Raw genomic sequence first — 57,095 nt, forward strand, 5'->3', positions numbered from 1 at the left:
GGGCACACCGCACCCAAACCACCGCCGCTTGACACCCTTAACACCTGGGGTGTCTGTCGTTGCGTACGTCGCCGGCCCGATCCCAGCGATTGCCAAGCCCACACGGGATGGTGGTGTGCTTCACCCGGCGAGGGAGGTACTGCGCCTGGTGTTACTTGGTGTCGAAGGTGTAGATGGTGGTGGAGGTGAAGGTCTGGCCGGGGCGGAGGACTGTGGAGGGGAAGTTCGGCTGGTTGGGGGAGTCGGGGAAGTGCTGGGTCTCGAAGGCGAAGGCGTCGCCCTGGCGGTAGGACTTGTCGCCGATGCCCTGGAAGGTGCCGTCGAGGAAGTTGCCGCTGTAGAACTGGGCGCCCGGCTGGGTCGTGTGGACTGTCACAGTGCGGCCGCCCTCCGGTTCCCAGAAGCGGGCGGCGAAGCGCATCCCGTCGTGGTCGGGCTTGCCGAGGACGAAGTTGTGGTCGTACCCACGCCCGATCACCAGTTGGGGGTGGTCGTCCCTGATCCGCTTGCCGATGGCGGTCGGCTTGTTGAAGTCGAACGGCGTCCCGGCGACCGGGGCGATCTCGCCGGTCGGGATCAGGCCCGCGTCGACCGGCGTGTACGACAGGGCGTTCAGTTGCAGGACGTGTCCGTCGATCGAGCCGCTGCCCTCGCCCGCGAGGTTGAAGTAGACGTGGTTCGTCAGGTTGAGCACGGTCGCCTTGCCGGCCACGGTGGCCAGGTAGTCGATCCGCAGGTTGTCGTCCTTGTCGAGCGTGTACGTGACGGTGCTGGTCAGTTCGCCCGGGAAGCCCATCTCGCCGTCAGGGCTGACGTAGGTGAAGGCCACCCCGACCGCGTCGGAGGACTTCACCACCTTCGCCTTCCAGACCTTCTTGTCGAAGCCGATCGTGCCGCCGTGCAGGGCGTTCTCGCCGTCGTTGATCGGGATCTGGTAGGTCTGGCCGTCGAGGGTGAACCGGCCCTTGGCGATCCGGTTGCCGTAGCGGCCGACGGTGGCACCGAAGTACGGGCTGAGGGCCGCGTAGTCGGGCAGGTTGTCGAAGCCGAGGCTGATGTTCTCGCTGTGGCCGCGCCGGTCCGGCGTCTCGACCCGCTGGATGGTGGCGCCCCAGGTGAGCATCGAGATGGTGACCCGGCCGTTGGTGAACGTGTAGACGTCCACTCGCTCGCCTTCGGGGGTGGTGCCGAACGGATCCTTGCGGATCTCGAGCCGGCCGTGACCGCGCGGTGAACCCATGGCCGCGACCCTATCCGGCGTACCGGCGGCTTCCGCGCCGGTCTGCAGCGCACCCGCGGCACCATAGGCACGCCTGTCCAGTGTTTGGAATAGTTGGGGTGGTAACGGTGCGAATTCGTCCCGTGACTCGACCTCTCTGCGGCGGCCGCTTCGGAGGCTGACCAGATCCGTCCGGTCCGGGGCGCGATCGAGCCTTATCCCCGGCCGGGCTGACGCCTCACGATGAGACGCATGACCCAGACAGCCTTGATCGTCATCGACGTCCAGGAATCCTTCCGTGCCCGCCCGAACTGGAGCGTGGTGAACCACCCCGACATCGCCGACAGGGTGAATCTCCTGGTCGACGCCGCCAGAGCCAAGGGCGACCTGGTCGTCTGGGTGCTGCACACCGAGCCCGGCACCGGTGGTGCCTTCGACCCCGCCATGGGCCACGTCCGGCTGATCGAGGGGCTCGAGCCGATCGCCGGCGAACCGGTGATCACGAAGACCTCCCACAACGCTTTCACCACGACGAATCTCCAGCAATTGCTCACCCAGCACGGCATCCGGGAGGTCGTCATCAGCGGCATCCGGACCGAGCAGTGCTGCGAGACGACCACCCGGGTCGCGTCGGACTTGGGCTACGAAGTTGTGTTCGTCACCGAGGCCACCGCGACTACTCCGCTGCCGCACTGGACGATGCCTGCCGATGCCTCGCTCGAGGAGATCCTGGCTGATCCTCGGACGCTGAGCCCTGAGGTGATCGTGGAGCGCACCGAGTATGTGCTGGCCGGCCGGTTCGCCACCATCCGGACACTGGACGAATTGGCCGGACTGCCCGTGCCATCCTGAGCGGATCATGTCTGACCGGATCATGCCCACCAAGGTCGTGTTCTTCCTGGTGCCCAAACTGCAGCTGCTCGACCTGGCCGGTCCGGCCCAGGCCTTCTCGACCGCGAACGACCTCGGTTACGGGTACGACCTGTACTACGTGGGCGAGGCCGAGGAGATCACCACCGCGCAGGGCGTCCCGATCCGGGCGAGCCTGGAGTGGCCCTCGCTCGGCCCGGCCGACCTGATCGTCGTACCGGGGTGGCGGTCGCCTCGGTTGTCGCCGAACACCCCGATCGCCGCGATGACGAAGCAGCGCCTGCGTGCTCATCACGCGGCGGGCGGTTCGGTCGCGAGCGTGTGCTCCGGGGCCGACGCCCTCGGGGCGTCCGGGCTGCTGGACGGCCGGAAGTACACCACTCACCACGACCTGACCGACGAACTCGCCGCGCGGTACCCGAGGGGCAACATCGTCCGCGACGTCCTGTACGTCGTGGACGAGCGGGTGATCACCTCGGCCGGGATCGCGAGCGGGATCGACCTCGCGCTGCACCTGATCGCGGTCGCCCGGGGTGCCGAGGCCGCCGCCCGGGTGGCGCGCGAGATGGTCGTCTACGCGCGGCGCAACGGCGACGAATTGCAGGACAGCGCGATGCTCCGCCACCGCGGCCACCTGAGCGATCTCGCGCACCGGGTCCAGGACGTGATCGACAGCCGGTACGCCGAGCAGTTGAGGTTGTCCGACCTGGCCAGGGGAGCCGGGGTGAGCGAGCGCACCCTGACCCGGATCTTCACCACCGCAACGGGTCTCACCCCACTGCGCTACCAGCAACTCCTCCGGCTGGAACGCGCCGAACACCTGATCGGCCACGGCGCCACCGTCGAGGCGTCAGCCCGCGCGGTCGGCTTCGAGGACGCCCGCATGCTCCGCCGCCTTCGCTCCCGCCCAGCCGCCGCCAGCTGACCCGTACTCCGGTACGCCGTACCGCGCCCGGCTGGTCCGATACCGCGGAGGGGTAGACCTAGCACCCCCAAGTGACGGGGCTTTGCACTCCTGAGATCCGTCGTCGTTCACGCCAGGCTCATACACGAGCGGGCACAGTGCCCGGCGGGGCCGGCGAGAGGTAGAACCAGGATGAGCAGGGGATCGGTGACGGTGCGCGTCGCGCGCTGGAGTGCTACCCACCCATGGCGGGCGATCGGCCTCTGGCTGTTGCTCGTCGTCGTCGCGGTCGGGATGTCGGCCGTGATTCCGAAACAGCAGACCAAGGCGGACGACACCTGGATCGGGCAGTCCGGCGTCGCGTCGGAACTGATCCGGCAGGCGAACCTCGAGGACAGGCCGAGCGAGACCGTCCTCCTCACCGACAGTGGTGCCCCGCTGGACAAGGCGGCCGCCACCACGGCGCTGAACCAGCTCCGCCAGAAGATGACCGCGATCGACTCGGTGGACGGAGTCGGGCAGCCGGTCTGGGCCGAGAACGGCAAGGCCGCGTTGCTGCCGATCCAGCTGAAGGGGTCCGCGGACGATGCCGCCGACAACGTCGACAAGCTGGTCGCCGCGACTGCCGAAGTGCAGAAGGCCAACCCGTCGCTGCAGATCGAGGAGACCGGTAGCGCGTCGCTGGACGCCGGCATCTGGAAGCAGGTCGGGTCCGACCTGGCCCGGGCCGAGAAGCTCAGCCTGCCGATCACCTTCGCACTGATGTTGCTTGCCTTCGGCGCCTTGATCGCGGCCGGAATCCCTGTCCTGCTGGCGTTCTCGGCCGTCGGCGCGGCTCTCGGCTTCTACGCGCCGCTGTCCTACCTGTTCCCCGACGGCGGTTCGGTCGCGAACGTCGTACTGCTGATCGGTATGGCGGTCGGCGTCGACTACTCGTTGTTCTACCTGAAGCGTGAGCGCGAGGAACGCAGGCGCGGTCACGGCACGGTGGACGCCGTCGAGATCGCAGCGGCGACTTCGGGACACTCGGTGGTTGTCTCCGGCCTGGCGGTCATCGTCTCGATGGCGGGCCTGTACGTCGCGCAGGACCCGGTGTTCTCCTCGATGGCAACGGCAACGATCGTCGTCGTGGCGGTCGCGGTGCTCGGCTCGCTGACCGTGCTGCCGGCGCTGCTGGCGAAGCTGGGTCACCGGGTGGACCGCCCGCGCGTTCCGCTGCTGTGGCGGCTGAACCGGCGGATCGGTCCGGGCGGCATCAGCCGCAAGATCCTTGCCCCGGTACTGCGCTTCCCCAAGGTCGCGTTGCTTCTCTCCGCCATCGCGGTGGTTGCGCTCGCAGTACCGGCGCTCGGGATGAAGACGGAGCCGGGCGGTTTGAACACGCTTCCGCAGACCATCCCCGAGGTCAAGACGATGACGGCGCTGCAGCAGAACTTCCCGTCCGAGGGAATGTCCTACGATGTGGTTGCCAAGGGCAAAGATGCACCGGACGGCCTGGCGACACTGCAGCGGTCCGCGGTGGACAGCGGCGAGTTCGTGGTGACGCCCGGCCAGGAGATCCGCAAGAGCGGCGAGACCGCGGTACTGACGCTCGTCTCGGTGCGTCCCGACACCAGCGAGGACGCGCGGGCGGCGTTGGAGCGGTTGCGGAACGACCTGGTCCCGACAGCGTTGAGCGGTACGACGTGGGCGGTCGGCGGCGAGACGGCTGCAGGGGTCGACTATGGGGAGCACCAGCGCAACCAGCTGCCCTACGTGATCGCGTTCGTGCTCACCCTGACGCTGGTGATGATGGTGTTCACCTTCCGGAGCGTGGCGATCGCGTTGGTGACAACTCTGCTGAACCTGGCTTCGGTGGCTGCCTGCTTCGGGGCGCTGTCGCTGGTCTTCCAGCACACCTGGGCCGAAGGGCTGCTGGACTTCACCTCGCCCGGGTTCGTGGTGTCGTGGATCCCGGTCTTCCTGTTCGTGATCCTGGTTGGGTTGTCGATGGACTACCACGTGTTCGTGCTGGGCCGGATCCGCGAGGGCGTGCAGGAGGGGTTGTCCCCGCAGGAGGCGGTCCGCAAGGGCATCACCGAGTCGGCCGGAGTGGTGACGAGCGCGGCGGCCGTGATGGTGTCGGTCTTCGCCGTCTTCGCCACGCTGGGGATGATCGAGATGAAGCAGATGGGAGTCGGCCTGGCGGTCGCCGTACTGATCGACGCGACGCTGGTCCGGATCGTGATGCTGCCGTCGATCATGGTTCTGCTGGGCCGCAAGGCCTGGTGGCCGAACAAGCTCTCCAAGGAGCCGGCCGCGCCCGAGCTCCGGGAGCCGGAGCTGGTCTCGGTCTAGAACCGCTCGAACAGCGCGGGGCGGTGGGTTCGCCAAGTTGGCACCCACCGCCCCGCCTTGCTGTTACTTCAGTTTGTACGCCGCGGTCAGCTTGGTGATCGCGCCGCTCAGGTCACCGCTGAGCGCCAGGTGCTCGGCGTCGGAGGTGAGCTTCGAGGTGGCCTCGTCGAGGTTCTGGCCGATCTGGTCCTGGGCGATCCAGCGTGCCGCCGAGACCACAGCGTCGTCATCGGCGAACGAGTCCACCTTGGCCCGCTGCAGGTACTTGCCGGCTTGACCGAGAGCGGTCAGCGCGGTGGTTGCCTGCGGCCCCGACCAGTCCTTCTCATGCAGAGCGAGGTCGATGTAGATGACCGCGGCCAGCACGTCCGGGGACAGGAAGCCCTTGCGCAGCAGCTCCTTCTTCGCGTCGGTCAGCTTCTGCCGAGCCGCCGCCTGAGTGGTCAGACCCCAGCCATACGGGTACTGCGGGTCGTAGGACGCGTCGCCGACGTTGATCGGCTGCTGCGCCTCCGACTTCGCCCAGGTGACGGGCAGCCGGCCGCTGAACGAGCGCTTGCCGAACAGCACATCCGCGACACCGGCGCCTTCGGTACCCGGCAGCCAGGAGGCCACCAGGGCGTCGATCTCGCCGAGCTGGTCGGCGATCACCTGCGGACACCCCGACACCACCAGCACGACACACTTCATCGCCGCGCAGACCTTCGTCACGGCCGCCTTGTCCGCGTCGCTCAGAGCCAGGTCGTGACCGTTGCCGACGTCACCGATGCCTTCGGCGTAAGGCCGCTCGCCGACCACCACGACACCGACGTCGTGTCCGTCCAGCGGCGCCGAGGCGTCCTGGCTGAACGTTGCCGTCGGCACCACCTGCTTGATCCCGTCGAGGATCGTCGTACCGGTCGTGGTGTTGCCGGAGGCGCCTTGCCAGGTAATGCTCCAGCCGCCCATCTGGTTGCCCAGGTCGTTCGCGTTGCTGCCGGCCACGTAGACCTTGGCGGTCGATGCCAGCGGCAACACGTTGTCCTGGTTCTTCAGCAGTACCTGCGACTTGGCCGCCGCCTCCCGCGCGACCGCCCGGTGCGCCGCCGAACCGATCGAGCTCAGCTTGCTGGTGTCGGCGTACGGGTGCTCGAACAGGCCGAGCTTGAACTTCTGGGTCAGGATCCGGCTGACCGCGTCGTCCACCCGGGCCTGCGTCACCCGGCCGGCGGTGACCTCGTCGGTCAGCCCCTGGGTGAAGGCCTGGTAGTTGGTCGGCACCATGATCATGTCGAGCCCGGCGTTGATCGACGTACGGATGTCACTCGGGTAGTCGCCCGGTAGCTGGTCGATCGCCTGCCAGTCACTGATCACGAACCCGTCGAAGCCCATCCGCTGCTTCAGCACGCCGTTGATCAGGGCCGCATCGCCGTGCATCTTCACGGGCCCTTGGTCGTCGCCGATGATGTCGACGCTCGAGTACGACGGCATCACCGTTCCGACGCCAAGGTCGACCGAGGTCTTGAACGGATCGAGGTGGATCGCCTCGAGCTGCTGCGGGGTCACCTCGGTCACGCCCTGGTCGATCTTGTACGAGCCTGTCGTCGACGACCCGTACGTCGTACCGCCGTCGCCGACGAAGTGCTTCGCGGTCGCGAGCACGTGGTTGTTCTGGTCCAGCTGGCTGCCGTCGGCCTTGCCCTGCATGCCGGTGATCACCGTGGCCATCGCCTTCACCAGGGCCGGGTCCTCGCTGAAGCCCTCGTACGCACGGCCCCAGCGGTCGTCGCGCACCACGCAGACGCAGGGCGCGAAGTCCCACGGGATGCCGGTGGCGCGAACCTCGGTCGCGGTCAGCTCGCCCGCTCGGCGGGACAGCTCCGGGTCGCGGGTGGCGCCCATGCCGATGTTGTGCGGCAGGAGCGTCGCGCCGATCACGTTGTTGTGCCCGTGCACCGCGTCGACGCCGTAGATCAGCGGCACCTGCAGCCGGGTCGCCTGGGCGTTCAGCTGGAAGCCGTCGATCATCGCCGCCCACGCGGCCGGTGTGTTCGGCGTCGGCACCGAACCACCGCCGGACAGCAACGACCCGAGCGCGTACGTCGCGATGTCGGTCTTCGAGCGCAGCGCGTTCCGCTCCGCCTGGGTCATCTGGCCGACCTTCTCCGCCAGCGTCATCCGGCCGAGCAGATCCTTGACCCTGGTCTTCACCGGGAGCTTGCTGTTCAGGTACGGCAGGTCGTGGGCGTTGATGACGACCTGCGGAGTGGCTGCTGGTGGCTTCGCGCCGGTCACGGTGAGCTCCAGCGGGATCGTCTCGGCGACCTCCGCGGACTTGTCTTTCTTGGTGACCACCTTGACGAGCTGGGACGTGCCGGACGCAGTACCGGCTGGGAAGGTGAAGGCGCCGGAGACCGGGAGGTAGTCCGTGGCCCCGGCTGTGCCCGTTCCCGTGCGGTACTCGACCGTGACTGGCTCCTCCAGCGGAGTACTGCCGGTGGTGGCGACGGTGAGCTTGACCTGCGCGGTGTCGCCCTCCTTGACCGGGTAGACGCCGGCGTCGGTGACCACGCTCGCCTTGAGCGCCGGGTCGGCCTTGCCGAAGATCTCGACCTGGTCGATCGCGAACTCGCCGGGAGTCCCGACCGGCATGGTGAAGGCGTAGCCCCACATCTGGGTCAGGTTCAGCACCTGGTCGATGCCGCCGACCGGCTGGTAGTCACCGCGGTAGACGAGCTCGCTGAACGGGATCTCGACCTGGTGCCAGCCCTGCCAGTCGTCGGTGAAACTCGTGTTCCAGAGCTCGGACGCCTCGGCGTTCGCGCCGCCGTCCTTGATCTCGAAGAAGATCCGCTTGCCCGAGCCCGGAGGCAGCGGCGCGGTGTTCTGGCCGTACCACCAGAACCGGATCCCCTTGTACGCCGACCAGTCGCCGGGGTTCTGGTCGAACGTCACGTCGTGGCTGAACCCGCCGTACCCGCTGATGTTGTACGTGCCGTGCAGCACCTTCTCGCCGACGGGCGCATCGGCCCGCGCCTGCAGTTCCATCGTCGGCGGGTCGTCCGCGTCACTGCCCCAGCCGAAGATGCCGGCGTTCGGCGGCGAGGCGAACGGCTCCGCCCCCTCGAACGCGGCCAGCACGGTCGGCACCGGATCGTCCGCCGCCGCCTGGGAAGCGACCCCGAGGGGCAGCAACCCGGTCAGCAGCGCGGCGGCGGTGACCAGCGCGGTACGACGTTTCGGTCGCATCCGGCGACGAACTGGTCCGGGACGATCTGAGCTGGGGACGGCAGGCCACCTGGGCATGGGCGACTCCTCGAGGGGATGCTGCGCGAGCCTCACGCACGCGTCGGCCCCGACTCTCAGCCCTCCCCGCCCGCAAATCAATACCCCACCGGTTCCGGAACTAGAGCGCTCTCACCCCGCAGCTTCTACGGACAGGTCCGGGTGATCGTCCGGGCGGCATCGCGATCGGCAGTGGTGATAGGAAGCGCGTACTTGTGGGCGACCTGGAGGTAGCGAAGGACGTAGGTACAGCGGTAGGTGCGGTTGAGGGGGAGCCACTCGCCGGGCCCTTCGTCGCTCTTGGAGGCATTCGCCGGTCCGTCCACGGCGATCAGGTTGGCGGCCTGGTCGTTGGCGAAGTCGGTACGGCGTTGCTGGGTCCACCGCGAGGCGCCCATGTCCCACGCTCGGGCAAGCGCGTAGACGTGGTCGATCTGGACCTGCGTTGCTTTGGCCTTGCGGAACTCGATCCGCTTCCCGGTGTACGGTTCGGCGGTGAGCGTGCCGGAGATGACGACGCACTTGGAGCGCTCGCGGTACTGGATCCCGGTCAACTGCGCGGCGAGCACGTCGTTGCGGGTATCGCAGCCGTTGTGACCACCACGCCCGGCGTGGTCGTCGCTCCAGGTCTGCCCGAACTGTTCCCGCTTGTACCCCGCCACGTCGGGCCTCGCGCCAAGGACGCGGACTTGCCGAAGCTCAGCAGAGATCAGCTTGCCTGTACCAGTAGCTGGAGCGGTCGCAGCCGGGGTAGATCGAGGCCGAGGAGTCGACCCAGCAGGATCAGCCCCGGCCGGATAGGTACATCCGGAAGCCGAAACACCAAGCACGACCAGGACAGCAAGCAAGGGGCGGATCACGAGAGCGAAACGTACCCGTCCACCGCCAACACAACCGCACGACTCGTCGGTTGTTGTTCGGCGGGATCTTGGGGACGCCTACCCCGGAGTACGACCTGGTCCAGCACCTCGGGGCGCATGAAGGGGCGTGGAGGCGAGGGGGTGTGGTGGAAGCGGACCAGCTCGGCGCTGTCGATGGTGACCTGGCCGAGCGGGGTACTGCGGCGCTTTTCCACCCAGTCGATGAGCGGCTGAGGGTCTGGGATGGCGGTGGTGAAGTGGAGGAGGTTCAGGTACCAGATGTCGCGGCGGCCGTGGGGTTGTTCGAACCAGGCGTCCGGGCCGAGCTCGAAAGCCAGCCGGTCCAGGAACAGATCGGCCTGGTCGTCCAGGGCGACAGCACACGCCATCACCGATCCCGCGGTCAGGGTGACCCCGGTGACCTCGATCTGAGCCGGTCCGCTCTGCGCGGCGGCTCGGTGCATGGCTGACTGGTAGCGCTGGATCACCGGCTCCGTGCACTCCACCTCCGACCGGTAGGTCTCCAGCGCCCGGACCGTGAGATGGGACGACCCCGCCTGACCGGTCTGCCAGTGGTCCGGGCCAGCCAGGGCCGCTGCTTCCGCGGTGATCTCGTCGAGGCGGCGGATGAGGTCGGTGTCCGCGGGCGGTCGCAGTACGACGCTGACCGGCCAGCGGCCGCCTTCCACGGGTGGCGAGTCGCGCTGGTGCCGCCCGGCGGATATGAGCGGTACTGCGGCGTCGAACAGCTGGTCGAACTTGGTCGGCTGGATGGTCGTTCCCCTCTCCGGTGACAGCGGGTACGACGCCGTCCCGGCGTGGCTGGTTCGGAGTGGGCGGGTAACGGTGGTGGGGTGTGCAGCGATGGGGGTTGTGGGGGGAATGCCGACGACGCCCACAGTGCCGTCTCCCCGTCGGCCGATGCCCGTCGGTCCTCCGGAATGCGTAAGGCTTGGAGGAACTGTGAGAAAGCTGTCCTACCTGCTCACGAGTGTTGTGCTGATAGTCCCGGTGCTGGTCACCACCGCGGTCCCAACCGCGTCGGCCGGGCCCACCGCGGCCGCCGCACCGTCTGCCCCGTCCAAGATCCCCACTCTGCTGCGTGACAGCGCCAACCTGGCGGCCGCGGCAGCCAAGGCGAAGACCAGCGAGGCCAACCCGAAAGCTCGTTCGCTCGGCATCGACAACAGCGGCCGGATCGGCGTCCAGTTGTACGCCGCTGCGCCGGTGACCGCGCAGCAGGAGGCCACCCTCACCTCGCTCGGGGTGTCGGTGCTGAAGAACACCGCCGACTTTAAGCCGGTACCAGGTGCCGACATGCCGACGACCGGCCTCGTGTCGACCACGGTCCCGTACGACAAGCTCGACGCGGTCGCGGCACTCGGCTGGGTGACCGCCCTTCGACCGTCGCTGCGGCCGGCCGTGGACGTAGGTCCCATCACCGCCGAGGGAGTCCAGCTGCACAAGGCCGATGCCGCGCAGGCTCGCGGTCTGACCGGACGCGGGCAGAAGATCGGCGCCATCTCGGGTGACGTCGACCACCTCGCCGAGTCCGTCGCCCAGGGCGAGCTGCCCGCCAACGTCCAGGTACTGCGCCAGGCGGAGTACGTCGATGACGAGGGCACCGCGATGCTCGAGATCATCCACGACATGGCGCCCCAGGCGAAGCTCGCCTACGCCAGCACCCGGGACACCACGGCGGAGTACGTCGAGGCGTTCCATGAGCTGGCCGCCGCGGGCGTCACGATGATCGCCGAGGACATCGCGCTGGATGACGACCCCGTGTTCCAACAGGGCATCGGCGCCGCCACCGCCGAAGGGCTCGCCAAGCACGGCATCTGGGTCAGCTCGTCGGCCGGGAACCTCGGTAACCGGCACGCACCTCGGGTCACCGCGACGGGGACCGGCAGTGGGCCGGACGGTGCCGTCGGGCCCTTCACCGGCTGCCCGAACGCGCCGGACAACGTGGTGAAGCTGCGCGGCGCGGACACGACGTACGACCTCAACCTGCTGCCGGGTGCGGCGATCCTGCCGACACTGCAGTGGAGCGAGCCGCGGGCAGTCTTCCCGACCGCGGGCCAGGGCGGATTCACCGACCTCAACCTGTACCTGGTGGACGCCACCGGGACCCGGTGCCTCGCATTCAGCAACGCTGTCCAGGCGGACGGCATGGGCGACACCATCGAGCAGTTCATCTACCAGAACACCACCGGGGTGGCGCAAGCCGCCAAGCTCGTCGTCGACGTCCAGGGCACCTCGTCGGCCCGGAAGGCGCCGATCCTCGACCTGCGGTGGCGCGCGCTGTCGGCCGGCGTACAGACGATCGACCCGCCGGAACGCGCCGGGTCGATGAACCCGGACTCGAACTACCTGGGCTTCGCGACCAGCGCCGGCGCGGTCAACGCCAGCCTGTCCGTCGACCCGAAGACGATCGCGCTCGAGCCGTTCAGCGCGGCCGGACCGACCCAGATCGTCACGAGCACCCGCTGTCCGGGCGGTAAGCCCGGTCCGTGCAAGGGCGTCTCGGGCCCGCTGTCGCGGAGCTTCCCAGCGCCGTACTGGGTCGCGGCTGACGGGGTCTCGATCAGTGGCGTCGGTCCGTTCGGATCCGGCACCTGCCCGACCGCAGTACAGGGCCAGTGCCGCTTCTTCGGTACGTCGGCGTCGGCGCCCACCGCCGCCGGTGTAGCCGCCCTCACCAGGCAGGAGTTCGGCGGCCGCATCCACCCGGTCGCCCTGAACGCGATCCTCGCGGCCCGATCCGTCGACCGCCCCGGAGCTGCCTTCGGCGCCGGCGTCCTCAGCGCCCGCTGATCCCGAGGTGAGTGCTCGCTCATTCGTGGATTCCGGTGGTCGGCAACCGATTTCCGCCGTACCGGATCCACGAATGAGTGATTGCTCACCGCGAAGGTGTCGGCGCGGTATGGCGTGGGTGGGGTGGATTAAGAAGGTGGAGTGGGGGAATTGAGAAGGGATTCAGTGGGTGGGGTGCTGGACCGGTTCAGGGGGCGGCCGGTTGGATGGGGGGTATGACTACACGCTTTGGTTTGTTCGTGCCGCAGGGCTGGAAGATGGACCTCGCCGGGTTCAGTGACCCCGTCGAGCAGTGGGAGGCGATGACGGACGTCGCCAAGAAGGCGGACGAGGGGTCCTGGGACTCGATCTGGTTGTTCGACCACTTCCACACCGTGCCGGAGCCGAGCACGGAGAGCACCTTCGAGTGCTGGACCACCACCGCGGCGCTGGCGCGGGACACCAAGCGGGTGAACATCGGCCAGATGGTCGGCTGCAACGGCTACCGCAACCCCGCGCTGTACGCCAAGATCGCCTCCACCGTCGACGTGGCCAGCCACGGCCGCCTGTACGCCGGGATCGGCGCCGGGTGGTACGAGCACGAGTGGAAGGCCTACGGCTACGAGTGGCCGGAACTGAAGGACCGGATGGGCGCGTTCCGCGAGGCCACCGAGATCATCTACAAGATGTGGACCGAGGACGAGCCGGTCTTCAAGGGCAAGTACTACTCGATCGACAAGCCGATCAACGAGCCGAAGGGTGTCCGCAAGCCGCACCCGAGCCTGTGGATCGGCGGCGGCGGCCCGAACGTCACGCTGAAGCTGGTCGCCAAGTACGGCGACGCGGCGAACATCGGCGGCGGCAACCCCGAGGTGATCAAGGAGAAGGCGGCCATCCTCAAGGGCCACTGCGAGACGATCGGGCGCGACTACGACGAGATCATCAAGTCGACCGGGATCAACGCGTTCCCGATCGACAAGGGTGACGACCCGAAGAAGGCGACCGCGAAGGCGCTCGGCCCGATGAACTGGGAGAAGTTCAGCAACGACAACCTGATCGGCACCGAGGACGAGATCGCGGACAAGGTGGAGGCCGCGCTCGAGGCCGGCGCCGACTACGTCATCTTCTACGTCCCCGGCGTCGCCTACGACCTCGACCTGGTCACCCGGGTCGAGCAGGTCGCCAAGCGCTTCGCCTGACCCTCGGTGAGAACCTGTTGCCCTGACCCGGCTGATCCGGGTCGGGGCAACGGTGCTGTTCGCGGGTCGTGACTGGAACCGGTCATGGCGGGTGTCCGCCAGCGGGATCGGTGGACCGTGGCCGGAGGCAACTGCCAGTGTCGGCAGCGATGGCCTCGCGCCCGTCGGGGCATCGGAAGGTGCCCCTGTGAGACCGTCACGCCCTGCCGCCAGGTTGATCTCGGCTGTGACGGTCGGCGCCCTGCTGGCGTCGACCGTCACCGCGGCCTTCGCGGCGAACCCCTCCGCTGGTGGTGCCGGCACAGGCGCCGGCGCCATCAGCCCTGCCAGGCCCACGCCGGGCGCGAGCACCCACCGGATCACCCTGGTGACCGGCGATGTCGCCGAGCTGACCGTGACCGCGGACGGCCGCCGGTCCGCCCGGTTGGTGGACGGCGGCAACTACTACCTCGGTGACTTCGACAACGAGCTCACCCTGGTCCCGGTCGCGGCGTACCCGCTGCTGACCGAGGGGCGGCTGGATCGCCGGCTCTTCAACCTGACCGAACTGGTTGCGCAGGGCTACGACGACGCGAGTACTCCGAACCTCCCGATGCTGCTCACGGCATCGGCCACCACGCGCAGTGCTCCACAGGCGCCGGCGGCCGCCACCCCACGCCTCACCCTGGCCAGCGTCGGCACGACCGCGGTGACAGTGCAGAAGATCCGCGCCAGGGAGTTCTGGAACGGTGTCAAGGGCAACAACCTGCGCAGCACCGTCGGCAAGATCTGGCTCGACGGCCGCACCCACGCCACCCTGGACCGCTCGACGAAACAGATCGGTGCCCAGGCCGCCTGGCAGGCTGGGTACGACGGTCGCGGCGTCAAGGTGGCCGTCCTCGACACCGGCTACGACCAGAACCACCCGGACCTGAAGAAGCAGGTCGTCGAGTCCCAGAGCTTCGTCCCCGACCAGGCGGTCCAGGACGAACACGGCCACGGCACCCACACCGCGTCGATCGTCGCGGGTCTCGGTACCGCGTCCGCCGGCAAGCGCAAGGGAGTCGCCCCGGGCGCACAACTGCTGATCGGCAAGGTCCTCGACAACAGCGGCAGTGGACTGGACTCGGAAGCCATCGCAGGCATGGAGTGGGCGGTGCAGCAGGGCGCCAAGGTGATCAGCATGAGCCTCGGCGGTCTGCCGTCCGACGGCACCGACCCGATGAGCGAGGCGGTCGACCGTCTCTCCGCATCCAGCGACGCCCTCTTCGTCGTTGCTGCAGGCAACTCCGGGATGGAGGAAACCGTCGGTACTCCGGGCGCGGCCGAGGCGGCCCTGACAGTCGGCGCGGTGGATCGTGATGACAAGCTCGCGACGTTCTCCAGCCGTGGACCGCGGCTCGGCGACGGCGCGCTGAAGCCCGAAGTGACCGCGCCCGGCGTCGAGATCGTCGCCGCCAGGGCAGCCGGTACCGAGCAGGGTCACGAGGTCGGCGAGTACTACACCGCGATGAGCGGCACCTCGATGGCCACCCCGCACGTGGCCGGAGCGGCCGCGATCCTCGCGCAGCGCCACCCGGACTGGACAGGCGAACAGCTGAAGGCCGCGCTGGCGGCAACCGCCGTTCCGAGCAAGGGCGCGACACCCGTCCAGCAGGGGCTCGGCCGGATCGACCTCCGGAACGCGCTCGACCCCAGAGTCCTGCCGGACAGCGCGAACCTCTTCTTCGGCGACACTTCCTGGACTGGCTCCGCACCCGAGCCCGTCGCCCGCAAAGTTGCCTACCGCAACAACTCCGGCACCGCGGTGACGCTGGACCTCAGTGTTGACGCGAAGTCGCCGGGCGGCGTGCACCCGGCGCTGCGGGTCACTCCGACCAGACTCACCATCGCCCCCGGCGGCACAGCGTCGGCCACGGTCACCCTCGACCTCGCGAAGACCCAGCCGGCCAAGTACTCCGGCGAACTCGTCGCCCGCGACCGCGGTACGGCGTACCGGACCGGGCTCGGGTTCGCGGCGGGTGGCCGGCTGAACCAGGTGACGGTGAAGGCGATCGACCGGGGCGGGAAGCCGGCGGCGCCGACGGCGTTCGGCTTCAGCGGGGTGCAGTTGTGGAACCTCGACACCGGTGACGTGAACGCGATCATCTTCGACGAGAAAGGCAGCAGGACCCTCGATGTGCCGACCGGGCGCTACAGCGTGATGACGTTCGTGATGGGCGGCGACGAGATCGGCTGGACCAACTCGCTCACCCTGCTCGGCGATCCGGAAGCCCGGGTCACAGGGGATCGCACCTTCACCTTCGACGCGCGCAAGGCGAACAAGGTCACCGTCAAGACCCCGCAGCGTGCGGACGCCCAGTCCGTGGGAGTCGCGTGGCACCGCAAGACCGGCGACCGGGACGCTGTGTCCGGCTGGAAGTTCGGCAAGGAGATCGCCGACCAGGTCTACGTCCAGGACTTCGGCAAGGTTGCCGACGGCACCTTCCAGGTGGCCCAGCGCTGGGATCTCGGCCAGCCTCGACTGACCGTATATGTCACCGGCCCGGGTGGTTTCCGGCTGCCGACGCCCACCGAAGGCTCCTTCCAAACCACCTACGTCGGCAAGGAGAAGCTCGCGCTCGCCAATGCCGGTGACGGTAGTCCGGCCGATCTCGAGAACGTGGAGGGCAAGGTCGCGCTGATCCGCTGGCGTGACCCCGACCAGACCGTCGCGCAGGTGCAGGCGGCCAAGGACGCCGGGGCGAAGGCGGTCTTCCTCTACAACGAACAGCCGGGCTTCTGGAGCGACGGCGCCGACATCGGCATTCCCGTCTACTTGCTCCGCGCAGCCCAGGGATCGGCGCTGCTCAAGCTGTTGAAGCAGCGCGAGGTGACCCTGGAACTGACGGGGCTGCTGGACAGCACCTATAGGTACGACCTCGCGACCGGTCCGTCGGTCGTGAAAGGCCCGCTGACTTACGACTTCGCCCGGATGCACGCCGCGGCGGTAACGACGAAGTACAACCGCAATGACGGCTGGTTCGGCCACGTTGACCAGCGAACCGCCCACCTCCCCGGGCTCGCCACCGGCCTGACCGCAACTCGCCTGGTCTTCGGGCCGGTCACTCGGACCGACTACCTCGCGAGCGACGTTCAGGGAGTCACCTGGGACGACAAGACCTCAGCGGGGGAGTGGAACGAGTCGGGCTTCGAGTACAGCCTCGGACGCAGCTACCGCCCGAACGAGAAGGTCACCCGCGACTGGTGGGACTCGATCGCACGGCCGGCGATCCCGGACGCCGGTGGCAGTGAGGCCGACGGGCTCCCCGCGGCCCGGTTCGAGAACGCCCTGCGCGTGGCGATCCCGCAGTACGTGAACGGCGATCGCAGCATCTACGGCTGGAGTGACGCGCGAGGCGACCAGACCTCGCTGACGCTCAGCAGCAACGGCAGAACCCTGAGCAGCAAGGACTGGTCGGTGGCCCAATTCCCGGTGCCCGCGAAGACAGCGTGGTACGACCTCACCCTGGACGTGAAGCGCGCCGACGACACCTGGGCGACAACGTCGACAGCTACGCACACCCAGTGGCACTTCGTCTCCAGTACGACGAAGTCGCGCGCGGTTCTTCCACTGGTCCAGGTGGACTACAAGCTCAGCGGGAACACGCTGGAACTGAAGCCCGGATACCAACCCGGGGCCCGCGGCGTCGGCTGGTTCCACACCAAGGCCGAGTTGTCCTCCGATGGCGGTAAGACCTGGAAGCCGTTGGCGCTCAGGGGCTTCGGCCGGCTGACGGCCACGATCCCGGCGACCAAGGGTGACGTGACGCTGCGGGTGACGGCGAAGGACCTGGTCGGGAACAGCATCACCCAGACGATCGAGAAGCCGTGGGCGGCAAAGTGAGGATCCTTCAAGTAAGCGCTTGACCAGCACAAAGGCGACGCCACGAAGCCGGGGGGAGAGGCTCCGTGGCGTCGCCAGCGGCGCGCCAAGGGAGGGGTGGGGGCAGGCGCGCCGGTCTTGTGCTCAGTTCCCGAGCAGACCTCCCCCGAGAACTCCGAGCAGACCCAGGACGGACAGCAGGTTGCGGATCACCTGGTCGACCGCGGCGGTGCCACCGGTCTGGAAGGCGGTCACGCACTTCTGCAACTGATCCTGGGTCGGATGGGTGATGGTGACCTTCTTCAACTCCGCCTGGCAGTAGGTCGACGCCTTGCTGAGCTCGGTCACCGTGCTGCCGACGGTGCCGACGATCAGGCCCGCGGCCGTCTGCAGGGTCGCGAGGCCGGGCTTCGGCGGAGTCGTCGGCGGCTTGCTGGTCGGCGGCTTCGAGGTGGGCGGCTGGTTCGTGCCGGGCTCGGTCGGGTGGGTCGTCGGCTTCGACGTCGGCGGCCGCTTGGTCGGGTCGGAGCCCGGCTTGCCGTTTCCCTCCTCGACCGGCTGCGGGGTCGGCCTGGCCTGGCCCGGGTAGGTGGACAGGTTGACGGCCTGCGGCAGGTTATTGTCCGCGGGAGCGTCGATGTCCGGGTCGCCGATCTGGTCGCCGGCCCGGTCCACGCCCTGGCCGTCGCTCTCGGTCCCGTTTCCGACGGCGATCCAGCTGCCGCCCTCGTACGCCTTCGCGATGCTGACCACCAGGTCGACGTACGACTGGGAGTGGTTGTAGCGCAGGACGGCCTGGTTCAGGTCGCTCGCCTTGCTCAGGTCCGTCTTGCCCGAACACAGGTAGACGGCGGTCGACATCGCCGCGTCGTCGATGTCCTGCGGGTTCCGGACGCCGTCGCCGTCGCCGTCGACACCCATCGAGCGCCAGGTGCCGGGGATGAACTGCATCGGCCCGACCGCCCGGTCGAAGGCGGAGTCGCCGTCGAACTTGCCCGCGTCGGTGTCGGAGATCCGGGCTGTGCTGGAGCCGTCGAGCCGCGGGCCGTAGATGCCCGGTACGGCGACGCCGTCGCTGTTCAGCGCGTTACCGCCGAAGCGGCCGTGGTTCGATTCCACCCGCCCGATCGCGGCCACCAGCGTCCAGGGGAGCTGGCAGGCCGGGTCGACCTGGGCGAGCACCTGCTGGGCTCGCGAGTAGGCCTTCAGCGCCGCGTTCGGGATGCCGTTGCGGGACAGTCCGGAGACCACCTGGGTCGGCTGCTCGCCCGGGTCGACGCCGTGGCCGACCACGCCGGGCACCGGCACGTTGGCCGGGTCCGCGATCGGGTCCTTCGGCACGACGACCCGGTTCTTGCCTGACAGCCCCTGCTCCAGCGCCGCTGTCGCGATGGCCGGGTCGTCCGTGGCGCTGACGGTGAATGCGCTCGCGAACAACGCCAGCGGAACGAGCGGCGCCACCTGACGCCACCCACTGCCGCTCAAGGCGCGACGCTTGCCCTTCGCCATCGATGATCCCCTCCGTGACTCATCGACCTGCCCCGCCCCACACTGCGGACACGTCTTGTCTTCGGTCCCGGCAACCGTCGTCTCTGCTGGTCTAACGCCTGGGCCGTGCGTGGGTTACGGAGCGGCGCTGACAGTGCTCGGGCGGTCACCGGGTACCCATACTGGCGCGTAACAACGGACCTGTGAACCCCCTGGACGCTCCTGACCGGCCGGATGGCGCGATGAGAGCAGCGGTCCCCGCCCACCTGGCGCTGTGGTCTGTCGGGGAGAATGGCGGCCGTGTCCGACCACACCGAGCTTTCCGCCAGCCTGTTCGCCCGTGCCTCCGCCGTCACCCCGGGTGGGGTGAATTCTCCGGTCCGTGCCTTCCGCGCGGTGGGTGGCACTCCGCGCTTCATGGCGTCAGGTGACGGATGTCACATCACTGATGTCGACGGCAACACCTATCTCGACCTGGTCTGCTCCTGGGGACCGATGCTGCTGGGCCACGCCCACCCCGACGTGACGGCCGCCGTCCAGGCGGCGGTCAGCCGCGGTACGTCGTACGGGACTCCGACGCAGGCCGAGGTGGAGCTGGGGGAGGAGATCGTTGCCCGGACCCCGGTGGAGAAGGTGCGGCTGGTGTCGTCCGGCACCGAGGCGACCATGTCCGCGCTGCGGCTGGCCCGCGGCGCGACCGGCCGCGCCAAGATCGTGAAGTTCGCCGGCTGCTACCACGGCCACGTGGACGCGCTCCTCGCGCAGGCGGGCTCCGGCGTGATCACCCTCGGCATCCCCGGCACTCCGGGCGTCACCGAGGCGACCACCGCCGACACGATCGTGCTGCCCTACAACGACCAGGCCGCGGTGACGGAGGCGTTCGCGCAGTACGGCGACCAGATCGCGGCGGTGATCACCGAGGCCTCGCCGGGCAACATGGGCGTGGTTCCGCCGGTCGACAACTTCAACGCCTTCCTGGCCAGGACCTGCAAGGACAACGGCGCGCTGTTCATCTCCGACGAGGTGATGACGGGCTTCCGGATCACCAGGTCCGGTTGGTACGGCGTCGACGGGGTGCAGCCGGACCTGATGACGTTCGGCAAGGTGATGGGCGGTGGGTTCCCGGCGGCGGCGTTCGGCGGCCGGGCCGACCTGATGTCCCATCTGGCCCCGGAGGGCTCGGTCTACCAGGCGGGCACGCTGTCGGGGAACCCGATCGCCACCACGGCTGGGCTGACCACCCTGCGGCTGGCGACGGACGAGGTCTACGCCCGCCTCGACCAGACCTCGACGACGATCCAGCGGCTGGTCGCGACGGCACTGGAGAAGGAAGGTGTGCCCTATGTCATCCAGGCCGCCGGGAACCTCTTCAGCGTCTTCTTCGTGGAGTCCTCGGAGGCTCCGGTGACAGGGGCACAGCAGATCCGGGACTTCGCCGGGGCGAGCGCCCAGGTCCTGCCCAGATTCGCTGCGTTCTTCCATGCCATGCTGGACGCCGGCGTCTACCTGCCGCCGAGTGCCTTCGAAGCCTGGTTCGTGAGCGCCGCGATCGACGACGACGCGCTGGCCAAGCTCGAGTCCGCACTGGCCACCGCTGCTCGCGCGGCAGCGGCTGTCGAGAACTGAAGGGATCGGCTCGGTGACCGAAACGACGGTCGTGCACCTGATGCGTCACGGCGAGGTGTACAACCCGACCGGTGTGCTCTACGGCCGGATCCCCGACTACCACCTGTCCGAGCTCGGCCGGAAGATGGCCGAGCGGGTGGCCGAGCACGTGGCCGGGCGGGACATCGTGCACCTGGTCAGCTCGCCGCTGGAGCGGGCCCAGGAGACGATGGAGCCGATCGCCGCCACCTTCGGCCTGACGCCCGTCATCGACGAGCGGGTGATCGAGGCGGCGAACCTGTTCGAGGGCAAGAAGTTCGGCGTCGGCGACGGCGCGCTGCGCAACCCGAGCGCCTGGTGGTTGCTGCGCAACCCGGTCAAGCCGTCCTGGGGTGAGCCGTACCAGCAGCTCGTCCGGCGGATGCGGGACGCGATCGAGACCGCCCGGCAGAAGGCCGCCGGGCACGAGGCGCTGATCGTGTCCCACCAGCTGCCGATCTGGATCGTCCGGAGCGCCATCGAGGGCCGCCGCCTGCCGCACGACCCGCGCAAGCGGCAGTGCAGCCTGGCCAGCCTGACCTCGTTCACCTTCCACGGTGAGTCGATCGTGTCGGTCGGCTACGCCGAACCCGCGAAGGACCTGCTGCCGGTGAAGAACCCGAAGAAGTTCGTGGGCGGCGCGTGATGCTGTCGCGCTCTCTCTCCCGCCGCGCCCAGCTCCGCCGTACTCCGCTCCTGGCCGCCGCGGTGCTGCTCGCCGCGACGGCCTGCAGCTCGGGGCAGCAGGCGAGTGAGAACCGCGACGGGCAGACCGGGTTCGTCAGTGACTCCGGCCGGGTCTCGACGTTCGCGGCGGACCAGCGCAAGCCGGCTCCGTCGCTCGCTGGGCAAACCCTGGACGGCAAGGAGTGGAAGCTCGCGGACCAGCGCGGCAAGGTCGTCGTGATGAACGTCTGGGGTTCCTGGTGCCCGCCGTGCCGGGCCGAGGCGCCCGACCTGGTCGCCGCGTCGAAGGAGCTGGGTTCGTCGGTGCAGTTCATCGGCCTGAACACCCGCGACCTGGACAAGGCGCCGGCCCGGAAGTTCGTCGAGGCGTTCGGCGTCACCTTCCCGAGCATCTTCGACCCCAACGGCAAGCAGTTGCTGAACTTCCGCGGTCAGATCAACCCGTCCGCGATCCCGAGCACGCTGGTGATCGACAAGGACGGCAAGGTGGCCGCGCGGGTGCTGGGACCGGTTACGAAGCAGACGCTGCTCGGCATGGTGAACGATGCAGCCGCTGGTTGACCCAAGGGTTCAGCACTGTGGGTGAGTGGTTCGCCCAGTCGATGACGGGCTCGATGCTGGTGGCACTGCCGATCGCGGTGGTCGCCGGTGCGATCTCGTTCTTCTCGCCGTGCGTGGTGCCGCTGCTGCCCGGCTACCTCTCCTACGTGACCGGGCTGTCCGCCGCGGAGCTGGGGTCGGAACGCCGCGGCCGGATGGTGGCCGGCACCGGGCTCTTCGTCGCGGGATTCTCCGCCGTCTTCATCCTCACGGGCGTGCTGTTCGGTGCCGTCGGCAACGCCCTGCTCGATCACCAGACGCTGATCACCAAGGTCCTCGGTGCTGCGACGATCGTGCTCGGGCTCGTCTTCCTTGGCGGGTTCGGCTTCCTGCAGCGCGATCTGCGCGTGCACCAGGTGCCGGCCGTCGGAATCGCGGCCGCGCCGCTGCTCGGCGTACTGTTCGGCTTCGGCTGGACTCCCTGCATCGGGCCGACCCTCGGTACCGTGATGACGCTGGCGGCGACCGAGGGCAGTACGGCGCGGGGTGCGGCGCTGGCACTGGTGTTCAGCCTCGGGCTGGGCATTCCGTTCATCGTGGCGGCGCTCGCGTTCCGCCGGATGCTCGGCGCCGTCGCCTGGGTGCGCAAGCATCAGTTGCTGGTGATCCGGATCGGCGGCGTGCTGATGATCGTCGTGGGGCTACTGCTGTTGACAGGGGTATGGGATTCGATGACCGCCGATCTCAGGCAATGGGTCGCCAACTTCGGGTCGGCGGTGTGAGATGACGGACGTCAAGGACCGGATCGAGACGCCGACGCCACCGCCGGACCTGCCGAAGCTGGGCCTGCTCGGCTGGCTGCGCTGGACCTGGCGGCAGCTGACCTCGATGAAGACGGCACTGGTGCTGCTCTTCCTGCTCGCGCTCGGCGCGGTGCCGGGTTCGCTGATCCCGCAGACCGCGATCGACCCGATCAAGGTGTCGGACTTCTTCGAGGCGCACCCGAAGCTCGGTCCCTTCTACGACAAGCTCGGGCTCTTCGACGTCTACAAGTCGCCCTGGTTCTCCGCGATCTACCTGCTGCTGTTCATCTCGCTGATCGGCTGCGTGGTGCCCCGCCTGCAGGTCTACCTGAAGGCCCTGCGCGCCCGGCCGCCGAAGCCGCCGCGCAACCTGAACCGCCTGCCCGGGTACCAGCAGTTCGAGCCGGGCGTCGACGACGACGTACTGGACCTGGCCGCCAAGGAGCTTCGCCGCCGTCGCTTCCGGGTCGAGTCGTACGACGGTGCGATCGCCGCCGAGCGCGGGTATCTCCGCGAGGCGGGCAACCTGCTCTTCCACTTCTCCCTGATCCTGGCGCTGATCGGGGCCGCCTGGGGTGCGCTGTTCGGGTACCGCGGTACCGTGCTGGTTGTCGTCGGCAACGGATTCTCGAACTCGGTGGCGCAGTACGACGACTTCAGCCCGGGCCGGATCTTCACGCCGGACGACCTGCCGCCGTTCTCGCTGACGGTGAAGGACTTCACCGCGAAGTTCCAGACCGACGGCCCGCAGCGCGGCGCCGCCCGCGAGTTCAACGCGAACCTCACCTACCAGGAGACGCCGGACTCGCCGGGGAAGTCGTACGACCTGCGGGTCAACCACCCGCTGCAGGTGGACGGCAGCAACGTGCACCTGCTCGGCCACGGGTACGCGCCGCGGGTGACCGTGCGCGACGGCAAGGGGCAGGTCGCGTTCTCCGGACCGGCGCCGTTCCTGCCGCAGGACAGCAACTTCTCCTCGTTCGGCGTGATCAAGGCCCCTGACGCGCGGCCCGAGCAGCTCGGCTTCGAGGGCTTCTTCCTGCCCACCGCGGTGATCGACCAGCGCGGCCCCATCTCGGTCTTCCCCGACTCGCTGAACCCGGCGCTGGTGATGACCGCGTACTACGGCCGCCCGTCCCAGGAGACCGGCAAGCCGCAGTCGGTGTACCAGCTGGACAAGTCCAAGCTGACCCAGTTCGACAACGGCAGCGGGGACAAGCTGCGGTTCCAGCTCGCCCCGGGCCAGAGCATCACCCTGCCGGACGGCCGCGGCTCGCTCACCTTCGACTCCTACGACCGCTGGGTGAAGCTGCAGATCAGCCACACCCCGGGCCTGGACCTCGCGCTGGGCGGGATCCTGCTGGCCATCCTCGGCCTGATGGGCTCGCTGTTCATCCACCCGCGGCGTACCTGGGTGCGGGTCCGGACGCAGGACGGGCGTACCGTGGTCGAGGTGGCCGGCCTCGACCGGGGACCCGAGCGCGGCCTCGGTGACGAGCTCCAGTCCATCGCACAAGCTTTGCAGCACCCTGAATCCAAGAAGCCGGACGAACCGACGAAGCAGGAGCAGCCATGAGCCCGGAGGCCTTCGCGCACGTCTCCAACCTGGTCATCCCGACTGCCACGGTGATCTACGCGCTGGCGATGATGTCGCACGCGCTCGAGTGGGCGATGGGCCGCGCCGTCCCGGCTACCGTCGCCGCGGAGCAGCCGGCCGAGGTGCTGGTGGCTTCGAGCGCCGCCGGCACGCAGGACGTCGCAGTACCGGCTACTGCTGGCGTAACTGCTGCGGGATCTGCTGCGGGTGAAGGTGGATCGGCGCGCGCCGAGGCGGCCAGCCGGATCGGGTTGATGCTCACCTGGCTCGCGTTCGTGCTGCACCTGGTCGGCGTCGTCACCCGTGGTCTCGCGGCTGGGCGGGTGCCGTGGGGCAACATGTACGAGTTCTCCATCACCGCCTCGCTGGCGGTCGCGGCGGTCTACCTGCTGTTCGTGCACCGCTACAAGCTGCAGTGGCTCGGCCTCGGCGTCACCCTGGTGGTCGCCGCCGTGCTTGGCCTGGCGACGCTGGCGCTCTACACCCCGGCCGGACCGCTCGTGCCGGCGCTGCACTCGTACTGGCTCGTCATCCACGTGTCCGCCGCGGCGATCTCCGGCGGCGCGTTCACCATCGGCGGGCTGATCTCGATCCTCTACCTGGTCAAGTCCCGCGCCGAGCGCCGGGTCCTTGCCGGCGGCACCATGTCCGCGTCGCTGAAGCGGCTCCCGAGCGCCGAGGCGATGGACGGTACGGCGTACAAGGTGCTGGCGTTCGCCTTCCCTCTCTGGACCTTCGGCGTCCTGGTGGCCGGGCCGATCTGGGCCGAGTACGCCTGGGGCCGCTACTGGGGCTGGGACCCCAAGGAGGTCTGGTCGCTGGTCACCTGGGTCGTGTACGCCGCGTACCTGCACGCGCGGGCGACCGCGGGCTGGCGGGGACGCCGGGCGGCCACGATCGCGATCGTCGGCTGGTTCGTCTTCATCTTCAACTTCGTGGGCGTGAACCTGCTGGTGTCGGGCCTGCACTCCTACGCCGGGGTCTGACATGAAGGAATTCGCCATCTACACCGGCCTGCGGCTGGCGCTGTTCGCGGTCTGTTTCGCGGTGCTGTGGTTCGCGCTGAACAACTGGCTGACCGTCTTCCCGCTGCTGCTGGTCGCGCTGATCGTGTCGTCGATCCTGTCGATCTTCGTCCTGCGAGCCGCCCGGGACCGGCTGGCCGGCACCATCGAGCAACGCGCCGGCCGGATCAGCGAGCGGATCGAGCAGTCCCGTCGCGCCGAGGACGACGACTGAGTACTGCGAACTCCCGAACCACCGACGGCACCTGCTTCCCGAGCAGGTGCCGTCGTCGTTCCGGCTGAGCCTGAGAACGCCATACCAGCCGCCCGACTGGTACAGAGAGTGACCTAGGCCACTGCGGAATTTCTCCGAAAATCGTTTGTGCAGGCCTTCACCTGAGTCGTAGTGTGGTTGATGAAACGAAACCGTTTCGTTCTATCAGCTACCAAATGCTAACTCAGGGTGATCAGCAGACCATGACAGATGTCGCCACCGGTGCCACCGAGACCGGACCGCGCCAGCGGCCGCGGGTGGAAGGCGGGCGCGAGGGGGAGATCCTCGACGCGACCGTCGAGGTCGTCGCCGAGCTCGGCTACGACCGGTTGACCATGGACGCGGTGGCGACGGCCGCCAAGGCCAGCAAGGCGACGCTGTACCGGCGCTGGTCCACCAAGGCGGAACTGGTGGTGGATGCGATCAGCCGCGCCAAGGGCTGTCCGGTGCCCGACGACGTCGACACCGGCTCGCTGCGGGGCGACCTGATCTCGCTGTCCTGCGAGGACGGCGGCTTCACCTCCGAGATGCCGATGTCGGTGATCGCCGGCCTGCTGACTGCGCTGCATCGCGACGCGGACCTGCAGCGGGCGTTCCGGGAGCGGTTCCTCGCCCCTCGGCTCGATGTGGTGAACCGGATCTATGCCCGCGCCGTACGGCGTGGCGAGATCGCTGCCGACGTGGACATCGAACTGCTCTCGACGACGCTGCCCGCCGTGATCATCCACCACGCCTTCATCCTCGGGATCGAGCCGACTGACGAGCTGATCCTGCGGGTGATCGACAACGTGATTCTGCCTGCGGCGCGGGGGTCGCAGGCGCGCTGACCGGTGTGAGGCCTCAGTCAGCGACCAAACAAGCCAGTAATACGCAAGAGGGGATAGTCCAGCATGTCCGAAGACGTCATCAAGGCCGATCCGCCGGACCCGCGGCGGGTCGACGGGGCGGCCGACTCAGGAGCCGAACCGTCGGCCCACGGTCACCGCAACCTCGGCATCGCGCTCGCGCTGATCAGCATGGCACAGCTGATGGTGGTGCTCGACGGCACCATCGTCAACATCGCGTTGCCGCACATCCAGACTGACCTCGGCTTCACCAACGCCTCGTTGCCGTGGGTGGTCAACGCCTATGCGCTGGCCTTCGGTGGTCTGCTGCTGCTCGGTGGCCGGATGGGGGACATCCTCGGCCGCCGCAAGGTGTTCATCTTCGGTGTCGTGCTGTTCGGCGTCGCCTCCTTCCTGGGCGGTATCGCGCAGAGCGAGACGATGCTGCTCGCCAGCCGGATCCTGCAGGGTGTCGCGGCCGCGGCGGCCTCGCCGAACGCGCTCGCCCTGATCACCACCACCTTCCCGGCCGGCAAAGAGCGCAACCGCGCGATGGGCGTGTACGCCGCGATGTCTGGTGCGGGTGCCGCCGTCGGCCTGATCCTGGGTGGCGCGCTCACCGAGGCGTCCTGGCGCTGGACCTTCTTCATCAACACCCCGATCGGCCTGATCGTGGCCGTGTTGGCACTCCGCTACCTCGGCGAGTCGGCCCGCCAGACCGGCAAGTTCGACCTGCCGGGCGCCATCACCGGAACCGTCGGTCTGACCTCGCTGGTCTACGGTCTGACCCACGCCGCGCAGAGCAGCTGGAGCGACCCGACCACGGTCGCGTTCATCGCGGCCGGGGTGGTTCTGATCGCGGTCTTCCTCACCATCGAGGCCCGCTCGCGGCACGCGCTGATGCCGTTCCGGATCCTCGCCAACCGCACCCGCGGGGTCAGCTTCTTCGTGATGCTGATCGTCGGCGCCGCGATGTTCTCGATGTTCTACTTCCTGGGCATCTTCATCCAGAACGTCATGGGCTACAGCGCGCTGAAGACGGGCTTCGCCTTCCTGCCGTTCAGCTTCGGCATCGTCGTCGCCGCGCAGGTCGCGTCGACGCTGATCGCCCGGCTCGACCCGCGCTGGATCGCCGGCGCCGGGACGTTGCTGGCCGCGGGCGGCATGTTCGGCTTCAGCCAGCTGGAGGTGGACTCGACCTACTTCACCCACCTGCTGCCGTTCATCCTGCTGCTGTCCTTCGGCATGGGCCTGATCTTCGTGCCGCTCACCCTGACCGCGGTCAGCGGTGTCGCCAACGAGGACTCGGGCGTCGGCTCCGCAGTACTGAACACGGTGCAGCAGATCGGTGGTGCGATCGGCCTGGCGCTGCTCGGCACGGTCTCCACCACCGCGATCAAGGACAAGTTCACCGAGCTCGCACCGGGGATCGCCAAGGCCGCGCAGTCCGGCAGCTCACCTGACCAGGTGAAGCAGTTGCAGGCACAGGCGGAAGGGATCGCCACCACGCACGGCTTCACGGTCGCCTTCATGGTGTCGGCCTTCATCATCCTGGGCGCCGCGGTGGTCACCCTGGTCGGCCTGTCGGTCAAGCACGAAGACCTGGCCAACGACGGCCAGCCGGTCCACATCGGCTGACCCACCCCAAACACGAGGGGCCGCATCCCGGGAGGGGGAATGCGGCCCCTCGTCTTGTACTACGCCCACGCGGCTCGGTGAGAGCGTCGGCTGGTTGTTTGGGTGGTGGGTCAGTCCGTCAGGGGTTTGCGCATGACGAGTTCGCGGTGGATGCCGTCAGGCATCAGGTCGCCGGACTCGTCGGTGTCGGTGAAACCGGCGCGCAGGTAGAGGTTGTGGGCCTTTTCGTTGCCCGCGACAACCGAAAGCTTCAGGACCTGGGCGTGGGCCTCGCGGGCCCACTGCTCGACCTGGGCCATCAGCTGGTCGCCGATACCCCGGCCGCGGCCGTCCGGAGCGATCCACATCGAGACGAGTTCGACGACGCCGTCCTGCTCGGCCCGGAGGGCGCTCGCCATCCCGACCGGCCGGCCGTCGAGCTCGGCGACCACGTTGCGGGAGCCGGGCAGGTCCAGCCGGGCCCGCCAGCGGTCCTCCTCGGCGTCCACCCAGTCCGACAACCGCGACCCGAACGCGTACGGCGCCTCCTCCAACGCCGCCAGCCGCAGCGCCCGCCAGACCTGCCAGTCATCCGAAGTCAGTTCACGAAGTTCGATCACCCCGCCCACCCTTCCAGACCAGCTAAGCCCCTCCCCGCCCCGCCCCACCACCGGACCTTTTCAAACCTCGAAGGTGGGCGTGGACAGGTAGGTCACCGGGTCAGCGTGGGGGGAACTTGGCGGAGACCCACTCGCGGACTCCGCCCAGGCCTTCGCTCATGTCGCGGAGGAACTTGGCGAGGGGGTCCTGGGAGCGGTTGAAGGCTTCGGAGTACGACTTGGCCGCGTTCTTCGCCTCCTGGGACATCGAGGCGTCCTTGTCGTCCTGGCGCTTGGGGTAGGTGCCGGAGACGATCGCGGTGTAGTCGCCCTCGTCCACCCAGCGCCGCAGCTCGGAGGCGCGGATCACGGCGAACGGGTGCGTCTGGGCCTCGAGCAGCAGCAGCTTGAGCACGCTGTCGCGCAGGTCGCCGGCGCCCTCGTACTCCGTGCCCTGGGCGAGGAAGGCGGTCGTGTCCAGCTCACCGAGCTGTCCGCCGCTGGCCAGCTTCATCTGCACCCGCAGGGCGACCGCCGGGTCCTGGACCGCGAGCAGGCCGGCCCGGTCGCCGGACAGCTCCGCCTTGCGGGACCACTCGTGCAGGGCGGCGATGATCGCGCGCAGGCCGAGGGCGCCGATCGGCATCCAGTTCAGCGCGCCGGTGAGCCGCATCAGCCAGAACAGCAGCGACTGGTAGAGCGCGTGACCGCTCTGCGCGTGGCCGAGCTCGTGGCCGAGGATGAACCGGGTCTCCTCGTCGTCCAGCCCCTGCAGCAGCGCGCTGTTGACGACGATGAACGGCTTGTCCATGCCGATGGTGACCGCGTTCCAGACCGGGCTGTTGGTGACGTACAGCTCGGGCAGTTCGCGGACGTCAAGGGTGGTGCCGGCCTCGGTGTAGAGCCGGTGGACCTTGGGGAACTGCCGCTCGTCGACCCGGATCGCGGAGCCGAGGAACTGCAGCCGGAAGGCCCGCTCGTTGATCAGCCCGGACATCTTGCGCAGCACGAAGTCGAAGCCCTTGAGCTGCCGCAACGCCACCAGTGCGCCGCGGTCGGCCGGGTGCTCCCAGGCCCGCGAGCTGATGTCGGTGAGCGTGGCCCGGCGCCGGGTCGGCCGCTCGTCGTTCTCGGTCATCGTTCCCCCACAGGTCGGCGTGTAGACCCCCAACGTAGCTCGATCAGGGGTCCGGCGGATTGGTTGACTTTGATCGATCTGGTGGCTCCGGGGCGGGTCCTGCTCCCACAGTTGGGGCGACAACTCCTCACCGCCCATGGAGGAAATCCCGATGATCAGACACACCCTCACCGGCGGCGCGCTCGCCGCCGTCCTTACGATCACGCCGGCCGTCAGCGCCACGGCCGACACCACGCCGGCACCGGCTCCGCAGAGCTACCTCGCGCAGCGGGCCGCAGTACCGGCTGCGAAGGTCGCGGCGGCTCAGGCCGCGGCAGACTTCGACACGATGGCCGGGACGCGGCCGTTGCTGCGAGTGCCGTTCCGGTGCAACGAGAACTGGTCCGGAGCCAGCCGCACCGGCCACAGCCCGTCGTACTGGTCGCTGGACCCGGCGACCTACAGCCGGATCCGCGACTGCTGACCGCGGCCTACCGCCGGCGGCTCCCGACCCGACCGATCTGACCAGCCGGTCCGGCGGGGGCCTCGGGCCTCCGCGGCCACAGCAGTGCCGCGGCTGCCAGGCCGGGGAGCCAGCCGACCGGGATCGAGTACCAGCCGAGGTCCAGGTTGAAGGCGCCGACCATGGCCGCCCAGCTCAGCGCAGTACCCCAGAACCAGTACCAGATGCCGTTGCCCAGCCCGGGTCGTCCGGACCGCTGGGCCCGGACCGAGCCGACTACGGCCAGCGTGAGGCTCGAGGGCAGTGCGGCGGCAGCGAGCAGTCCCAGGATCACCAGCAGGACAGCCTGCTCGACAGGCGACAGATGCATCTCGAACCCCAGCGGAATCATGACTCGATCCAATCGGCCCGGCCACCGGTTGCAGAGAGTAGGAATACTCATTAAGAGCCCGCTGTCCTAGCCTGACCCCATGAGTGAGGTAGACGGATCGTCCAGTAAGCCCATGCCGTCGCGCGAGGCAGACCGGTACAGCGAGAAGGACCGGGCCTGGGTGTCGGAGGCGATCCGCCTGGTCGACGCGGACGCCAACCGGTCCGCGGACACCCACCTGCACGTGTTCCCGATGCCGGAGAACACAGGGGTGGACCTGTACCTCAAGGACGAGTCCGTGCATCCGACCGGTTCGCTCAAGCACCGGCTGGCCCGCTCACTGTTCCTGTACGCCCTCTGCAACGGCTGGATCCAGGAGGGCACCACGGTCATCGAGGCGTCCAGCGGCTCCACCGCGGTCAGTGAGGCGTACTTCGCGCGCATGCTCGGGCTGCCGTTCGTCGCGGTGATGCCGGCCTCGACCAGCCCCGAGAAGGTCGAGCTGATCGAGTTCTACGGCGGGCGCTGCCACTTCGTCGAGCGCTCCGGGCAGATCTACGGCGAGGCCAAGCGGCTGGCCGAGGAAACCGGCGGCCACTACATGGACCAGTTCACCTACGCCGAGCGGGCCACCGACTGGCGCGGCAACAACAACATCGCCGAGTCGATCTTCGGCCAGCTCTCCCTGGAGCACCACCCGATCCCGGCCTGGATCGTGGTAGGTGCCGGCACCGGCGGTACCTCGGCCACCATCGGCCGCTACATCCGCTACCAGCGCCACGACACCTGCGTGGCCGTGGTGGACCCGGAGAACTCGGCCTTCTTCCCCGCCTTCGAGTCCGCCCACGGCGACTACTCCACCGGCCGCCCGTCCCGGATCGAGGGCATCGGCCGGCCGCGGGTCGAGCCGTCGTTCGTGCTCGGCGTGGTGGACCGGATGATCGCGGTCCCGGACGCGGCGTCGATCGCGGCGATGCGGTTCTGCTCGGAGGTCACCGGCCGGCTGGTCGGCGGCTCCACTGGTACCAACCTGTGGGGATCCCTGCGGCTGGCGGCGGAGATGCGGCGTACCGGCGTGCGCGGGAGCATCGTGACGCTGCTGTGCGACGGCGGCGAGCGCTACGGCAACACGTACTACGACGACGACTGGCTGAAGCGGAACGGCCTGGACATCGCGCCGTACCTGGAGACCCTGGAGAGCTTCGCCTCGACCGGCCGCTGGCGCGAGCCCGTCCGCTAGCCGTCCGCTAACCTCCCAGCGCGAGACCGACGGCCAGGCCGATGGCGTACAGCAGTTCGGTCAGCCCGGTGTCCTTGAGCACGGGGATGAGCGCTGGGCCGACTGCGTCGCTGACGACGACCTTGACGGCCCGGAACCCCAGCGGCAGCGCGATGAGCGCCAGCAGAGCCCAGGGAGTCGCCAAGGCCGACAGCACCGCCAGGACGAACGCCAGAACGATCAACCCCGCATAGAGCCGCCGCGACCGAGCCGCACCCAGTACTACGGCCAGGGTGCGCTTGCCGGTCTCGGTGTCCGTCGGGATGTCGCGGAGGTTGTTGGCGACCAGCAAAGCGCAGGCGATCGACCCGATGGCGACTGCCCCGGCCAGGGCCGTCCAGTGGAGCGTCTCGGCCTGCACGTAGGTGGTGCCGAGCACGGCGACCAACCCGAAGAAGAGGAAGACGCTGACCTCGCCGAGCGCGCGGTACCCGTACGGCTTCTTGCCGCCCGTGTAGAACCACGCCCCGACCAGCGAAGCGGCTCCGGCGACGAGCAGCCACCAGTTGGAGGTCGCGCAGAGCACCACACCCAGTACTGCGCCCACACCAAAGCAGGAGAACGCAGCCGTCTTCACCTGCCGGGGACTGGCCACCTTGGACCCGACGAGTCGCAGTGGCCCGACCCGATTCTCGTCCGTGCCGCGGATGCCGTCGGAGTAGTCGTTGGCGTAATTCACGCCGATCTGCAGAGCCAGCGCGACGCCGAGAGCCAGCAGCGCCTTCCACCAGACGAAGCCGTCCAGGTAGGCGGCAGCACCGGTTCCGACGAGCACTGGAGCGATCGCGGCGGGCAGTGTTCGCGGACGCGCGCCTTCGATCCACTGGGCAGGGGTGGCCATGACTGACGATTCTGTCAGCCCGTCGGTAAAGGCTTGCGGGCGGCACGGGCTGCGGAGCCGCCGCGGCCGCGTCGTACGCTCGGGTGGACATGTCTACGCTGCGCCTGGTCCCAGGCACCCCGGATGCCGTGCTGTCGGCGCTCACCGCCGTACTCGACGGCTCCGGTACGCCGTTCGCCCCGGTACCGGCTGATCCCGCCGCAGCCGAGCGGGTCCGGCAGGCGGTGGCTCCGGACGAACCGCTCGAGTCGGACGACTGCGCGGTGATCCTGACCACTTCGGGCTCCTCGGGCGAGCCCAAGGGCGTCATGCTCTCCAGGAGCGCCCTGCTCGCCTCGGCTACGGCCACCCATGACCGGCTCGGCGGGCCGGGCCAGTGGCTGCTCCCGATGCAGCCGTACTTCGTGGGCGGGCTGCAGGTGGTCACGCGCTCCGTGCTCGCCGGGTTCGCTCCGGTGGTGGTGGCCGACCACCCGAACTTCACGGAGGCAGCCGCGGCGCTGACCGGGCCGCGCAAGTACACCGCGATGGTCCCGACGCAACTGGCTCGCTATCTCGACACCGAATTGGACGCGTTGCTCAGCTTCGACGCGATCGTCATCGGCGGCGCCTCAATGCCGGCCGACCTGAAAGCCCGCGCCCGGGCCGCGGGCGTCACCGCGATCCCCGCGTACGGCATGACCGAGACCGGCAGCGGCTGCGTGTACGCCGGTGAACCGCTCGCGGGTACGTCGTTGCGCCTGGAGGACGAGCGGATCTTGATCAGCGGGCCCACGTTGTTCACGGGCTACCGGCTGCGACCCAAACTGACCGCCGACGTTTTCCACGACGGCTGGTTCCGGACGCAGGACCGCGGGCGGTTCGTCGACGGTCGCCTGCAGGTGATCGGCCGGCTGGACGACGTGGTGATCTCCGGCGGCGTCAACGTCACCCTCACCGCCGTCCAGGCTCGTCTGCTGGAACATCCGGGTGTGACCGAAGCCGTCGTCCTGGGTGTGCCTGACCCGGAGTGGGGGAGCCGAGTGGTCGCGTTCGTCGTCAGTCACCCAGGCGGAGACGAGCCAGAGCGCGACGAACTCAGGGACTTCGTGGCCGAGGTGTTGCCGCGCACCTGGGCTCCTCGGGACGTGGTCCGGCTGGCAGCTCTGCCGATGCTTGCCTCGGGCAAGGTCGACCGGCAGGGACTGCTCGAGGGTGTCGCCCGGTGATCACCTACGCGATCGGCCTGCGGAATCGCTTCCGGGGCATCACGGTCCGCGAGGGGATCCTGTTCGAAGGTCCTGCGGGCTGGGCGGAGTGGAGCCCGTTCCTCGACTACGACGACGCCACCTGCGTGTCCTGGCTCCGGGCCGCCCGCGAGGCCGCCGTGGACGGATGGCCCGCGCCGCTGCGTTCCGCAGTACCGGTGAACTGCACTGTGCCGGCGATCGGCCCGGAGCGGGCTGCGGAGATCGTGCGGGCCTCTGGTTGTGCCACTGCCAAGGTCAAGGTGGCCGAACCGGGGCAGACCCTTGCGGACGACCTGGAGCGCGTTGAGGCTGTGCGGGATGCGCTGGGGCCTGGCGGACGACTCCGGATCGACGCGAACGGTGCTTGGTCGGTGGATGAGGCCTTGCGGAGCTTGAAGGAGCTCGCTCGGTTCGACCTGGAGTATGTGGAGCAGCCGTGCGCCTCCGTGGAGGACCTGGCCGCAGTACGTCGGCGTGCTGATGTGCTGGTGGCTGCGGACGAGTCCATCCGGCGGGCGGAGGATCCCCTGCTGGTGAAGAAGCTCGAGGCCGCGGATATCGCAGTACTGAAGGTGCAGCCCATCGGAGGCGTCCGGGCGTGCCTCGAGATCGCCGAGCAGATCGGTCTGCCGGTGGTGGTGTCGTCGGCGCTCGAGACCTCGGTGGGTATCGCTGCGGGACTGGCCCTGGCTGCGGCGCTGCCGGAGCTTCCCTACGCGTGCGGCCTTGCCACGGTATCGATGTTCACGTCAGAGGTCGTTGCCGAACCGCTGCTTCCTGTGGATGGGTTCCTGCCGGTCAAACGGCTCGAGCCGGATCCAGCCCTGCTTGCTGCCGCTACGGCCGACCCAGCGACCACAGCCAGGTGGAACGCGCGATTGGCCCGAGTCGAATCACTGAAAGGTAGGACCGGATGAACCCGTCCACTGCGTTCGCGACTGTGGTGGTCGACGAGCTGATCCGCTCCGGCGTTCGGGAGGCCGTACTGGCTCCCGGTTCGCGCAGTGCGCCGCTCGCGCTGGCTCTGGCCGCCGCCGACCGCGAGGGACGCCTGCGCCTCCACGTGCGGATCGACGAACGTACTGCGGGGTTCCTGGCGCTCGGGCTGATCCGTGGGACCGGCCTGCCGGTACCGGTCGTCACCACCTCCGGTACTGCGGTGGCCAACCTGCACCCGGCTGTCCTCGAGGCGTCGCACAGCGGGCTGCCGCTGATCGTGCTGAGCGCTGACCGTCCGCCGGAGTTGCGGGGGAGCGGGGCGAACCAGACCACTGACCAGCTCAAGGTGTTCGGCTCCGCCGTGCGGCTGTTCCACGAGATCGGCACACCGAAGCGGGAGCTCGGCCAGGCCGCCTACTGGCGTTCGCTGCTCGCGCGGACGGTCTCCACCGCAGTCGGCGCTCGTACGTCGGACCCCGGGCCGGTGCACCTCAATTGCGCTCTGGTCGAGCCGCTGGTCCCGACGGACGACGGTGATTGGCCGGAGTCGCTAGAGGGCCGCAGCGGTCCGTGGACGAGCGTGCACCCCACCGCGGCCCAGCCGTCGTCGATCGCGCCCGGTCCGAAGACCGTCGTGGTGGCCGGTGACGGCGCATCCCAGGCCGCGCGGCTTGCAGCCGAGGCCGGCAACTGGCCCTTGTTCGCCGAGCCTTCCAGTCGGGCCAGGACCGGGCCGGCCGTCATCTCGGCGTACCGGTTGTTGCTGGCAGCAAGTTCTTTGACCGACGAGATCGAGCGGGTGGTGGTCTTCGGCCACCCGACGCTGTCCCGGCCGGTCGCCAAGCTGCTCGCGCGGCCGGACGTCGAGGTGATCGTCGTCGCCCCGACCGGGCTCTGGCCAGACGCGGGCCGCCGGGCCAGCGCGGTCGTCACCGGGCTGGAGGTCACCGCCGCGGACCAGACCGACTGGTTCAGCCGCTGGCAGCAGTTGGACGAGCAGGCTCGCCCCGCGCTCGACAAGGTGTTGTCCGACGGGCTTCCCGGTCCGGCCATCGCCGCGATCGTCGGGGAAGCGGTCGGCGCCGACGGCATGCTGGTGGTGGCCTCCTCCAACCCCGTGCGCGACCTCGACCTGGCTCCTGTCGTACCGATCCGGACAGTGGCGAACCGCGGGCTGGCCGGGATCGACGGCACCCTCTCCACGGCTGTCGGAGCCGCCCTGGCTAATGCCGGCCCGACGTACGCGCTGGTCGGCGATCTGGCCTTCCTGCACGACGCCAACGGGCTCGTGATCGGGCCCACCGAGCCTCGGCCCGACCTGCGCATCGTGGTGGTGAACGACAACGGCGGCGGCATCTTCTCCACCCTGGAACAAGGGGATTCCAGCCACGGCGCCTATTTCGAGCGTGTCTTCGGCACACCTCACAACGTCGACCTGGCCGCTCTCTGCGCGGCCACCGGTACGCCGTACACGTTGGCTGAGAGTGCGGATGCTCTGCGCGCGGCACTGGTCCGCACTGTCGCGGGCATCGACGTAGTGGAGGCTCGGGTCGACCGTGCCACCCATCGCGACTTGCAAGCCGAACTGCTGCGGGCGGTCAGCCAGCTGTAGCGATCACCTTGGGCTGTGGTTGCGGCTGCAGGGTCCTGAGCCGTCCCAGCAGGGTGCCGACCACTACCAGCACCAGGGAGGTCGTCACGAGGATGGGGATCACCGCGCCACGCAGCGAGGAGTTGAGCGGCGCGGCGACCGTGAGGATGATGCTGACGCCGATCAGAGCCGTGGTCAGCTTGCGGCCGGGACGAGCTACCGCGAGGAACGGCAGACCCCAGACGAAGTACCAGTCGTGAGCTGTGGGACCCAGCAGAACCACTGCCAGCAAGGCGATCCCGACTGCCCGGGCGGCATTGTGGATGGACGAGCGCAGCCCTAGTACCGCGATCAGGCCGAGTGCGGTGAGGATGCCAAGCAGTCGCACGATCTGCAGGGCCTGCTGAGCAGCACCGTCCTCGCCGAGCCACGCCAGTACTCCGGACGCCCCGAGGCCGATGAGGTTCGCGATCGACAGTGGCGACCTCACCAGCCCTGGTACGTCGAGGGCGCTCAGCCAGCCGGAGCCCACCCCAACCAGCTCGCCGATCGTCACCAGGGTCAGTACCGCGACAGAGCCGGCGATGGCGAGACTTGCCAGTCGCAAGCGCGCTCGTCCTGCCAGCGGGCTCATCACCGCGGCTATGGCGATCACCACGAGTCCGCCCGGCGCCTTCACCGCAGCCGCAGCCCCGGCCAGTACAGCGGCAGTGCCCCAATGACCAGTCAGAGCCAGCGCAAACGCAGAACAGGCAAGGCCCAGCATCAGTACGTCGTTGTGCGCCGCGCCGAGGCCGTGCGTGATCAGCACGGGGTTGGCGACGACCAGCCAGGTGGCGACCGTCGGGTCCACCCGGCAGGCCGTGGCCAGTCGTGGAACCGCCCAGGCGATCAGCACGATCCCCAGCACGGCCAGTGCACGGTGAGCCAACATCAGCACGTACGGGTCGAGGGTCAGCCGCGCCGCGAGCCCGCCGTACGCGAGCGGCAGCGGCCCGTACGGCGCTGGGGTGCTCATCCACATCGGGTCGACCGCCTCGACCACGTGCCCCGACAGCACGCCCGGGCCCACGCTGTACGGGTCGTAGCCCTTAGAAACGAGGGCGCCCTGGGCGGCGTAGCTCCACGCGTCGCGGCTGAACAGCGGCGGCATCAGCAGTAGCGGCGCACTCCACCAGGCCGCCAACGGGACCAGTCGATGCCGAACCCCGGCAAGCACCTCCCGGCCGACCGACAGCCAGGCCCACACCATCAGCCCGAGCCCGGCCACCATCAAGGTCAGCCCGGTCATCCGCCCCGGCAAGGTGGCTCGCAGATCACTGGCGATCGGCAGCGACGCCACCCACGACGACTCCGGCACCACCGAGGTCACCAGGCTCGCAGCGGCCACCACACACGACCCGACGACCCCACGAACCAACGCCGACGGCACCCGCATGCCGCCGACGCTAACCTCGCTCGGCAACTCCCCGATGAACAACGTCTTGCGTCCGAAGAACTGCAGACACATCTCCGCAGTTCTTCGGACGCAAGTGGCCGGCGTTAGGCGGATTCCTTGCGGAAGGTGCGGGCGCCTACGGCCAGGCCGATCACCGTCAGGAGGACTACCCAGAAGAGGCCCCAGAGCGACGCGCTGCTGCCGATGTCGCCGCGGAAGAGGGCGCGGACACCGTTCACCACGTGCTTCAGCGGGCTGATGTCGGACAGGCGCTGCAGCCAGGTCGGGCCGATCTGCATCGGCAGCAGGATGCCTGAGAGCAGCAGCAACGGCATGGCGATCCCGTTCAGCAGCGGGGCCAGGGCGTCCTCGCTCTTGGTGATCAGGGCGACCGAGTACGACAGCGAGGCGAAGGTCGCGCCCAGCAGGGCCACGATCACCAGGGACAGGAGTACGCCGTCCCACGGTGCGCGCAGGCCCATCGGGATCGACACCACCAGCAGCAGGATCGACTGGACCACCAGGACGACGACGTCCCGCAGTACACGTCCTGCCATCAGGGCGATCCGGGACGCGGGCGTGACGCGGTCCGCCTCGATCACTCCGGCCCGGTACTCCGCGATCAGGCCGAAGCCGACGAACATCGCGCCGAACATGCCGAGCTGCACGATCAGGCCCGGGATGAACACCTGGTAGGCGTTGGTGGCCTCGCCCTGGCTGATCTGCGCGGTGATCGGCTTCAGCAGCGGGCCGAACAGGAACAGGTACATCAGCGGCTGGCTGAGCATCAGGATCGACCACATCGGGTTGCGCAGCGACAACCGCATCGCTCGGTTGAAGACGATCCAGGTCTCTCGCAGCACGGAACCGGGGCGGTGGGTCGGGGTCAGCGTCTGCACGGTCATGCCGCCGCCTCCTCCTTCTGGGTCTCGGCCGGGGTCTCGCTGTCGTCGCGCAGGGAGCGCCCGGTCATGGTCAGGAACACGTCGTCGAGCGTCGGCCGGTGCACCTCGACGCCGTTCAGCTCGATGCCCTGGGCATCGATCGTGCGGAGCAGCGACGGCAGCACCGAACCACCCTTGGGGATCCGGAACCCGACCACGTCATCCTCGGTCTCGACGGCGACCGCACCCGGCAGTTCCTCGACGATCTTGGTCACCGCCGGCGCGTTCTCCGCGTCGGCCAGGCTGAGCCTGACACCGTCGCCGGAGACCTGCTGCTTGAGCTCCTCCGGCTTGCCCGCGGCGACGATCTTGCCGTGGTCGATGACCAGGATCCGGTCGCAGAGCGCGTCCGCCTCGTCCAGGTAGTGGGTGGTGAGGAAGATCGTCGCGCCGCGCTCGCGGAGGCCTCGGATGTGCTCCCACAGGTTCGCCCGGGCCTGCGGGTCGAGACCGGTGGTCGGCTCGTCGAGGAAGATCAGCTTCGGGTCGTGGACCAGCCCCATCACGATGTCGAGGCGGCGCCGCTGACCGCCTGACAGGGTCTTGCACTGCCGCCGCCAGAGGCCGGGCAGATCGAGCTCCTCGAACAGCCGCTGGCCGTCGGCGATCGCCTTCTTCTTGTCCACGCCGTACAGCCGGGCGTGGTCGACGACCTCGTCCCCGGCGATCGCCTCGGGCAATGTGGAACCGCTCTGCGGCACGTACCCGATCCGGCGGCGGACGCCGACCGGGTCCTTCGCCAGGTCGCACCCCGCGACGGTGGCGGTCCCGCTGGTCGGCGTGATCAGGGTCGCCAGCATCCGCATCGTGGTCGTCTTGCCGGCCCCGTTCGGGCCGAGGAAGCCGACGATCTCCCCGTCGGCCACATTCAGGTCTACCCCTGCACGGCCTGCACCGGCCCACGCTTGGTCTTGAAGGTGCGGACAAGCCCGCGAGCTTCGATCATCATGCCCCCAGTCTCAAACAATCAACATTGAATAGTCAACATTGATTAAACCTTGGACGGCCTCCTGAGCGCCGGCTTTCAGACTGGGCAAGTCGATCGCCGGGCCCAGAGCAGGTGGCGTGCGCGTAGACCATGGATACCTCGCGGGGGACCCGAGGACACCTCCTGGAGCGCGAGGAGTCGGTCTCCGGTGCGGTTGTGGGGACCTGGGACACCTTGTGGGTACCGGGGACAGGCTGCTTCATGTCCGAGGTCCCGCGTTGGTGTCCGAGGTCCCACTTCGTGCGCCGGGTGAGTGTCCGGGGCGCCGGGATCTGCTCCAGCGGTGCACAAAGTGCCCGTATCGGCGGGTCTTCCGCGGTCCCGAACCCGGCTGGTGTCTGAGGCGGGCACTTTGTGCACCGGGTGAGTGTCCGGGACGGTGGGCTCTGCTCATCTGGTGCACAAAGAGCTGAGGTCGGTGACGCACGCCGGCCCGGACACAGACCTGGGTGAATGTGGAGGCAGCCTCTGGGGTCTGTCAGTCCGGGGGGTCGGGGATGACGTTCCAGTACGGGAAATTGCCGGGGGCGGGTTGCCAGGTGGGGGGTTCGCCGGCGAAGGAGTAGGCGCCTTCGGTGACTCGGGTGTGGAAGGCCCGGGTCCACTCGAGCTCGCCTTTGTCGCGGGCGGTGCTGATGCGGAACATCTCGACGACGTGGTCCGGGGTGCTCGGGTCCTCGACGATCTGCCGCTCCGAGAACGGCTCCGCCTTCATCCGCTGCTCCAGCTGCACGATGCGCGACTCCAGCGCGGCCAGGACCTCGTCACGCCGCAGCGACCACAGGAAGCTGAGCGCCGCCTGCATCTGGTCCGGCCGGAAGCCGTCCACGCTCCACAGCGCCTTCCGCAGCAGCGTGAAGTACTCGCTCTCCCCGTCCGCGGTCAGCTTGTACGACGTACGCCCCGGCTTGCGTCCGGCGCCTTCCTCCAGCTCCTCCAGGAAGCCGTGCTTGGCCAGCGTGCGGAGTCCTGTGTAGATGGAGCCGGGGTTGATGTTCGCCCAGTGCTGCACTTCCCACGTGATCAGCTCGCGGCGCAGCTGGTAGCCGTACGCCGGCTGGAAGATCCGCACGACCCCGAGCAGCAACAACCGCGTGGTGGACATGTTCGCAGTGTAAATCCGGGCGACGCAACAAGCTCGAAGGCGTACTCTCCGGGGGCATGGACGTGCGTGTGACGAGCGACCCGCAGGCCTTCGAGCAGACCGTGTTCCCTTTCCTGCAACAGGATCCGGTCCTGCACACGATCATCATGAGCAACGTCCACGAGCGCGCGAACGGGACCGCCCGCGCCGAGGACGAGCCTTCGTACTTCGTCTCTGTCCACGACGGCGACGTGGCCGGCGTGGCGATGCGGACCCCGGGCCGGGCGGTGTACCTCGGCGCGCTGCGGGAGGACTTGGGGGAGGTGATTGCCGATGCGTACGCCGACGTACTGCCGGAGCTGAGCGGTGTCGCCGGTGATCGGCCGGCCGCCCAGCGATTCGCGGCGCGGTGGTGCGAGCGACGCGGTGGCCAGGCGACCGAGACGAAGGGGACTCGGCTGCACAAGCTGGGCGAACTCACGCCGCTGTCGGCGGACGGGGGCAGTCCGCGGCCGATGCGCGCGGACGAGGTCGACCTGGTCAGCAGTTGGGGGATCGACGGGTTCGCGGAGGAGTTGGCGTCCGGCTACCGGGAGTGGGCAGAGCGGCAGCTGCGGCAGCAGACCATGTGGATCTGGACGGCGGACGGTGAGCCGGTGAGCATGGTCGGCTACCACCTACCGCTGTTCGGGGTCTGCCGGGTCGGGCCGGTCTACACCCCACCAGAGCGGCGGCGGCACGGGTACGCCGGTGCGCTGACCAGTCACGTCTCCGCCGAGATCCTTGCGCAGGGCAACCAGGCCTGTCTCTACACCGACCTCGCCAACCCGACCTCGAACAAGATCTACCACCAGACCGGCTACCGCCCGCTGGCCGACTTCGTCGATGTGGAGTTCACCGCATGATCGTCCGCATCACCAGTGATCCGGCCGCGTTCAAGGATCTCGCTTTCCCTTTCCTGCAACGCGATCCGGTGCTCAACACCGCCATCCTGAGCAACACCGCCGACCGGATCCGCGGCATCCTGAACGATCCGGAGCCGCCGGTGTTCGTCTCGGTGCAGGACGGTGACGAGGTCGTCGGCACAGCCCTGAGTACGGCGTTGCGCGGTGTCAACCTGGGCAGTCTGCCGACCGCGCTGGTGCCGCTCGTGGTCGATGTGCTGGCTGAGGCAGCGCCGCGGGCCGGCGGGGTGGCGGGCTCGGCGGCCGCGGCGCGCTTGTTCGCCGAGCTGTACTCAGCGCGGACGGGCCGAAGCTTCCGCGAGGCCGAGCGGGTTCGCCTGCACAAGCTCGAGGAGTTCGTCGATCAGAAGGCCGAAGGTGCGCCGCGGCCGGCGACCGAGGCGGACCTGGCCGTCCTCACCCCGATGGTCGGCGCCTTTCGCGCCGACGTCGGCCACCCTGCCGAAGGTGTCGCGGAAGACCGACGCTGGCTGGAGCAACGGATCGCGCGAGAACGCCTGTGGGTATGGGAGGACGACGACCGCATCGTCAGCCTGGTCGGCCACCAAAGCCCGGTCTTCGGCGCGGTCCGCGTCGGTCCCGTCTACACCCCACCGGACCGACGCGGCCACGGGTACGCCAGCGCCTTGACCGCCGAGGTCACCCGTCGCCTGCACGAAGCAGGCAATCAGGTCTGCCTCCACACCGACCTCGCGAACCCCATCTCGAACAAGATCTACGCCGCGATCGGCTACCGCCCCGTCCAGGACTTCGTCGGTTATACCTTCGTTTGATCCCGCTGATGTCGATCATCAGGCGTGCGGGTGGAGTCCGTGGCGTGAGGTGATGCCGAGCTTGGTGTAGACGTTGCCGAGGTGGTACTCGACGGTGCGTGGGCTGAGGAACAGCCGGCTGCCGATCTCGGGGTTGGAGAATCCGTCGCCGGCCAGGCGGGCGATCTGGCTCTCGCGGGCGGTGAGTTGGGTGGTGGTGGCCGGAGTGCGTTTGCGGGCGGTTTCGCCGGTGGCGAGGAGTTCCCGGCGGGCGCGTTCAGCGAAGGCTTCGGCTCCGATCTCGGTGAACAGGTCGTGGGCGGTGTGGAGTTGTTCGCGGGCGTCGTGGCGGCGGCGTCGCCGGCGGAGCCATTCGCCGTACAGGAGGACGGCCCGGGCGAGTTCGGTGCGGATCCGGGTCCTGGTGAGTCGGTCGATCGCTTCACGGTAGAGAGGTTCGGCCGTACGGTCGTCGCTGACCAGCGCGCGTGAGCGGGCCTCGATCCCGAGTGCCCAATCGGTACGGCTCGCGCTGGTCATCGCGGTGATCCAGCCCAGGGTTTCTTTCGCCGCCTCGATCTTCCCGCTGCGCACGGCCGCCTCGACGAACTCGGTCGCGGCCCAGTTCACCGCGCCCGGGGTCCGCGCCACGGGGGCGTTCACCCGGCCGAGTGCGCGGTGTGCAGCCGCCATCGCCTCGCGGTAGCGGCCGAGGCCGTTGTTGAGCACCGCGTTCGCCCGTTCGGCGACGACGACCCCGATGCCCTCGCCCCGGTGGGTGGCGTCCGCGATGGTGGCTTCGATCCGGGCGGACGCCTCAGCGCGCTCACCGCGCAGAGCGGCAACGGTGAGTGCGGCGTACGGCGCCGGGTTGCTTCCGGTCGCCTCGGTCACGGTCTGGATCTCGTCGACGAGTGCTCCCGCGGCGCCGAGATCGCCGCCGAACAGCAGCACGTAGGCCCGCATGCTGAGCGCGAGCGGTAGCTCACTCAAGGCGCCGGTCGTGCGGGCGAGCTCGAGGTACCGGGCGGACAGACCGTCCCAGCACTCGTCGGCCCACAAATGCAGGGCCGCGACGCAGGCCAGCCACGACCAGCGCAGCTCCTCCGCCGCGGACATGTCCTCGCCGAACGAGGTTACTGCTCGCCGCAACAGCGGTACGCCGGCTGCGTAGCCCTCGGTGAAGTTGGCGGCCAGGCCGGACAGGAGGAGATCCAGCGAGGTGGGCGCCTGCGGCCGGGGTGTCGTACTGGCGGCGCGCGCCACGGCCGACGAGTTGCCATCCGGACCGGCCAGCCGGTCCGCGAACATGGCAGCCGTCAGTGCGTCCAGGTACGTCTCCCGGGACAGCGCGGTGTCGATCGGCTCGAGGCGCTTCGCGGCCTTGAGCAGCAGCGGCGCGGCGTCCCGGCCCCGGTTGGTGGCGAAGGCGACCTGCGCGCGCAGGAGGTCGACGCGAGCCTGTTGCAGTTCGCTGAGCGGTCCGGCTTCGGCCATCACCACCAGGTCCAGCGCCGCATCGAACGCCCCGGCCCGGCTCTTGGTCTGCGCCGCCGCCAGCGCCCGGGTGGCCCGCTGCGCCGGATCGATGGTCAGCCTGGCGGAGCGTTCGAGGAATGCGGCTGCCGCGGCCAGGCCGCCGCGGGCCTGGGCGCGGTCGGCGGACTGTTCCAGTTCCGCGGCGACGGTGTCGTCGGGGCCCCTGGCCGCGTGGGCGAGGTGCCAGGCGCGGCGGTCGGCGTCACGCGCCGGATCGGTAACCTCGGCCAGCGCGCGGTGCGCCTCCCAGCGTTCCTCGAGCGTCGCCTCCCGATGGATCGCCGAGCGCACCAGCGGATGCCGGAAGGTGATCCGCTCGTGGAACCGCACCAGGCCGTCGAACTCCGCTGGATCGACGGTGTCGATGGCGATGCCCAGTCGTTGCGCGGCACGCCGTACCAGGGCCGCGTCCCCGGCCGGTTCGACCGCGGCGACGAGGAGCAGCCGACGGGTGTCGGACGGCAACGGTGCGAGCCGGCGCTGGAAGGTGTCTTCGATCCGATGGGTGAGTTGCTGTGCGTCGGGCAAGCCGAAGCCACCGGCGAGCTCGGCGTAGCTGTGGTCCTGGGGGAGTTCCAGCAGTGCGAGTGGGTTTCCGCGAGTCTCGGCGAGGATGCGGTCGCGGACCCGCTCGTCCATGGGTCCGGGGATCGCCGCGCTGAGTAGCTCTCGCGCGTGTTGTGGCGGCAGGCCGCCGAGGTCGAGCCGGGGCATGCCGGAGAAGGGCCCGTCGTCGGCCGAGTCGCGGAGGGCGAAGACCACGGCGACGGATTCGGCCATCAGCCGGCGGGCCACGAAGGTGAGAGTTCGTGCGGAGGTGTCGTCGAGCCATTGCGCGTCGTCGACAGTGCAGAGCAGCGGTTCTTCGGCGGCGGCGTCGGCCACCAGGCTGAGGACGGCCAGGCCGACCAGGAAGCGATCCGGTGGCGGACCGGTCCGAAGACCGAAGGCAGTGCCGAGCGCGTCACGTTGTGGGGACGGAATGTGGTCGAGCCGGTGCAGCAGTGGTGAGCACAGCTGGTGCAGGCCGGCGAAGGCGAGTTCAGCTTCGGTCTGTACGCCCGCGGCGCGGATGACCCGGCAGCCGGACGCCTTTGTCACCAGGTACTCGAGCAACGCCGACTTGCCGATCCCCGCCTCCCCGCGGATCACCAGGGCCTGGCTCAGGCCGCTTCGGACGTGGTCGAGGAGCTCGTCGAGCTGCCGGCACTCGGCGAACCGATCAACCAGCCGATCAACCAGCATGCTCTGAAACTAACCCGGTTCGATCCCCGGGACCAGGCTGCTTGATCTCCCGGGCCCGGTAGTCCGGCCCCGGGACTCACGGATACGAACAGCGGTACGACGCGGGAGGCTTCGGCTCACCACCAGCACGGAGGTACGTCGCGCCATGACGACTGTCGAAGAAGCAGTGACGAGGATCCCGGTGCCGCTCCAGATCAACGGCCGGCAGCACGTCGTCGTACTCGAGCCGCGGGTCAGCCTGCTGGACGCGTTGCGTGAGCACCTGGATCTGACCGGTAGCAAGAAGGGGTGCGATCAAGGGACGTGCGGGTCGTGCACGGTGTGGATCGACGGCCGGCGGGTGCTCGCCTGCCTGACGCTGGCGGTCGCCGCCTCGGGGCATGACATCGTCACGATCGAGGGGCTCGCCGACGGCGACCAGCTGCATCCGATGCAGCGAGCGTTCATCGAGTACGACGCCTTCCAGTGCGGCTACTGCACGTCCGGCCAGATCATGTCCGCGATCAAGGTGATCGAGGAGGGCAATGCCGGCACCGACGAGGACATCGGCGAGTTCATGAGCGGCAACATCTGCCGGTGTGCCGCCTATCCGAACATCCGGGCGGCCATCCGGCACGTCCGCGACGAAGCGGGAGGAAGGTCATGAGGCCCCTGACCTACAGCCGGGCCGCGGATGTGCAGGACGCGATCGCGCTGGCGACGGCGAACCCGGCGAGTGCGTTCCTTGCGGGCGGAACCACCGAAGTGGACCTGATCCGGGCCGGCATCTCCCGCTCCGAGCACCTTGTGGACATCAACGAGTTGCCGCTGCGGGCTGTCGAGGATCTGCCCGACGGCGGCGTGCAGATCGGTGCCCTCGCGCGCATGAACGACGTCGCGCGAACGCCGAGTGTCGTCGAGCGTTACCCGGCGATCTCCCGGGCCTTGCTGCTGGGCGCCTCGGAGCAACTGCGCAACATGGCGTCGATGGGAGGCAACCTCCGCCAGCGCACCCGCTGTGCCTACCTACGCGACGGCGTCTCGCCGTGCAACAAGCGCGAGCCGGGATCCGGCTGCGCGGCGCTCGACGGGTTGAACCGCGGCCACGCGATCCTCGGCACCAGTGAGCACTGCATCGCTACGCATCCGTCCGATGTCGCCGTCGCGCTGGTGGCCTTCGACGCCGTCATCCGGACGGTCGGGCCGGACGGCGAGCGCGCGATCCCGTTCGACGACTTCTTCCTCCTCCCCGGCGACACACCGCAGCTCGAGCATTCGATCGCCCCGGGCGAGCTGATCGTCGGGATCGACGTTCCCGGTACGCCGATCGCCCGCGGCTCGGTCTATCTCAAGTTCCGCGACCGGCAGTCGTACGAGTTCGCCCTGGTGTCGGTCGCGGCCGCGATCGAGGTGGACGGCAACAGAGTCGCGGGCGTTCGGATCGCGTTGGGCGGTGTCGGTACCAAGCCCTGGCGGGCGCGCCGGGCCGAGGCCGCGCTCGTCGGAAGCCCGGCGAACGAGACGTCGTTCCGGCACGCCGCCGCGGTCGAGCTGGCGGAGGCCGTCGTAAGGGAGCACAACGCGTTCAAGGTCGAGCTCGCCCAGCGGGCGATGGTGCGTGGCCTGGTCTACAGCTTGAACGGGCGGCAGTCATGAGTGCCGTCGGTACGCCGGTCACCCGGGTGGACGGCCCGGCCAAAGTCACCGGTGCGGCTCGCTACTCCGCCGAGATCAGCCTGCCCGGTATGACCTACCTGGCCGTGGTCGGGGCCACTGTCGCCAGCGGGCGGGTGACGGCGATCGAGGCCGACGCAGCGCGCGCTGCCGAGGGCGTGCTGGCCGTGCTCACCCCGGAGGATCTGCCGAAGATCGCCGCCGAGCCCCACCTGTTGCCGTCCCTGGTCGGCGGTCCGGCTCCGGGCGAGAGCTTCTTCCCGATGCAGGACGACGTCGTCCAGTACGCCGGACAGCCCGTCGCGCTCGTGATCGCGGAGGCGTACGAACAGGCGCACCACGCGGCGTCGTTGGTGCGGATCTCGTATCAACTGGCCAAGTCGGTCACCACGATCGAGGAGGGCCGTGACCAGGCTTACGAGGCGCAGCGGCTCTTCGGCGGCCTGATGCCGGCGCGCAACGAGCGTGGCGATGTCGAGGCCGGCCTGGCCGGAGCGGACGTGCGGGTCGACGTCGCCTACAAGATGGCGGCCAACCATCACAATCCGATCGAGGCGCCGTCGACGGTGGCTACCTGGGACGGCGGCAATCTGACGCTGTACGAGTCGACCCAGGGCATCCGCGCCACCCAGCAGACCGTGGCTCAACTGCTCGGCCTGCCGATCGCCCGCGTCCGGGTGATCACCCGGTTCGTCGGCGGCGGGTTCGGCGCCAAGGCGATGGTGTGGCCGAACGTGACGCTCACCGCGATGGCCGCGCGGTACGTCGGCCGGCCGGTGAAGCTGATGCTCACCCGGCCGCAGATGTTCACGTCGAACGGGCACCGTGAGGAGCAGGAGCAGCGGATCGCGCTCGGTGCCACGCGGGACGGGCGGCTGACCGCGATCCGGCACGAGAAGTTGTCGATCACCTCGCCGTTCGACGACTGGGCCGAGCCGGCGACCGGTGTCTCGTCGCAGCTCTACGGCTGCGAGAACTACCTCGGCGTCCACCGGTTGATCAAGGGCAACACGATGACGCCCACGTTCACCCGCGGCCCGGGCGAGTCGCTCGGCGTGTTCACCCTCGAGACGGCGATGGACGAGCTCGCCTACGAGCTGGCCATCAACCCGGTCGAGCTGAGGCTGCGCAACCACACGCCGGTCGACCCGTTCGGCAATCCTTGGTCCAGCGACGGGCTGGTGGAGTGTCTTCGCCTCGGCGCCGAGCGGTTCGGCTGGTCTGATCGGAACCCCGCTCCACGGACGACCCGCGACGGCGAGTGGCTGGTCGGCACCGGCGTGGCGGCCGCGGCGTACCCGATCGCGTTCTTCATGCCACCGCAGCGTGCGCGGGCCCGGATCTTCGCCGACGGCAGCGCGATCGTGCAGACCTCGACGCAGGAGTTCGGCACCGGCGTACTCACCATGGCCACCCAGGTCGGCGCCGACGCCCTCGGCGTCGCCCTCCGCGACATGGAGTTCCAGGCCGGCGACAGCGACCTGCCGAACAGTACGGCGGCCGTCGGCTCGGCCGGTGCCGGCATGGTCAGCTCCGCGGTCCACGCCGCGGGTACGGCGCTCCGCGAGCAGCTGATCGCCTTGGCCGTCAGCGATGAACAGTCGCCCCTGCACGGAGCCGAACCAGGCTCGGTGAAAGTGGCGGACGGACACCTGACGTCTCCCGACCGTCCGGGCGTGGTCGACACGTACCGTGAGCTGCTGTCGCGCAATCACCAGTCTGACGCCGAGGCGCTCGGTGTGTGGCGGCCGCCACCCCTGGATACGCCGCACGGGCTGCTCACGTTCGGCGCACAGTTCGCCGAGGTGGCCGTCGATCCCGAGCTCGGCCTGGTCCGTGTGCGCCGGCTGAACGGCGCGTTCGCGCCCGGGCGAGTGCTCAACCCGCTGCTGGCCCACAGCCAACTGATGGGCGGAATGCTGTGGGGGATGAGCCAGGCGCTCCTCGAGGGCAACCACATGGATCCTCGCTACGGCCGGTGGGCGGAGACGAACCTGGCGGAGTACCTCGTGCCGGTCAACGCCGACGCTCCCGAGGTCCGTGTCGACTTCGTCGATGTGGACGACGAACTGGTCGGCCCGCTCGGCGCCAAGGGCGTGGGCGAGATCGGTCAGGTCGGTGTCGCGGCCGCCATCGCGAACGCGGTCTTCCATGCGACCGGCCGACGGATCCGCAGCCTGCCGATGGCTCCGGAGCTCGTCATGGATCCGGCCGCCGGCGGGGGATGAGCGACGTCGGGCCGGCGGACTCCGCGGCGCCCGCCGGCCGGTCCCGGCTCCCGGAACGGCCGCCACTGTCGCAACCACGCAGTGCCGGCTCGCGATCGTCCCAGCAGCCCGCACTCGGGCTGCTCGGCCTGCTGCTCGTCATCCCGGTCGCGGTGGCGCTGGCGATCGGTCTCGGCGGCGACGGATCGATACGCGTCCTGGCACCGCTCGTCACGTTCTCCCTGCCGCTCGTGGTGATGATCGCCTTCTGGTGGGAGGACTGGCCGGGCACCCGGCTGCGCAGTAGCTGGGCCGGCTGGGCCGACACCGTGCTGATCTGTGCGGGCGCGATCGTCCTGACCGGCGCCGGTCAGACCCTCGCCGGTCGTCTCGATCCCGGTGCCCTGTTCGATCCCTCACCCGGTCCGGGCCACGTACCGACGTTTCCCGCGACCATGCCGCTCGCCGGCCTGGCTTTCGTCGCGATGCTCGAGATCACGCTCGTCGGTGAGGGGTGGCCGCTGCGGCGCCTCCGCCCGCTGGTTGCCGGTCCGATCGCGGTCGCGATCTCCTGGGCCGTCGCGATCGTCGGCTACGTGACCGTCGTACAGGTCGAGTCGCCGGCTGGTTCGGACGTGATCGCGCGGGACGGGCCTCTGCCAGGCGCCGTACTCGGCGCGACGCTGGTACTGATCGGCGCCTGGCAGGTGCTCTGTTTCGTGGTCTGGCGCGGTTGGCCGTTCGTGACTGTTGCGAGTCGAGCGGCTCGCCTCACCATCGCCCACGTGACGGTGATCGGCGGCGGGATCGTCAGCTACCTCGTCCTGCGGGAACTGCTGGGGCTGACGCCTTCGCGAATCGCCGCGCTCAGTGGCTGCTTCGTCGCCGCCGGCCTGTTGTTCGGCATGCTGTTCGAGGGCTGGCTCGGCAATCTCAGTCCCATCGTCGAACGCGCCGCTCTCCTGCTGGCCACACTCGCCCTGGCGGCGCTGTTGGCGGTCGGGTTGCAGGCAATCGCCACCAGGGCAATGCACCTGACGCACAGCGCCGCGGACGACTGGGTCGGCCACGCCACCCTGAACGCCCTGGCCATCGCAATCATCCTCCACGTCGCCGTCGGACGACGCTGGCCCTTCCCACACCCCGCCGCCCAGGCACCACGAACGTCGAGCAGCGGCGCTTCAGGATCAGTTGATGTCTAGCGTGTCGCCCGGCGCGAGGCCCTTGTACGGACGCTCGTCGGAGTTGAGGAAACGAGAGAACATGCCGAGGCCGATCTGGCTGAGCAAAGCGTCGTGGATGCCGACGAGTTGCTCGGACTTCACCGAGCGCGCGTACTCGACCGCCGGCGGGAGCGAGAACCAAGGGCCGGAGATCGGAACCAGGTTGGTGTGGACGGCGCGATCGGGCCGGGTGAAGGAATCACCGGGGTGGTAGACGGCGTCGTCGATCAGGAAGCCGATGTTCTCGCAGGGCACGCCCCACTCGGGCAGGATGATCGCATGGTCCTTGCCAAAGGCACTCACCGAGAACCCGGCCGCCTCGAAGGACTGCCCGCCGGCGATCACGTGCACCCGGTCGCCAAGCTCGGTCAGCTGCGCGGCGACACCGGCGTTCGTGTAGACGGGGACGTCGAGCGCCCGGACCCGCTCGATGTCCAGGTGGTCCTGGTGTTCGTGCGTGACCAGGATCGCGTCGGCGCGCTCGAACGCGGCCGCCTCGCTGAACGTGCCCGGATCGACCAGCAGGACCTTGCCGTCCTTCTCCAGCCGGACACACGCATGTGCGAACTTCGTGAGCTTCACTCTCAGTCTCCCAACGCGTCTCTCATCGGAACCAGCTTGGCGTTCGTCTCGGCCAGTTCGGCCTCTGGGTCGGAGCCGGCGACGATGCCGGCGCCGGCGAACAGGCGCATCCTGGTCGGGTCTTGGGGGTCGGCCTGGCCGCAGCGCAGTGCGATGCACCACTCGCCGTCGCCGGCCGCGTCCATCCAGCCGACCGGGCCGCTGAACCGGCCGCGCGACATCCCCTCGATCTCGCCGATCACGTCCCGCGCGACGTCCGTCGGCGTACCGCAGACTGCCGCGGAGGGGTGCAGGGCGGCGGCGAGGCCGAGTGCGGAGGCGCCGTTGGCGGCGACCCCGGCCACGTCGGAGGCGAGATGCATCACGTTCGGCAGGTGCAGCACGAACGGGGTCTCGGGCACGTTCATCGACTTGCAGTGCGGCTTCAGCGCGTCGGCCACCGAGCGGACCGCGAACTCGTGCTCCTCGAGGTCCTTGCTCGACCGGGCCAGCGACGCGGCCAGCGCGAGGTCGTGCGCGTCGTCCCCGGTACGCCGGATCGTGCCGGCCAGCACCCGGGAGGTGATCAGGCCCTTCTCCCGCCGGACCAGCAGTTCCGGGGTGGCGCCGATCAGCCCGTCGACGGAGAACGTCCAGCAGTTCGGGTACGACGCGGCGAGCCGGCGCAGCGGCCAGCGCAGGTCGATCGGCTCGGCCGCGATCGCGACCAGGTCGCGCGCCAGCACCACCTTGTCGAGCTCGCCGCCGGTGATCCGCTGGACCGCGTCGGCCACGATCCCGGACCACTCGGTGCCGGACCGGGCTCCGTCGGCGAAGGCGACCTGGCCGACCGGCTCGGGCTCGTACCGGGTCAGCTCCGGCGGAGCGGTGATCGAGCTCGCGCCGGAGATCGTCGTCACCCAGGTGATGCCGCCGCGGCGGCCGACGATCACCTCTGGAACCACCAGTTCGCTGGGGTCGGCGTCGGTGAAGCCGAAGGAGCCGAAGCAGACCAGCCCCGAGCCCGGGACGCCGACCTCGTCGCGGACCACCGCGGCGCCCGTGAGCTCCTGCCACCAGGTCTGCGCCTCGGTGAACCGGTTGCCGCCAGCAATCGCGAGCCGGGCGGCGACGCCCCAGCCGACGTGGCCGTCGCCCCGCCGTACCCAGGCCAGTCCGCCGGTCTCGGGCAGGTGATCCATCAGGGCCGCGGCGACGCCGTCGATCCGCTGGCTGCGAACGACCAGCCCGGGAGCCGGCTCTTGGCCGGGTACGACCGGGTCAGACAAGCTCACGGCAACACTCCTCGCTCGCTTCCCGGCCCCGGGTCTCGATGGCCGGCCGGCTCAATGGAGATTCGCTCACGGCATGCAAGCGTATGCCGCCCGCATGTCCAGCGAATTTCGGAGCCTGTCGAACGCGTGATCAACTAGACAAGTGAACCGCGCAGACCTCACCAAACAGCCCGAAGCCGTCGCTGCGATGTTCGACAACGTGGCTGAGGGCTACGACCGGACGAATGCGGTCGCCACGATGGGGCTGGAGAAGCTGCACTGGCGGCCCCAGACGCTGGCGGAGATCGCGCCGCGGAAGGGGATGAGGATCCTCGATCTGGCCGCCGGGACGGGTGCCTCCAGCGTGAAGCTGCGTGAGGCGGGTGCCGAGGTGGTGTCGTGCGACTTCTCGGTCGGGATGCTCCGGGTCGGCAAGCGCCGCAACCCCGAGCTGGACCTGATCGCCGGCGACGCGCTCCGGCTGCCGTTCGCGGACGAGAGCTTCGACGTGGTCACCATCTCCTGGGCCCTGCGGAACGTGAACGACGTCACGGTGGCTCTGCGGGAGATGCTCCGGGTGACCAGGCCGGGCGGCCGCCTGGTGGTGCTGGAGAACTCCCACCCGACCTGGAAGCCGTTCCGGGTGGCCTACCTCGAGTACATGATGCGCGCCGTCCCGGTGGTCGCGAAGGCGGTCTCCACCAACCCCGACGCCTACGTCTACCTGGCGGAGTCCGTCCGCGCCTGGCCAGGTCAGGAGCCACTCGCCCGGACGATCGAGGCCTCCGGCTGGACCCACGTCCAGTGGCGCAACCTGACCGGCGGTCTGGTGGCCATCCACCGCGGCGTGAAGCCGCTCTAATTACGCAACGGAAATCGCGCATAAATAGGTTGCGGGCAAGGGGTTCCGGGCCGGTTTCGTGTCCAAGTCAGGCAGTCCTAGACTGTCAGCTGACCAGGCCTCGTGAATCCCTTCACGAGTGACAGCCCAACCTTCAGGCCGGGATGAGATGAGCCAGAGCGCGCCGAACAGGCAGCAGGCCGAGACCGCTGATGTGATCGTCGTCGGTGCGGGGCCCGCAGGCTCGGCTGCCGCCTACCATCTGGCCAACGCCGGCCTGGACGTGCTGCTGCTCGAGAAGACGGCGTTCCCGCGCGAGAAGGTGTGCGGCGACGGGCTCACCCCGCGCGGTACCAAGCAACTGATCAACATGGGCATCGACATCTCGCCCGAGGCCGGCTGGATCCCGAACTACGGGCTGCGGATCCGCGGCGCCGGGCACGTGCTGCAGCTCGACTGGCCGGACCTGGCCAGCCACCCGAACTACGGGCTGACCCGGAACCGGATGGACTTCGACGACATGCTCGCCCGCCAGGCCGTCAAGGCCGGCGCCCAGCTGCGGGAGCGGACCAACGTGACCGCCCCGATCCTGGACGACCGCGGCTTCATCGTCGGCGTCACCGCGAAGCCGGTCGACGACAACGGCCGCCGGGCCGGCGCGGACCTCGAGTTCCGGGCGCCGCTGGTGATGGCCGCCGATGGCAACTCCTCGCGGCTGAGTGTGTCGATGGGTCTGCACAAGCGCGACGACCGCCCGATGGGCGTGGCCGTGCGCACCTACTTCACCAGCCCGCGCCACGACGACGACTACCTCGAGTCGTGGCTGGAGCTGTGGGCGGACGACCCGCAGCAGCCCGGTCAGCGCAACCTGCTGCCCGGCTACGGCTGGATCTTCGGGATGGGCGACGGCACGGTCAACGTCGGCCTCGGCATCCTGAACACCTCCGACGCCTTCGGCAAGGTGGACTACTCCGACCTGCTGAAGCAGTGGCTGAAGAACACTCCCGAGGAGTGGCAGTTCCGCGACGAGTTCCAGACCATCCCGATCCGGGGCGCGGCGCTGCCGATGGGGTTCAACCGGCAGCCGCACTACACCCGCGGACTCATGCTGCTGGGTGATGCGGGCGGCATGGTCAACCCGTTCAATGGCGAAGGCATCCCGTACGCGATGGAGTCCGGCGCGTTCGCCGCGGAGGTCGCCTCCCAGGCGCTGCGCCGGCAGCCGAACCAGCGCGAGCGGGCGCTGTCGGCGTACCCGAAGGCGCTCAAGCAGGAGTACGGCGGCTACTACACGCTCGGCCGGGTGTTCGTGAAGCTGATCGGAAATCCGGAGGTGATGCGGCTGTGCACGAAGTACGGTCTGCCGCGCACCACCTTGATGAAGTTCACCCTGAAACTGCTGGCCAACCTCACCGATCCGCGCGACGGCGACGTGATGGACAAGATCATCAACGGTCTCACCAAGGTCGCCCCGGCCGCCTGACAACGGCGGGGCGGGTGACCTGAGACACAGCGGTACTGATAACACAGTGCTGTCCCGCAACAGGACAGGACTGAAGAGCAACAGACAGCCACCGACCAGGCAGTACGGACGCAAGAAGGAGGGAGCACCCACAAGATGCACCCTTACGTACCGATCCTCATCCTCGGTGTGCTCGCGACGATCTTCGTGGCGGGCACCTTGGTGACGAGCGCGCTCGTCGGCCCGAAGCGCTACAACCGGGCCAAGCTCGACTCGTACGAGTGCGGGATCGAGCCGACCCCGCAGCCGGTCGGTGGCGGGCGTTTCCCGGTGAAGTACTACATCACCGCGATGCTCTTCATCGTGTTCGACATCGAGATCATCTTCCTCTACCCCTGGGCCGTCGCCTTCGACCAGATGGCGCTGTTCGGGTTGGTCGAGATGGTCATCTTCATCGCAACCGTGTTCATCGCGTACGCCTACGTGTGGCGTCGTGGCGGACTTGAATGGGACTGAGCAATGGGTGTTGAGGAACAGCTTCCGGCCGGCGTCCTGCTGACCACCGTCGAGGGCCTGTCGGGCTACATGCGCAAGGCGTCGTTGTGGCCGGCAACCTTCGGCCTGGCTTGCTGCGCCATCGAGATGATGACGACGGGCGCGCCCCGGTACGACGCGGCGCGGTTCGGCATGGAGGTCTTCCGGGCGTCGCCGCGGCAGGCCGACCTGATGATCGTGGCCGGCCGGGTGAGCCAGAAGATGGCCCCGGTACTGCGCCAGATCTACGACCAGATGCCGAACCCGAAGTGGGTGCTGGCGATGGGTGTCTGCGCGTCGTCCGGCGGCATGTTCAACAACTACGCGATCGTGCAGGGCGTGGACCACGTCGTCCCGGTCGACATGTACCTGCCCGGCTGCCCGCCGCGGCCGGAGATGCTGCTGGACGCGTTCCTCAAGCTGCACGCCGACATCCAGAACGGCAAGCTCGGCGCGAACAAGAAGGCACTGCAGGCCGAGGAAGAGGCTGCGGCCCTCACCGCGTCGCCGACGCTCGAGATGAAGGGGCTGCTTCGGTGAGTGATATCCAACCGGAGAACCTGCCGGCGACGACGCCCGGTAGCGACGCTCAGACGCCGGCGGCCGAGGTGGTCGACCAGCGCGAAGGCATGTTCGGCGTCCGCGGCACCGGTGACACGTCCGGCTTCGGCGGCCTGCGCCGCCAGGTCGCGCTGCCCGGCGGATCGGCCAAACCGTACGGCTCCTGGTACGACGCCGCCACCGAGAAGCTGGAGAGCCTGGTCGGCGACGGCGCGATCGAGAAGGTCGTGGTCGCGTACGGCGAGCTGACCCTGCACGTCCAGCGCGACCGGCTGGTCGAGGTCGCCCAGCACCTGCGCGACGACGAGGCGCTGCGGTTCGAGTTCTGCTCCGGCGTCAGCGGCGTGCACTACCCGAACGAGACCGACCGCGAACTGCACGCGGTCTACCACCTGCTCTCGATCACCCACAACCGGCGGATCCGGGTCGAGGTGTCCTGCCCGGACTCCGATCCGCACATCCCGTCCATCGTCTCGGTCTACCCGGCCAACGACTGGCACGAGCGCGAGACCTGGGACTTCTTCGGCATCATCTTCGACGGACACCCGGCGCTGACCCGGATCCAGATGCCCGACGACTGGCCGGGTCACCCGCAACGCAAGGACTACCCGCTCGGCGGCATCGACGTCGAGTACAAGGGCGCCGTCATCCCGCCGCCCGACACGCGGAGGTCGTACAACTGATGACCACTACAGATCCCTACGCCGACGCTCGCGACACCACCGAGGGCAAGGTCTTCACCGTCACCGGTCAGGACTGGGACTCGGTCGTGTCCGGCCTGGCCGACGAACCCGAAGAGCGCATCGTCGTCAACATGGGCCCGCAGCACCCGTCCACCCACGGCGTGCTCCGGCTGATCCTCGAGATCGAGGGCGAGACGGTGACCGAGGCCCGCTGCGGCATCGGCTACCTGCACACCGGTATCGAGAAGAACATGGAGTTCCGCAACTGGACGCAGGGCGTCACGTTCTGCACCCGGATGGACTACCTCTCGCCGTTCTACAACGAGACCGCGTACTGCCTCGCGGTCGAGCGGCTGCTCGGCATCGAGGACCAGATCCCGGAGAAGGCCAACGTGATGCGGGTGCTCCTGATGGAGCTGAACCGGATCTCCAGCCACCTGGTCGCGATCGCCACCGGTGGGATGGAGATCGGCGCGCTGACCGTGATGACGATCGGCTTCCGTGAGCGGGAGATGACGCTCGACCTGTTCGAGCTGATCACCGGACTGCGGATGAACCACGCGTTCATCCGGCCGGGCGGTGTCGCCCAGGACCTGCCGCCGGGGGCGCTGGACAAGATCCGGGACTACATCACCTGGATGAACAAGCACCTGCCCGAGTACGCCGAGCTGTGCAACGCGAACCCGATCTTCAAGGGCCGGCTGCAGAACGTGGGCTACCTGGACCTGGCCGGGTGCATGGCGCTCGGCATCTCCGGGCCGCCGCTGCGCGCCACCGGCTACGGCCTCGACCTGCGCAAGACCCAGCCGTACTGCGGGTACGAGACGTACGACTTCGACGTACCGACCTGGGACACCGCCGACTCGTACGGCCGCTTCCGGATCCGCCTGCAGGAGATGTGGGAATCGCTGAAGATCGTCGAGCAGTGCGCCGACCGCCTGGCCA

The 57,095-nt window shown here is 69.0% G+C and carries 48 protein-coding genes (1 of these 48 running past the window's edge); 32 read left to right on the forward strand and 16 right to left on the reverse strand.

The window, feature by feature from the left end; genetic code table 11:
* Positions 1–151 precede the first annotated feature (151 nt).
* A complete protein-coding gene (locus ACFPJ1_RS28890; RefSeq protein ID WP_380108676.1) occupies positions 152–1,240 on the reverse strand; it encodes an aldose epimerase family protein in 1,089 nt (362 codons plus the stop codon).
* A 231-nt stretch (positions 1,241–1,471) separates the two neighbouring features.
* On the opposite strand from ACFPJ1_RS28890, the gene ACFPJ1_RS28895 reads away from it, so the two are divergent.
* From ACFPJ1_RS28895 to ACFPJ1_RS28905, 3 genes are all read left to right on the forward strand, one after another.
* Positions 1,472–2,071 (forward strand): cysteine hydrolase family protein, encoded by a 600-nt coding sequence (locus tag ACFPJ1_RS28895; protein WP_380108678.1) that lies wholly within the window; start codon positions 1,472–1,474, stop codon positions 2,069–2,071.
* 7 nt (positions 2,072–2,078) lie between these two features.
* Positions 2,079–3,014, forward strand: a complete 936-nt coding sequence (locus ACFPJ1_RS28900) for a GlxA family transcriptional regulator (RefSeq protein ID WP_380108681.1) — start codon at positions 2,079–2,081, stop codon at positions 3,012–3,014.
* Between the two features lie 171 nt (positions 3,015–3,185).
* Positions 3,186–5,330 (forward strand): MMPL family transporter, encoded by a 2,145-nt coding sequence (locus tag ACFPJ1_RS28905; protein WP_380108683.1) that lies wholly within the window; start codon positions 3,186–3,188, stop codon positions 5,328–5,330.
* Between the two features lie 63 nt (positions 5,331–5,393).
* On the opposite strand, the gene ACFPJ1_RS28910 is transcribed toward ACFPJ1_RS28905, so the two are convergent.
* From ACFPJ1_RS28910 to ACFPJ1_RS28920, 3 genes are all read right to left on the reverse strand, one after another.
* Positions 5,394–8,558, reverse strand: a complete 3,165-nt coding sequence (locus ACFPJ1_RS28910) for a glycoside hydrolase family 3 N-terminal domain-containing protein (protein ID WP_380108685.1) — start codon at positions 8,556–8,558, stop codon at positions 5,394–5,396.
* A gap of 182 nt (positions 8,559–8,740) precedes the next feature.
* The gene (locus ACFPJ1_RS28915; RefSeq protein WP_380108687.1) at positions 8,741–9,256 is read right to left on the reverse strand and encodes an HNH endonuclease family protein; all 516 of its coding nucleotides are present in this window, start codon (positions 9,254–9,256) and stop codon (positions 8,741–8,743) included.
* 194 nt (positions 9,257–9,450) lie between these two features.
* Positions 9,451–10,353 carry a hypothetical protein gene (locus tag ACFPJ1_RS28920; protein ID WP_380108689.1) on the reverse strand — a complete coding sequence of 301 codons (903 nt, stop codon included), beginning with the start codon at positions 10,351–10,353 and terminating at the stop codon, positions 9,451–9,453.
* Positions 10,354–10,417: 64 nt separating this feature from the next.
* Between ACFPJ1_RS28920 and ACFPJ1_RS28925 the strand changes: the two genes are divergently transcribed.
* The 3 genes from ACFPJ1_RS28925 (at position 10,418) to ACFPJ1_RS28935 (ending at position 17,311) form a co-directional block, all read left to right on the forward strand.
* Positions 10,418–12,268 (forward strand): S8/S53 family peptidase, encoded by a 1,851-nt coding sequence (locus ACFPJ1_RS28925; protein WP_380108690.1) that lies wholly within the window; start codon positions 10,418–10,420, stop codon positions 12,266–12,268.
* Between the two features lie 215 nt (positions 12,269–12,483).
* Positions 12,484–13,446 (forward strand): LLM class F420-dependent oxidoreductase, encoded by a 963-nt coding sequence (locus ACFPJ1_RS28930; protein WP_132189706.1) that lies wholly within the window; start codon positions 12,484–12,486, stop codon positions 13,444–13,446.
* A gap of 187 nt (positions 13,447–13,633) precedes the next feature.
* Positions 13,634–17,311, forward strand: a complete 3,678-nt coding sequence (locus tag ACFPJ1_RS28935) for a S8 family serine peptidase (protein ID WP_380108692.1) — start codon at positions 13,634–13,636, stop codon at positions 17,309–17,311.
* A gap of 123 nt (positions 17,312–17,434) precedes the next feature.
* Here ACFPJ1_RS28935 and ACFPJ1_RS28940 read toward each other — a convergent pair whose 3' ends face one another.
* The gene (locus tag ACFPJ1_RS28940; RefSeq protein ID WP_380108694.1) at positions 17,435–18,799 is read right to left on the reverse strand and encodes a lytic transglycosylase domain-containing protein; all 1,365 of its coding nucleotides are present in this window, start codon (positions 18,797–18,799) and stop codon (positions 17,435–17,437) included.
* A 270-nt stretch (positions 18,800–19,069) separates the two neighbouring features.
* On the opposite strand from ACFPJ1_RS28940, the gene hemL reads away from it, so the two are divergent.
* From hemL to ACFPJ1_RS28985, 9 genes are all read left to right on the forward strand, one after another.
* The gene (hemL, locus tag ACFPJ1_RS28945; RefSeq protein WP_380108695.1) at positions 19,070–20,404 is read left to right on the forward strand and encodes a glutamate-1-semialdehyde 2,1-aminomutase; all 1,335 of its coding nucleotides are present in this window, start codon (positions 19,070–19,072) and stop codon (positions 20,402–20,404) included.
* A 13-nt stretch (positions 20,405–20,417) separates the two neighbouring features.
* Positions 20,418–21,068 carry a histidine phosphatase family protein gene (locus tag ACFPJ1_RS28950; protein ID WP_380108697.1) on the forward strand — a complete coding sequence of 217 codons (651 nt, stop codon included), beginning with the start codon at positions 20,418–20,420 and terminating at the stop codon, positions 21,066–21,068.
* Positions 21,068–21,670, forward strand: coding sequence for a TlpA family protein disulfide reductase (locus ACFPJ1_RS28955; RefSeq protein WP_380108699.1), 603 nt, complete (start codon positions 21,068–21,070; stop codon positions 21,668–21,670). The genes ACFPJ1_RS28950 and ACFPJ1_RS28955 overlap by 1 nt, the downstream gene beginning before the upstream one ends.
* A 17-nt stretch (positions 21,671–21,687) precedes the next feature.
* Positions 21,688–22,431: a cytochrome c biogenesis CcdA family protein gene (locus tag ACFPJ1_RS28960; protein WP_380108700.1), complete on the forward strand. Its 744-nt coding sequence runs from the start codon at positions 21,688–21,690 to the stop codon at positions 22,429–22,431.
* Position 22,432: 1 nt separating this feature from the next.
* Complete coding sequence (resB, locus tag ACFPJ1_RS28965) at positions 22,433–24,028, forward strand: cytochrome c biogenesis protein ResB (protein ID WP_380108702.1); 1,596 nt, start codon at positions 22,433–22,435, stop codon at positions 24,026–24,028.
* The gene (ccsB, locus tag ACFPJ1_RS28970; protein ID WP_380108704.1) at positions 24,025–25,035 is read left to right on the forward strand and encodes a c-type cytochrome biogenesis protein CcsB; all 1,011 of its coding nucleotides are present in this window, start codon (positions 24,025–24,027) and stop codon (positions 25,033–25,035) included. Before resB ends, ccsB begins: the two co-directional genes overlap by 4 nt.
* A gap of 1 nt (position 25,036) precedes the next feature.
* Positions 25,037–25,288, forward strand: a complete 252-nt coding sequence (locus tag ACFPJ1_RS28975; protein WP_380108705.1) for a DUF4229 domain-containing protein — start codon at positions 25,037–25,039, stop codon at positions 25,286–25,288.
* Positions 25,289–25,530: 242 nt separating this feature from the next.
* Positions 25,531–26,154: a TetR/AcrR family transcriptional regulator gene (locus ACFPJ1_RS28980; protein ID WP_380108706.1), complete on the forward strand. Its 624-nt coding sequence runs from the start codon at positions 25,531–25,533 to the stop codon at positions 26,152–26,154.
* Positions 26,155–26,217: 63 nt separating this feature from the next.
* Positions 26,218–27,789 carry an MFS transporter gene (locus ACFPJ1_RS28985; RefSeq protein ID WP_380108708.1) on the forward strand — a complete coding sequence of 524 codons (1,572 nt, stop codon included), beginning with the start codon at positions 26,218–26,220 and terminating at the stop codon, positions 27,787–27,789.
* A gap of 110 nt (positions 27,790–27,899) precedes the next feature.
* On the opposite strand, the gene ACFPJ1_RS28990 is transcribed toward ACFPJ1_RS28985, so the two are convergent.
* Positions 27,900–28,388, reverse strand: coding sequence for a GNAT family N-acetyltransferase (locus ACFPJ1_RS28990; RefSeq protein WP_380108709.1), 489 nt, complete (start codon positions 28,386–28,388; stop codon positions 27,900–27,902).
* Between the two features lie 100 nt (positions 28,389–28,488).
* Positions 28,489–29,505 (reverse strand): M48 family metallopeptidase, encoded by a 1,017-nt coding sequence (locus tag ACFPJ1_RS28995; RefSeq protein WP_380108712.1) that lies wholly within the window; start codon positions 29,503–29,505, stop codon positions 28,489–28,491.
* Between the two features lie 151 nt (positions 29,506–29,656).
* Between ACFPJ1_RS28995 and ACFPJ1_RS29000 the strand changes: the two genes are divergently transcribed.
* Positions 29,657–29,968: a hypothetical protein gene (locus tag ACFPJ1_RS29000; RefSeq protein WP_380108713.1), complete on the forward strand. Its 312-nt coding sequence runs from the start codon at positions 29,657–29,659 to the stop codon at positions 29,966–29,968.
* Between the two features lie 7 nt (positions 29,969–29,975).
* On the opposite strand, the gene ACFPJ1_RS29005 is transcribed toward ACFPJ1_RS29000, so the two are convergent.
* Positions 29,976–30,338 carry a hypothetical protein gene (locus ACFPJ1_RS29005; protein WP_380108715.1) on the reverse strand — a complete coding sequence of 121 codons (363 nt, stop codon included), beginning with the start codon at positions 30,336–30,338 and terminating at the stop codon, positions 29,976–29,978.
* A 79-nt stretch (positions 30,339–30,417) separates the two neighbouring features.
* Here ACFPJ1_RS29005 and cds1 point away from each other — a divergent pair, with 79 nt between their 5' ends.
* On the forward strand, positions 30,418–31,557 hold the full coding sequence (cds1, locus tag ACFPJ1_RS29010) for an L-cysteine desulfhydrase Cds1 (RefSeq protein ID WP_465261087.1): 1,140 nt from the start codon (positions 30,418–30,420) through the stop codon (positions 31,555–31,557).
* A gap of 7 nt (positions 31,558–31,564) precedes the next feature.
* On the opposite strand, the gene ACFPJ1_RS29015 is transcribed toward cds1, so the two are convergent.
* Entirely contained in the window at positions 31,565–32,437 is an 873-nt protein-coding gene (locus ACFPJ1_RS29015) for a 1,4-dihydroxy-2-naphthoate polyprenyltransferase (protein ID WP_380108716.1), read from the reverse strand.
* 89 nt (positions 32,438–32,526) lie between these two features.
* On the opposite strand from ACFPJ1_RS29015, the gene menE reads away from it, so the two are divergent.
* From menE to menD, 3 genes are read left to right on the forward strand one after another with little or no spacing between them, the layout of a single operon-like run.
* The gene (gene menE / locus ACFPJ1_RS29020; protein WP_380108717.1) at positions 32,527–33,645 is read left to right on the forward strand and encodes an o-succinylbenzoate--CoA ligase; all 1,119 of its coding nucleotides are present in this window, start codon (positions 32,527–32,529) and stop codon (positions 33,643–33,645) included.
* The gene (locus tag ACFPJ1_RS29025) at positions 33,642–34,583 is read left to right on the forward strand and encodes an o-succinylbenzoate synthase (RefSeq protein ID WP_380108719.1); all 942 of its coding nucleotides are present in this window, start codon (positions 33,642–33,644) and stop codon (positions 34,581–34,583) included. The genes menE and ACFPJ1_RS29025 overlap by 4 nt, the downstream gene beginning before the upstream one ends.
* Complete coding sequence (menD, locus tag ACFPJ1_RS29030) at positions 34,580–36,217, forward strand: 2-succinyl-5-enolpyruvyl-6-hydroxy-3-cyclohexene-1-carboxylic-acid synthase (RefSeq protein WP_380108720.1); 1,638 nt, start codon at positions 34,580–34,582, stop codon at positions 36,215–36,217. Before ACFPJ1_RS29025 ends, menD begins: the two co-directional genes overlap by 4 nt.
* On the opposite strand, the gene mptB is transcribed toward menD, so the two are convergent.
* The 4 genes from mptB to ACFPJ1_RS29050 form a co-directional block, all read right to left on the reverse strand.
* Positions 36,204–37,706, reverse strand: a complete 1,503-nt coding sequence (mptB, locus tag ACFPJ1_RS29035; RefSeq protein WP_380108722.1) for a polyprenol phosphomannose-dependent alpha 1,6 mannosyltransferase MptB — start codon at positions 37,704–37,706, stop codon at positions 36,204–36,206. The two genes, menD and mptB, sit on opposite strands and share 14 nt — an antisense overlap.
* Before the next feature lie 32 nt (positions 37,707–37,738).
* On the reverse strand, positions 37,739–38,539 hold the full coding sequence (locus ACFPJ1_RS29040; protein ID WP_380108724.1) for an ABC transporter permease: 801 nt from the start codon (positions 38,537–38,539) through the stop codon (positions 37,739–37,741).
* Complete coding sequence (locus tag ACFPJ1_RS29045; RefSeq protein WP_380108725.1) at positions 38,536–39,444, reverse strand: ATP-binding cassette domain-containing protein; 909 nt, start codon at positions 39,442–39,444, stop codon at positions 38,536–38,538. Before ACFPJ1_RS29045 ends, ACFPJ1_RS29040 begins: the two co-directional genes overlap by 4 nt.
* Positions 39,445–40,044: 600 nt before the next feature.
* On the reverse strand, positions 40,045–40,671 hold the full coding sequence (locus ACFPJ1_RS29050; protein ID WP_380108726.1) for a PadR family transcriptional regulator: 627 nt from the start codon (positions 40,669–40,671) through the stop codon (positions 40,045–40,047).
* 56 nt (positions 40,672–40,727) lie between these two features.
* On the opposite strand from ACFPJ1_RS29050, the gene ACFPJ1_RS29055 reads away from it, so the two are divergent.
* On the forward strand, positions 40,728–41,555 hold the full coding sequence (locus tag ACFPJ1_RS29055) for a GNAT family N-acetyltransferase (protein ID WP_380108728.1): 828 nt from the start codon (positions 40,728–40,730) through the stop codon (positions 41,553–41,555).
* Entirely contained in the window at positions 41,552–42,388 is an 837-nt protein-coding gene (locus ACFPJ1_RS29060) for a GNAT family N-acetyltransferase (RefSeq protein ID WP_380108729.1), read from the forward strand. The genes ACFPJ1_RS29055 and ACFPJ1_RS29060 overlap by 4 nt, the downstream gene beginning before the upstream one ends.
* Before the next feature lie 18 nt (positions 42,389–42,406).
* On the opposite strand, the gene ACFPJ1_RS29065 is transcribed toward ACFPJ1_RS29060, so the two are convergent.
* Positions 42,407–45,151 (reverse strand): helix-turn-helix transcriptional regulator, encoded by a 2,745-nt coding sequence (locus ACFPJ1_RS29065; protein ID WP_380108730.1) that lies wholly within the window; start codon positions 45,149–45,151, stop codon positions 42,407–42,409.
* A 145-nt stretch (positions 45,152–45,296) separates the two neighbouring features.
* Here ACFPJ1_RS29065 and ACFPJ1_RS29070 point away from each other — a divergent pair, with 145 nt between their 5' ends.
* Genes ACFPJ1_RS29070 through ACFPJ1_RS29085 form a run of 4 tightly spaced genes read left to right on the forward strand, consistent with a single transcriptional unit; the run spans position 45,297 to position 50,213 of the window.
* Positions 45,297–45,797: a (2Fe-2S)-binding protein gene (locus ACFPJ1_RS29070; RefSeq protein ID WP_380108731.1), complete on the forward strand. Its 501-nt coding sequence runs from the start codon at positions 45,297–45,299 to the stop codon at positions 45,795–45,797.
* Positions 45,794–46,786: an FAD binding domain-containing protein gene (locus ACFPJ1_RS29075; protein WP_380108733.1), complete on the forward strand. Its 993-nt coding sequence runs from the start codon at positions 45,794–45,796 to the stop codon at positions 46,784–46,786. Before ACFPJ1_RS29070 ends, ACFPJ1_RS29075 begins: the two co-directional genes overlap by 4 nt.
* The gene (locus tag ACFPJ1_RS29080) at positions 46,783–49,032 is read left to right on the forward strand and encodes a xanthine dehydrogenase family protein molybdopterin-binding subunit (RefSeq protein WP_380108735.1); all 2,250 of its coding nucleotides are present in this window, start codon (positions 46,783–46,785) and stop codon (positions 49,030–49,032) included. Before ACFPJ1_RS29075 ends, ACFPJ1_RS29080 begins: the two co-directional genes overlap by 4 nt.
* Positions 49,029–50,213 (forward strand): hypothetical protein, encoded by a 1,185-nt coding sequence (locus tag ACFPJ1_RS29085; RefSeq protein ID WP_380108737.1) that lies wholly within the window; start codon positions 49,029–49,031, stop codon positions 50,211–50,213. Before ACFPJ1_RS29080 ends, ACFPJ1_RS29085 begins: the two co-directional genes overlap by 4 nt.
* On the opposite strand, the gene ACFPJ1_RS29090 is transcribed toward ACFPJ1_RS29085, so the two are convergent.
* Complete coding sequence (locus ACFPJ1_RS29090) at positions 50,199–50,816, reverse strand: MBL fold metallo-hydrolase (protein ID WP_380108739.1); 618 nt, start codon at positions 50,814–50,816, stop codon at positions 50,199–50,201. The genes ACFPJ1_RS29085 and ACFPJ1_RS29090 overlap by 15 nt on opposite strands.
* Before the next feature lie 2 nt (positions 50,817–50,818).
* Positions 50,819–52,090, reverse strand: a complete 1,272-nt coding sequence (locus ACFPJ1_RS29095) for an isochorismate synthase (RefSeq protein ID WP_380108740.1) — start codon at positions 52,088–52,090, stop codon at positions 50,819–50,821.
* A gap of 142 nt (positions 52,091–52,232) precedes the next feature.
* Here ACFPJ1_RS29095 and ACFPJ1_RS29100 point away from each other — a divergent pair, with 142 nt between their 5' ends.
* From ACFPJ1_RS29100 to ACFPJ1_RS29125, 6 genes are all read left to right on the forward strand, one after another.
* Positions 52,233–52,931 (forward strand): demethylmenaquinone methyltransferase, encoded by a 699-nt coding sequence (locus tag ACFPJ1_RS29100; RefSeq protein WP_132284650.1) that lies wholly within the window; start codon positions 52,233–52,235, stop codon positions 52,929–52,931.
* Positions 52,932–53,079: 148 nt separating this feature from the next.
* Entirely contained in the window at positions 53,080–54,393 is a 1,314-nt protein-coding gene (locus ACFPJ1_RS29105; protein WP_132189732.1) for a geranylgeranyl reductase family protein, read from the forward strand.
* Between the two features lie 135 nt (positions 54,394–54,528).
* Complete coding sequence (locus ACFPJ1_RS29110; RefSeq protein ID WP_132189733.1) at positions 54,529–54,888, forward strand: NADH-quinone oxidoreductase subunit A; 360 nt, start codon at positions 54,529–54,531, stop codon at positions 54,886–54,888.
* A 3-nt stretch (positions 54,889–54,891) separates the two neighbouring features.
* Entirely contained in the window at positions 54,892–55,446 is a 555-nt protein-coding gene (locus ACFPJ1_RS29115; RefSeq protein WP_132189734.1) for a NuoB/complex I 20 kDa subunit family protein, read from the forward strand.
* Positions 55,443–56,150 carry an NADH-quinone oxidoreductase subunit C gene (locus ACFPJ1_RS29120; protein WP_380108741.1) on the forward strand — a complete coding sequence of 236 codons (708 nt, stop codon included), beginning with the start codon at positions 55,443–55,445 and terminating at the stop codon, positions 56,148–56,150. The genes ACFPJ1_RS29115 and ACFPJ1_RS29120 overlap by 4 nt, the downstream gene beginning before the upstream one ends.
* Positions 56,150–57,095: the 5' portion of an NADH-quinone oxidoreductase subunit D gene (locus tag ACFPJ1_RS29125; RefSeq protein WP_380108742.1), read on the forward strand. 392 nt of this gene lie beyond the right edge of the window; the window shows 946 of its 1,338 coding nt (coding positions 1–946); the start codon lies at positions 56,150–56,152; its stop codon lies off the right edge, out of view. Before ACFPJ1_RS29120 ends, ACFPJ1_RS29125 begins: the two co-directional genes overlap by 1 nt.

The organism is Kribbella qitaiheensis (assembly GCF_042657745.1).
Taxonomy (GTDB): domain Bacteria; phylum Actinomycetota; class Actinomycetes; order Propionibacteriales; family Kribbellaceae; genus Kribbella; species Kribbella qitaiheensis.

What these genes read in the sequence shown, in the direction of transcription:
- ACFPJ1_RS28890 (WP_380108676.1), bottom strand. Translation starts at nt 1,240, where the DNA reads ATGGGTTCACCGCGCGGTCACGGCCGGCTCGAGATCCGCAAGGATCCG.
- ACFPJ1_RS28895 (WP_380108678.1), top strand. Translation starts at nt 1,472, where the DNA reads ATGACCCAGACAGCCTTGATCGTCATCGACGTCCAGGAATCCTTCCGT.
- ACFPJ1_RS28900 (WP_380108681.1), top strand. Translation starts at nt 2,079, where the DNA reads ATGTCTGACCGGATCATGCCCACCAAGGTCGTGTTCTTCCTGGTGCCC.
- ACFPJ1_RS28905 (WP_380108683.1), top strand. Translation starts at nt 3,186, where the DNA reads ATGAGCAGGGGATCGGTGACGGTGCGCGTCGCGCGCTGGAGTGCTACC.
- ACFPJ1_RS28910 (WP_380108685.1), bottom strand. Translation starts at nt 8,558, where the DNA reads ATGCGACCGAAACGTCGTACCGCGCTGGTCACCGCCGCCGCGCTGCTG.
- ACFPJ1_RS28930 (WP_132189706.1), top strand. Translation starts at nt 12,484, where the DNA reads ATGACTACACGCTTTGGTTTGTTCGTGCCGCAGGGCTGGAAGATGGAC.
- ACFPJ1_RS28940 (WP_380108694.1), bottom strand. Translation starts at nt 18,799, where the DNA reads ATGGCGAAGGGCAAGCGTCGCGCCTTGAGCGGCAGTGGGTGGCGTCAG.
- hemL (WP_380108695.1), top strand. Translation starts at nt 19,070, where the DNA reads ATGGCGGCCGTGTCCGACCACACCGAGCTTTCCGCCAGCCTGTTCGCC.
- ACFPJ1_RS28955 (WP_380108699.1), top strand. Translation starts at nt 21,068, where the DNA reads ATGCTGTCGCGCTCTCTCTCCCGCCGCGCCCAGCTCCGCCGTACTCCG.
- resB (WP_380108702.1), top strand. Translation starts at nt 22,433, where the DNA reads ATGACGGACGTCAAGGACCGGATCGAGACGCCGACGCCACCGCCGGAC.
- ccsB (WP_380108704.1), top strand. Translation starts at nt 24,025, where the DNA reads ATGAGCCCGGAGGCCTTCGCGCACGTCTCCAACCTGGTCATCCCGACT.
- ACFPJ1_RS28975 (WP_380108705.1), top strand. Translation starts at nt 25,037, where the DNA reads ATGAAGGAATTCGCCATCTACACCGGCCTGCGGCTGGCGCTGTTCGCG.
- ACFPJ1_RS28980 (WP_380108706.1), top strand. Translation starts at nt 25,531, where the DNA reads ATGACAGATGTCGCCACCGGTGCCACCGAGACCGGACCGCGCCAGCGG.
- ACFPJ1_RS28985 (WP_380108708.1), top strand. Translation starts at nt 26,218, where the DNA reads ATGTCCGAAGACGTCATCAAGGCCGATCCGCCGGACCCGCGGCGGGTC.
- ACFPJ1_RS28995 (WP_380108712.1), bottom strand. Translation starts at nt 29,505, where the DNA reads ATGACCGAGAACGACGAGCGGCCGACCCGGCGCCGGGCCACGCTCACC.
- ACFPJ1_RS29000 (WP_380108713.1), top strand. Translation starts at nt 29,657, where the DNA reads ATGATCAGACACACCCTCACCGGCGGCGCGCTCGCCGCCGTCCTTACG.
- ACFPJ1_RS29005 (WP_380108715.1), bottom strand. Translation starts at nt 30,338, where the DNA reads ATGATTCCGCTGGGGTTCGAGATGCATCTGTCGCCTGTCGAGCAGGCT.
- cds1 (WP_465261087.1), top strand. Translation starts at nt 30,418, where the DNA reads ATGAGTGAGGTAGACGGATCGTCCAGTAAGCCCATGCCGTCGCGCGAG.
- ACFPJ1_RS29015 (WP_380108716.1), bottom strand. Translation starts at nt 32,437, where the DNA reads ATGGCCACCCCTGCCCAGTGGATCGAAGGCGCGCGTCCGCGAACACTG.
- menE (WP_380108717.1), top strand. Translation starts at nt 32,527, where the DNA reads ATGTCTACGCTGCGCCTGGTCCCAGGCACCCCGGATGCCGTGCTGTCG.
- menD (WP_380108720.1), top strand. Translation starts at nt 34,580, where the DNA reads ATGAACCCGTCCACTGCGTTCGCGACTGTGGTGGTCGACGAGCTGATC.
- mptB (WP_380108722.1), bottom strand. Translation starts at nt 37,706, where the DNA reads ATGTGTCTGCAGTTCTTCGGACGCAAGACGTTGTTCATCGGGGAGTTG.
- ACFPJ1_RS29040 (WP_380108724.1), bottom strand. Translation starts at nt 38,539, where the DNA reads ATGACCGTGCAGACGCTGACCCCGACCCACCGCCCCGGTTCCGTGCTG.
- ACFPJ1_RS29050 (WP_380108726.1), bottom strand. Translation starts at nt 40,671, where the DNA reads ATGTCCACCACGCGGTTGTTGCTGCTCGGGGTCGTGCGGATCTTCCAG.
- ACFPJ1_RS29055 (WP_380108728.1), top strand. Translation starts at nt 40,728, where the DNA reads ATGGACGTGCGTGTGACGAGCGACCCGCAGGCCTTCGAGCAGACCGTG.
- ACFPJ1_RS29060 (WP_380108729.1), top strand. Translation starts at nt 41,552, where the DNA reads ATGATCGTCCGCATCACCAGTGATCCGGCCGCGTTCAAGGATCTCGCT.
- ACFPJ1_RS29065 (WP_380108730.1), bottom strand. Translation starts at nt 45,151, where the DNA reads ATGCTGGTTGATCGGCTGGTTGATCGGTTCGCCGAGTGCCGGCAGCTC.
- ACFPJ1_RS29070 (WP_380108731.1), top strand. Translation starts at nt 45,297, where the DNA reads ATGACGACTGTCGAAGAAGCAGTGACGAGGATCCCGGTGCCGCTCCAG.
- ACFPJ1_RS29075 (WP_380108733.1), top strand. Translation starts at nt 45,794, where the DNA reads ATGAGGCCCCTGACCTACAGCCGGGCCGCGGATGTGCAGGACGCGATC.
- ACFPJ1_RS29080 (WP_380108735.1), top strand. Translation starts at nt 46,783, where the DNA reads ATGAGTGCCGTCGGTACGCCGGTCACCCGGGTGGACGGCCCGGCCAAA.
- ACFPJ1_RS29085 (WP_380108737.1), top strand. Translation starts at nt 49,029, where the DNA reads ATGAGCGACGTCGGGCCGGCGGACTCCGCGGCGCCCGCCGGCCGGTCC.
- ACFPJ1_RS29105 (WP_132189732.1), top strand. Translation starts at nt 53,080, where the DNA reads ATGAGCCAGAGCGCGCCGAACAGGCAGCAGGCCGAGACCGCTGATGTG.
- ACFPJ1_RS29110 (WP_132189733.1), top strand. Translation starts at nt 54,529, where the DNA reads ATGCACCCTTACGTACCGATCCTCATCCTCGGTGTGCTCGCGACGATC.
- ACFPJ1_RS29115 (WP_132189734.1), top strand. Translation starts at nt 54,892, where the DNA reads ATGGGTGTTGAGGAACAGCTTCCGGCCGGCGTCCTGCTGACCACCGTC.